42 protein-coding genes, 2 rRNA genes and 1 other annotated feature (1 of these 45 running past the window's edge) are annotated in these 50,495 nt (G+C 39.9%); of the genes, 39 read left to right on the top strand and 5 right to left on the bottom strand.

All coding sequences use genetic code 11. The features are described from left to right. Positions 1-522: 522 nt before the first annotated feature. The 5 genes from rpmH (at position 523) to IGL13_RS13190 (ending at position 3,739) form a co-directional block, all read left to right on the top strand. Positions 523-657, top strand: coding sequence for a 50S ribosomal protein L34 (gene rpmH, locus IGL13_RS13210; RefSeq protein ID WP_002356012.1), 135 nt, complete (start codon positions 523-525; stop codon positions 655-657). A 203-nt stretch (positions 658-860) separates the two neighbouring features. Continuing rightward, a complete protein-coding gene (rnpA, locus tag IGL13_RS13205) occupies positions 861-1,217 on the top strand; it encodes a ribonuclease P protein component (RefSeq protein WP_002356011.1) in 357 nt (118 codons plus the stop codon). Beyond that, positions 1,217-2,044 (top strand): YidC/Oxa1 family membrane protein insertase, encoded by an 828-nt coding sequence (locus IGL13_RS13200; RefSeq protein ID WP_002378672.1) that lies wholly within the window; start codon positions 1,217-1,219, stop codon positions 2,042-2,044. Before rnpA ends, IGL13_RS13200 begins: the two co-directional genes overlap by 1 nt. Positions 2,045-2,058: 14 nt before the next feature. After that, a complete protein-coding gene (jag, locus tag IGL13_RS13195) occupies positions 2,059-2,835 on the top strand; it encodes an RNA-binding cell elongation regulator Jag/EloR (RefSeq protein ID WP_002361456.1) in 777 nt (258 codons plus the stop codon). Positions 2,836-3,016: 181 nt separating this feature from the next. Further along, positions 3,017-3,739, top strand: a complete 723-nt coding sequence (locus IGL13_RS13190) for a response regulator transcription factor (protein ID WP_002368650.1) — start codon at positions 3,017-3,019, stop codon at positions 3,737-3,739. Positions 3,740-3,782: 43 nt separating this feature from the next. On the opposite strand, the gene IGL13_RS13185 is transcribed toward IGL13_RS13190, so the two are convergent. Beyond that, positions 3,783-4,478, bottom strand: a complete 696-nt coding sequence (locus IGL13_RS13185) for a GntR family transcriptional regulator (RefSeq protein WP_002356006.1) — start codon at positions 4,476-4,478, stop codon at positions 3,783-3,785. 133 nt (positions 4,479-4,611) lie between these two features. Next, positions 4,612-6,009 carry a CitMHS family transporter gene (locus IGL13_RS13180; RefSeq protein ID WP_002356005.1) on the bottom strand — a complete coding sequence of 466 codons (1,398 nt, stop codon included), beginning with the start codon at positions 6,007-6,009 and terminating at the stop codon, positions 4,612-4,614. A 404-nt stretch (positions 6,010-6,413) separates the two neighbouring features. Between IGL13_RS13180 and IGL13_RS13175 the strand changes: the two genes are divergently transcribed. From IGL13_RS13175 to guaB, 32 genes are all read left to right on the top strand, one after another. Then, entirely contained in the window at positions 6,414-6,776 is a 363-nt protein-coding gene (locus IGL13_RS13175; protein WP_002356004.1) for a hypothetical protein, read from the top strand. Continuing rightward, positions 6,760-7,161 carry an acetyl-CoA carboxylase biotin carboxyl carrier protein subunit gene (locus IGL13_RS13170; protein ID WP_002363547.1) on the top strand — a complete coding sequence of 134 codons (402 nt, stop codon included), beginning with the start codon at positions 6,760-6,762 and terminating at the stop codon, positions 7,159-7,161. The genes IGL13_RS13175 and IGL13_RS13170 overlap by 17 nt, the downstream gene beginning before the upstream one ends. 29 nt (positions 7,162-7,190) lie before the next feature. Continuing rightward, positions 7,191-8,306, top strand: coding sequence for a sodium ion-translocating decarboxylase subunit beta (locus IGL13_RS13165; protein ID WP_002383526.1), 1,116 nt, complete (start codon positions 7,191-7,193; stop codon positions 8,304-8,306). Between the two features lie 21 nt (positions 8,307-8,327). Next, complete coding sequence (locus IGL13_RS13160) at positions 8,328-8,462, top strand: OadG-related small transporter subunit (RefSeq protein WP_002356001.1); 135 nt, start codon at positions 8,328-8,330, stop codon at positions 8,460-8,462. 32 nt (positions 8,463-8,494) lie between these two features. Continuing rightward, complete coding sequence (citC, locus tag IGL13_RS13155; protein ID WP_002378671.1) at positions 8,495-9,487, top strand: [citrate (pro-3S)-lyase] ligase; 993 nt, start codon at positions 8,495-8,497, stop codon at positions 9,485-9,487. Between the two features lie 5 nt (positions 9,488-9,492). Continuing rightward, entirely contained in the window at positions 9,493-9,801 is a 309-nt protein-coding gene (citD, locus tag IGL13_RS13150; protein WP_430604610.1) for a citrate lyase acyl carrier protein, read from the top strand. After that, on the top strand, positions 9,789-10,676 hold the full coding sequence (gene citE, locus IGL13_RS13145; protein ID WP_002355998.1) for a citrate (pro-3S)-lyase subunit beta: 888 nt from the start codon (positions 9,789-9,791) through the stop codon (positions 10,674-10,676). The genes citD and citE overlap by 13 nt, the downstream gene beginning before the upstream one ends. A 2-nt stretch (positions 10,677-10,678) precedes the next feature. After that, positions 10,679-12,211: a citrate lyase subunit alpha gene (gene citF / locus IGL13_RS13140; RefSeq protein ID WP_002355996.1), complete on the top strand. Its 1,533-nt coding sequence runs from the start codon at positions 10,679-10,681 to the stop codon at positions 12,209-12,211. After that, positions 12,204-12,740, top strand: a complete 537-nt coding sequence (gene citX / locus IGL13_RS13135) for a citrate lyase holo-[acyl-carrier protein] synthase (RefSeq protein WP_002386428.1) — start codon at positions 12,204-12,206, stop codon at positions 12,738-12,740. The genes citF and citX overlap by 8 nt, the downstream gene beginning before the upstream one ends. Further along, a complete protein-coding gene (locus IGL13_RS13130) occupies positions 12,733-14,130 on the top strand; it encodes an oxaloacetate decarboxylase subunit alpha (protein ID WP_002355994.1) in 1,398 nt (465 codons plus the stop codon). The genes citX and IGL13_RS13130 overlap by 8 nt, the downstream gene beginning before the upstream one ends. Before the next feature lie 117 nt (positions 14,131-14,247). Next, positions 14,248-15,420, top strand: a complete 1,173-nt coding sequence (locus IGL13_RS13125) for an NAD(P)-dependent malic enzyme (protein ID WP_002378670.1) — start codon at positions 14,248-14,250, stop codon at positions 15,418-15,420. Between the two features lie 6 nt (positions 15,421-15,426). Next, the gene (gene citG, locus IGL13_RS13120) at positions 15,427-16,296 is read left to right on the top strand and encodes a triphosphoribosyl-dephospho-CoA synthase CitG (RefSeq protein WP_002355991.1); all 870 of its coding nucleotides are present in this window, start codon (positions 15,427-15,429) and stop codon (positions 16,294-16,296) included. A 740-nt stretch (positions 16,297-17,036) separates the two neighbouring features. Continuing rightward, positions 17,037-21,989 (top strand): Ig-like domain-containing protein, encoded by a 4,953-nt coding sequence (locus IGL13_RS13115; RefSeq protein WP_025186121.1) that lies wholly within the window; start codon positions 17,037-17,039, stop codon positions 21,987-21,989. Positions 21,990-22,221: 232 nt separating this feature from the next. After that, positions 22,222-23,619 (top strand): tRNA uridine-5-carboxymethylaminomethyl(34) synthesis GTPase MnmE, encoded by a 1,398-nt coding sequence (gene mnmE / locus IGL13_RS13110; RefSeq protein WP_002355989.1) that lies wholly within the window; start codon positions 22,222-22,224, stop codon positions 23,617-23,619. A 19-nt stretch (positions 23,620-23,638) separates the two neighbouring features. After that, the gene (gene mnmG / locus IGL13_RS13105; RefSeq protein ID WP_002355988.1) at positions 23,639-25,537 is read left to right on the top strand and encodes a tRNA uridine-5-carboxymethylaminomethyl(34) synthesis enzyme MnmG; all 1,899 of its coding nucleotides are present in this window, start codon (positions 23,639-23,641) and stop codon (positions 25,535-25,537) included. A 171-nt stretch (positions 25,538-25,708) separates the two neighbouring features. Then, entirely contained in the window at positions 25,709-26,509 is an 801-nt protein-coding gene (locus IGL13_RS13100) for an SDR family oxidoreductase (RefSeq protein WP_002378669.1), read from the top strand. A 15-nt stretch (positions 26,510-26,524) separates the two neighbouring features. Next, on the top strand, positions 26,525-28,387 hold the full coding sequence (locus tag IGL13_RS13095) for a BglG family transcription antiterminator (protein ID WP_002367533.1): 1,863 nt from the start codon (positions 26,525-26,527) through the stop codon (positions 28,385-28,387). Further along, a complete protein-coding gene (locus tag IGL13_RS13090; protein WP_002355985.1) occupies positions 28,384-28,869 on the top strand; it encodes a transcriptional regulator GutM in 486 nt (161 codons plus the stop codon). Before IGL13_RS13095 ends, IGL13_RS13090 begins: the two co-directional genes overlap by 4 nt. Beyond that, positions 28,869-29,423, top strand: coding sequence for a PTS glucitol/sorbitol transporter subunit IIC (srlA, locus tag IGL13_RS13085; RefSeq protein WP_002355983.1), 555 nt, complete (start codon positions 28,869-28,871; stop codon positions 29,421-29,423). Before IGL13_RS13090 ends, srlA begins: the two co-directional genes overlap by 1 nt. 16 nt (positions 29,424-29,439) lie before the next feature. Then, positions 29,440-30,435 (top strand): PTS glucitol/sorbitol transporter subunit IIB, encoded by a 996-nt coding sequence (gene srlE, locus IGL13_RS13080; protein ID WP_002355982.1) that lies wholly within the window; start codon positions 29,440-29,442, stop codon positions 30,433-30,435. Between the two features lie 23 nt (positions 30,436-30,458). Beyond that, positions 30,459-30,815: a PTS glucitol/sorbitol transporter subunit IIA gene (locus IGL13_RS13075; RefSeq protein WP_002355981.1), complete on the top strand. Its 357-nt coding sequence runs from the start codon at positions 30,459-30,461 to the stop codon at positions 30,813-30,815. Between the two features lie 27 nt (positions 30,816-30,842). Then, positions 30,843-31,520 (top strand): fructose-6-phosphate aldolase, encoded by a 678-nt coding sequence (locus IGL13_RS13070; protein WP_002355980.1) that lies wholly within the window; start codon positions 30,843-30,845, stop codon positions 31,518-31,520. 200 nt (positions 31,521-31,720) lie between these two features. Continuing rightward, a complete protein-coding gene (locus tag IGL13_RS13065) occupies positions 31,721-33,493 on the top strand; it encodes an oleate hydratase (RefSeq protein WP_002378668.1) in 1,773 nt (590 codons plus the stop codon). A gap of 558 nt (positions 33,494-34,051) precedes the next feature. Continuing rightward, positions 34,052-35,038, top strand: a complete 987-nt coding sequence (locus IGL13_RS13060) for a DUF3114 domain-containing protein (RefSeq protein ID WP_002359189.1) — start codon at positions 34,052-34,054, stop codon at positions 35,036-35,038. 247 nt (positions 35,039-35,285) lie between these two features. Then, positions 35,286-36,002 carry a 16S rRNA (guanine(527)-N(7))-methyltransferase RsmG gene (gene rsmG, locus IGL13_RS13055; protein WP_002363562.1) on the top strand — a complete coding sequence of 239 codons (717 nt, stop codon included), beginning with the start codon at positions 35,286-35,288 and terminating at the stop codon, positions 36,000-36,002. A gap of 15 nt (positions 36,003-36,017) precedes the next feature. Continuing rightward, positions 36,018-36,779, top strand: a complete 762-nt coding sequence (locus IGL13_RS13050; RefSeq protein WP_002355976.1) for a ParA family protein — start codon at positions 36,018-36,020, stop codon at positions 36,777-36,779. Further along, positions 36,772-37,662 carry a ParB/RepB/Spo0J family partition protein gene (locus IGL13_RS13045; protein ID WP_002355975.1) on the top strand — a complete coding sequence of 297 codons (891 nt, stop codon included), beginning with the start codon at positions 36,772-36,774 and terminating at the stop codon, positions 37,660-37,662. The genes IGL13_RS13050 and IGL13_RS13045 overlap by 8 nt, the downstream gene beginning before the upstream one ends. Positions 37,663-37,779: 117 nt before the next feature. Beyond that, a complete protein-coding gene (locus IGL13_RS13040) occupies positions 37,780-37,965 on the top strand; it encodes a DUF951 domain-containing protein (protein ID WP_002355974.1) in 186 nt (61 codons plus the stop codon). 56 nt (positions 37,966-38,021) lie between these two features. Continuing rightward, positions 38,022-39,137: a redox-regulated ATPase YchF gene (gene ychF / locus IGL13_RS13035; RefSeq protein ID WP_002355971.1), complete on the top strand. Its 1,116-nt coding sequence runs from the start codon at positions 38,022-38,024 to the stop codon at positions 39,135-39,137. A 108-nt stretch (positions 39,138-39,245) separates the two neighbouring features. After that, positions 39,246-39,935 (top strand): DUF1129 domain-containing protein, encoded by a 690-nt coding sequence (locus IGL13_RS13030; protein ID WP_002363563.1) that lies wholly within the window; start codon positions 39,246-39,248, stop codon positions 39,933-39,935. Between the two features lie 166 nt (positions 39,936-40,101). After that, entirely contained in the window at positions 40,102-41,784 is a 1,683-nt protein-coding gene (locus IGL13_RS13025) for a 6-pyruvoyl-tetrahydropterin synthase-related protein (RefSeq protein WP_002378667.1), read from the top strand. A gap of 157 nt (positions 41,785-41,941) precedes the next feature. Further along, positions 41,942-43,423, top strand: a complete 1,482-nt coding sequence (gene guaB, locus IGL13_RS13020; protein ID WP_002355966.1) for an IMP dehydrogenase — start codon at positions 41,942-41,944, stop codon at positions 43,421-43,423. Between the two features lie 168 nt (positions 43,424-43,591). Here guaB and serS read toward each other — a convergent pair whose 3' ends face one another. From serS to IGL13_RS13005, 3 genes are all read right to left on the bottom strand, one after another. Beyond that, the gene (gene serS / locus IGL13_RS13015) at positions 43,592-44,863 is read right to left on the bottom strand and encodes a serine--tRNA ligase (protein ID WP_002355965.1); all 1,272 of its coding nucleotides are present in this window, start codon (positions 44,861-44,863) and stop codon (positions 43,592-43,594) included. A gap of 87 nt (positions 44,864-44,950) precedes the next feature. Beyond that, positions 44,951-45,157 (bottom strand) — a binding site (T-box leader). Between the two features lie 40 nt (positions 45,158-45,197). Then, complete coding sequence (locus IGL13_RS13010) at positions 45,198-46,379, bottom strand: sensor histidine kinase (RefSeq protein ID WP_002363566.1); 1,182 nt, start codon at positions 46,377-46,379, stop codon at positions 45,198-45,200. After that, on the bottom strand, positions 46,369-47,058 hold the full coding sequence (locus IGL13_RS13005) for a response regulator transcription factor (RefSeq protein ID WP_002355963.1): 690 nt from the start codon (positions 47,056-47,058) through the stop codon (positions 46,369-46,371). The genes IGL13_RS13010 and IGL13_RS13005 overlap by 11 nt, the downstream gene beginning before the upstream one ends. A gap of 666 nt (positions 47,059-47,724) precedes the next feature. Here IGL13_RS13005 and IGL13_RS13000 point away from each other — a divergent pair. After that, positions 47,725-49,285: ribosomal RNA gene (locus IGL13_RS13000) — 16S ribosomal RNA — on the top strand. A gap of 226 nt (positions 49,286-49,511) precedes the next feature. Further along, positions 49,512-50,495, top strand: a 23S ribosomal RNA gene (locus tag IGL13_RS12995); it runs 1,929 nt beyond the window's last position. The 16S and 23S rRNA genes sit together here, the layout of an rRNA operon.

Genomic DNA, 50,495 nt, shown 5'->3' with positions numbered 1-50,495 from the left:
ACAGTGACCTCCTATATGTTTAAATTTTGGTTATCTAAAAAATGTGGATAACTTAAAAGAATGAGCATAGTCGATTTTAGCATTTTTTTAAAACTTTTTCCACAAGCAATTGTTCAATGTGGAAAAAAAGTACACAAGGGTGAAAAAAGTTTTCCACAGGGTGTCGACACTTGCGGAAGAAAGTGGTTGTTGAATGAGTTATCCACAAAAAGTTGAGAATAATTAAGCTTGACACAATCATGTTTCAAGAACTTATCAACAGCTGAAAAAACACCTGTGTAAAACTTTTTAACAGGCTGTTTTTTTGTGTAAAACTAGTGGGAAAATGGCTATGAACAGAAAAAAATGTGGAAAACTATCCACAAGCTACTCACAGGAAAATTTAATTTGTGGATAATTGAAACGAATCTTTCTCAGGAAATATTTCTTAAATTTTATTGACAAAAGACCCTATTACTCGTTATACTATCAAAGTATGTCTATATATTGATGGATAGTTACAATTTCAGGAGGTGTAATTGCATGAAAAGAACGTATCAACCAAACAAACGTAAACGCCAAAAAGTTCACGGATTCCGTAAACGTATGAGCACTAAAAATGGCCGTCGCGTATTAGCAAGCCGTCGTCGTAAAGGTAGAAAAGTTATTTCTGCTTAATGATGGTCTGGTCTTTTAAACAGTCAATTTCTAAGAACCCTTAGTTATCTCCATAATTTTTTGGAAGATGTGAAGATAACTAAGGGTTCTTTTTCTGTTTTCAATAAAAGAAAGCAGGATTCTATAGAAAAGGCTACTAAAAAAGAGCGGAAATATGCTATTATTATTAAGAAGTAAAAAAATATAGAAACAAAGGGATGCCGATGAAAAAGTCCTACCGTGTCAAGAAAGAAAAAGAATTTCAACAGGTGTTTAATAAAAAACAATCTTGTGCAAATCGTCGTTTCGTGGTGTACGTTTTAGAGAAACCACAACAAGCCCATTTTCGAGTGGGGATTTCTGTTGGGAAGAAAATTGGAAACGCGGTCACAAGGAATGCTGTGAAGCGGAAAATCCGCGCGAGTTTATTTCAATTAAAAGACCGTATCTCTCCAGAAATTGATTTTATCGTGATTGCACGTCCAGGATTGGAAAAATTATCGTCTGAAGAAGTGAAAGCTAATTTAACACATGTGTTAAATTTAGCTAAAATATTAGATGTAAGAGAGGGAATTGAGTAGTGAAGAAGTATAAGCGCTTATTATTAATGGCTGGGTTAGTGACCTTAGTCTTTGTTTTATCCGCCTGCGGAACCGCGCCCGTAAGTGAAAGTAGTACAGGAATTTGGGATCGATACATTGTTTATTATTTTGCCCAAGCGATTAAGTTCCTATCATTAGGCGGCAGTGTCGGAATTGGGATTATCCTATTTACGTTAGTCATCCGGATTATTTTATTGCCGTTGATGCATTTCCAAACGAAGAGTATGCGTAAAACACAAGAGTTGCAACCGCAATTAAAGGCCTTGCAACAAAAATATTCTTCAAAAGATCCTGAAACACAACGCTTATTCCGAGAAGAACAGCAACGTTTGTATGCAGAGAATAATGTGAATCCTTACATTGGCTGTTTACCACTGTTGGTTCAACTACCAATCATGATGGCTTTGTATCAAGCCATTTCGCGCGTGCCTGAATTAAAAGAGGGAACGTTCATGTGGTTAAGCCTCGATAAGCCGGATCCGTATTTAATTTTACCAATTTTAGCAGCTGTCTTTACGTTTGCTAGTACGTATCTTTCAAGTATGAGCCAACTAGAAACAAATGCCTCACTGAAAATTATGAATTACGTTATGCCAGCGATGATCTTCTTTATGGGGATTTCATTAGCCAGCAGTTTATCTCTTTACTGGGTGGTCTCAAATGCCTTCCAAACAGGGCAAACATTGTTATTAAACAATCCATTCAAAATCCGTAAAGAGCGGGAGGAAGCAGCACGTCAAGCCAAAGCACGGGAGCGAGCGCTTGAACGAGCAAAAAGTCCTAAGAAAAAAGGGAAGAAAAAATAAAGGAGGTCGTTCAGATGCCGATTTATGAAGGAAATACAATCGAAGAAGCAACGCAGAAAGGCTTACAAGCACTTGGTTTAACCAAAGAGGATGTTACAATTGATGTGTTAGACGAAGGAAAAAAAGGATTTTTAGGTCTAGGAAAAAAACTTGCCCAAATTTCAATGGAACCAACGATTAGTGAGCAAGTCACAGAAGCGGTCGAAGAAACAGTGGAAGATATTGTTGTTGCCGATGAAGCAACAGCAGTGGAAGAAGCAGTTGAGGAATTAACCGAAGCAATTCCTAGTCTCTCAGAGGAATCAACACATTCTTTAGAAAATCTGGAAGATGAAGCTGCTATTACTGAATTAGCGATGTATTTAACGAATATTTCAAATGAACTGAACGCCCCTGCCATGGTTCGCATAGCGCGCGAGAATGGCAATATTATCTTCCATTTAGAAACAGAAAAACAAGGTATCTTAATTGGAAAACACGGAAAAGTGTTAAATGCGTTACAGTATTTAGCGCAAGTCTTTATTCACCGCATTGCAAGCAATAAGCTATCGATTGTTGTGAATGTCGGAAATTATCGTGAAAAACGTCATGAAATTTTGGAACGTTTAGCGAAACGCACCGCGGAAAAAGCCAAACGCACTGGGCGGCCAGTCTTCTTGGAACCAATGCCGGCTTTTGAAAGAAAACAAATCCATCACACGCTTAGTAAAGATGAGCAAATCAAAACCCATTCTGAAGGGGATGAACCTTATCGGTATTTAGTGGTTGAACCAGTTAAGAAGTATTTTTAAACAAACAAACAAAGAAACGTTGGCAACTCTCAGCAGGGACTGAATAGTTGCCAACGTTTCTTTGTTAAATGATTTTTTAGCCGTCTCCGTTTCTTTTTTTATGTTATGATAATCAGTAATTACTCCAGTAGTAAATTCAAATGAAAAAGTTTTGTAAAGAGACGTAGGGGGAGCAACAGGTATGCGTACGGAGAAAATACTGGTTGTAGATGATGATGCAGCAGTTCGTCGCTTGATTTGGAAAGCATTACAATCAACAGGTATTCTTATTTACCAAAGTGAATCAATTGAAAAAACAAAAGATATCGTGTCCAGAGTTACCTTTGATTTGTTCATTTTAGATGATAACTTGGAACATGACAGCGATGGTTACTACTTAGTCCAAATGATTAGAGAGAAATATCCACTAGTGCCAATTATCTTTTTTAGTAGCAAAAAAGAAGAAGAGGATATCATTGCAGCCTTGGAAATGGGCGTGGATAGTTATATAACGAAACCTTTTTCCTTGAATGTTTTTAAGGCTCAGGTGATTGCTTCGTTGAATCGAGCTCGAATGATTCGAAAACAATTGAATATTTATAAAAAAGAAGAACTACAGGTAGGCGATTTCCGTTTTGATTATGGTCGTTATCAACTATTTAAAAAGGATTTACCTATTTCATTGTCTTCGAAAGAAGTTCAATTAATTCAATTTTTTCTGGAGAATCCCGAGCAAGTATTCTCTAAAGAACAAATTTACAGCAGTGTTTGGGGTACTGGGGATGTCGATGCGAATACGATTATGGTTTTTATTAATCGTTTACGAAGTAAATTAGAAGAAAACCCGAAAGAACCTTGTTACCTTCGGACCGTTTGGGGCATTGGTTATACCTTTACGCCAGATGGTTGCGTACAAAAAAAATGAAAAAAGGCCCGTAGTTGCACGAGCGACTGCGGGCCTTTTTTGATTATTCAATTTGTCGACGTTCCATTTCTTTCAAAATAAATTGAAGCGAACGATTTAGATGTTCATGGGTTAAAAGTGTGATCTGGTCAATATTCTTTGTTTTCATTCCGCGGAAAATTAACCAATGTTCTTCTAGGGCAATACTACGACGTTCTGAGGCACGAATCGCAATATCTCTGAAATAGATTAAGTAAGCATGGAGATCAGTCACAATTTTTTTTAAACGTAGCATCTGACTCTTAGTATAAATAAAGGAATTAAAATCTGAAAAGTTCTGTAGTAAGTCATCTACTTGGTTATTTTTATTGTATTGTTCTCCTTCGAGAAGTAAGGCTTCCAATTCATCAAAATCTTCTGGTGTCATGAGTTCCATGGCTTTAATGGTTGCTAAAGTGTCCAAAGATTTACGAATATCATAAATTTCATAAGCATCTTTCATACTAATCCCTTTAACCACGATACCCACCATAGGTATATGTTCCACCAATTGTTCTTTGACCAATTCTTGTAAAGCAAAGCGAATGGGCGTCCGACTAATGTTTAATTGCTCGGAAAATTCTTTTTCGTTAATCCGTTCACCTGCAGGAATATCCCCTAAAATAATGGTTTTTTTAAAGGCTTCGTAGGTACAAATTTTTAGAGGTTTACTGCTGGTTAAATCTAAGTTCCGTTTTACTGCTTCAACCGTTGGATTCATATGAGGCACCTCCCTATAGGTTATTTTTATAGATAATAAATATAATATTAAAAATGAAAATATAACGCAAGAAAAGACAAAATGAAAAGAAAACCGAGGAGAAAAGGCACTCCTACGGTTTCAGCGACGACGTTTAATTTTGTGGAATAAATAAAGGCATGTGACCTAAAGCAACAATTGTAACAACGAAAATAACGAAAATTCCTAAGGCATATTTTGCTGATTCTTTTTGCCATTGGCCCATATCTAAACCAGTTAAACGTAATAGCAAGTAAATAAATGCCACTAATGGACTTAATAAGTGGAACGCTTGCCCCATTAAGGAAGCTAAAGCCATAGACATATTGTCAAATCCATAAGAACGTCCAGCTTCTGCTAGGACTGGTAAGACACCGAAATAGAAACCATCGTTTGAAATAAAGAATGTTCCTGGTGCTGAAATGAACGCAATCACTAAGCCCCAAGCGCCGGCTAATTGTTTTGGAATAATATTAACAAAGCTATTTGCTAAGGCATTGGCCATACCAGAACCTTGGAATAAGCCCATGAAGACGCCAGCAGCAAAAACTAAGATAACTACTTGCACAGCATCACCAGCATTTGCACTGATACGGCTGCTTTGATCTTTTAATTTTGGATAGTTAATCATTAAAGCGATACAAGTACCAACTAGGAATAATAATAACGGTGGCATTTCAATCCACGAAGGCAAACCTAATTGACCAACGAATGAACTTAGGACTAACCAACCGATTAAGACAATCGTTAAAATACCATTGAACGCAAAATTCTTTGGACGACGAATTTCTAATAACTCAGGATCGTTAACAATAGTCATTTCTTCCAATTCTTTATCAGTAAGCGTTGTCACGCCTAAGCGAGCACGTTCTTTTTTCCCCATGCGATAAGCAACAAAGAAGATAACATACAATACAGATAAAATCATACCAGGTGCTAAATAAGAAAGAATGTCGGCATCAACTTCTAGTACGGCCATGGCACGAGCTGTTGGACCGCCCCAAGGTAATAAGTTCATAATGGTGTTTTGTAAGATAACAAGCACACCTAAATTCATCAATTTCATATTAAGTTTTTTGTAGATGGGAATAAACGCAGAACAGCAAATCAAGGTCGTAGTTGTTCCATCTCCGTTTAAGGAAACAGCAGCAGCAACTACCGCAGTAGCCATCAAGACTTTCATTGGATCGCCTTTAGCAAAGTAAATCATTTTTTTAGTGATTGGGTCAAACAAACCAGCATCCAACATAATAGAGAAGTAAAGAATGGCAAATAATAACATAATACCAGTTTTTGAAGTAGTTGAAATCCCATCTAAGACGAAATTCCCAATGTTGACTTCAGGGACAACACCGTCAGCACCAGGTGGCGGACTCGCTACTCCAGTTGCAATTGCAATCAAAGTAAAAATAAGAGGAATAATTACTAAAGATGTAAACGGTGACAATTTCTTTTTCATGATTACATACATAAAGATGATAATCATACCATAAGCTAAAATAGTGAGTAACATGTTTTTCTTCCTTTCTTTTTTTAGAACTTTTTTGTAAGCGTTAACAACCGGTGTTAATAAAAAAGAATAGCCATGAGAAATGTTTCACAGTATTCTGGTTTACAACAAAAAATATTTTTTGTGTTTGTCTATAGTGTGAGAATATACAAACTTTCGCAGAGAATAAATAGCCTAAAACAAAAAGAACATCAAAAAAACAATTCAACAATCAAATTCTTATTAATAACTTAATATAATATTAATAGAATCTTAACGGCTGGTAAATGCTTATATACCAATGTTTACAGAGTTTTTTTCACAAAATAAACAATAAAAGAACAATCTGAGCTAGTGTTTTCACTAGGTTTTTTAACGGTTTTTTCTATAATGAACGTATACCAAGAATTAGTGAAAGGAGAGACAATATGGGCCTATTTAAGTCCTTATTCAAGAAAGAGCAACACACGCAGGATACCGAGATTAATGAAAGCGTTATCCAACGTGAAGCGGATAACTTGGAAAAGCGATGGATAGATATACCAGCATATATTCCTGCTGAGCCAAAAGAATATCAATTGGTAAGTATTGTGGCCACTGCCATCGCAGCAGGAGAGTTTCCAGAAAGTCGTTTTGTTATCAAAAAAATCGCAAAACGAAATCCAGAAGCAAAAGAAGTTGCCATTATTGCAGCCAGTATAGCTGCAGAGCTTTCAGAAGAGTCTCAGCTAGTTGTCAAAAGAATTTCAAAACAAAACCTTGAGGAGGATCATTATGTTACGCAAATTTAAAATTTCAATTGATGGGAAAGAATATTTAGTCGAGATGGAAGAAATCGGTGGCGTCCCACAACCAGCACCTGTTGCGCCACAACCAACAGCGCCAGTTGCTACGACAGAAACACCAGCCCCTGCTGTTGAAGAAGCCCCAGCGCCAGCAGCACAGCCAGCCGCCCCAGCAGGAGCAGATGCAATGCCTGCGCCAATGCCAGGAACTGTGTTAAAAGTATTAGTCAATGTTGGTGATACGGTGTCTGAGAACCAACCATTGTTAATTTTAGAAGCAATGAAGATGGAAAATGAAATCGTTGCAGGAAAAGCAGGTACGGTAACAGGAATTCATGTTACCCAAGGTCAAATTGTGAACCCAGGGGAACCATTAATAACAATTAACTAGAATTAATTTAAGAAGAGGAAGTGATTTGTGTGGAGACACTGATTCAAGGTGTTATAGGAATGGGCCAAGAACCAGGACGCATTGTGATGATGCTGATTGGTGGACTATTAATGTATTTAGGAATAAAAAAAGAGTATGAACCAACACTTTTAGTGCCGATGGGTTTAGGAACGATTTTAGTGAACTTTCCTAATTCCGGCGTATTGAGCGCTGGCGGCGAGCCAGGTCCGTTTAATGTTCTTTTTGATTTTGGAATAAAAACAGAATTATTCCCGTTATTATTATTTATTGGGATTGGGGCAATGATTGATTTCGGGCCATTGTTACAAAATCCGTTTATGTTGATGTTTGGTGCCGCTGCACAGTTTGGGATTTTCTTTACAGTTATTATGGCTGTTTTATTAGGTTTTGATTTAAACGATGCTGCTTCGATTGGGATTATTGGTGCCGCTGATGGCCCAACGTCTATTTTCGTAGCAAATACCTTACATTCAAAATACATGGGGGCCATAATGGTTGCCGCTTACTCCTACATGGCGTTAGTTCCGATTATTCAACCAGTAGCGATTAAAGCAGTGACGACGAAAGCCGAACGTCGGATCCGTATGACTTATCGGGCCGGTGAAGTTTCTCAAACAGCGAAAATTCTTTTCCCGGTTGTTATTACGATTGTCGCAGGGTTAATTGCGCCGGTGTCATTACCATTAGTTGGTTTCTTAATGTTTGGGAACTTATTAAGAGAATGTGGCGTTTTGGATCGTTTATCCATTACAGCTCAAAATGAATTGGTGAATATTATTAGTATCTTGCTAGGACTATCTATTTCCGTTAGCATGAACTATGCAGAGTTCTTAAAAGTCGATACATTGATGGTTATTGGCTTAGGGTTAGTCGCCTTTATTATGGACTCAGTCGGCGGCGTACTTTTTGCTAAATTCTTGAATTTATTTAGAAAAGAAAAAATCAATCCCATGATTGGTGCTGCGGGTATTTCCGCTTTCCCAATGTCTAGTCGGGTCATTCAAAAAATGGCTACAGATGAAGACCCACAAAACTTTATTTTAATGCATGCTGCTGGTGCCAACGTTTCAGGACAAATCGCTTCTGTAATTGCTGGTGGCTTACTATTAGCCTTTTTAACATAGGACGGAAAGGAGAACGAATACATGTCTGTTAACATGGAAGATTTAAAAATTGCTTTTGAACTGTTAGGTTTTGGTTGGGGCGGCGTTTTCGTTGTTTTATTTATCATTTATCTAGCATCTAAATTACTAACAAAATTATTTCCAATTAAAAAATAAAGGAGGTTATTGCTGTGAGCAGCGTATATACAATGAAAAGAATCTGGTTGCAAAAAGATAAAAAAGCTTATCAAGCTTGGCGCGAATTAATGGAAAAAGCCGAATTGCAAACGACAGAAGCACTTGATTACACCGTTGGCATATATGATGACACAGCATTAATCGCCTCTGGCTCGCTTTCAGGCAAAACGATTAAGTGCGTGGCCGTTTGTAAAAAATATCAATCTGAAAATTTGTTAACCCAATTGGTGGTTCATCTACTTGAAAAACTGAGAGAAGAAAACCAATTACACAGTTTTTTGTATACAAAACCAAAAAATGAACAAATTTTTCAGTCGCTAGGCTTTCAAAAAGTGGTTGCGAATCAAGAGGTGCTATTTATGGAGCAAGGCAAACCAGATTTTGCCGATTATCTTGGTTACCTGACACAGCATAAAAAAGCAGGGCCAGCCAGTAGCATTGTCATGAATGCAAATCCTTTTACGAAAGGCCATCAGTACTTAGTCGAAAAAGCAGCCCAAGAAAGTCCGCACGTTTATGTGTTTGTTTTATCTGAAGATAAATCGCTATTTTCAAAAGAAGCACGTTTCGCAATGGTGCAAAAAGGGGTCGCCCATTTACCCAATGTGACAGTCCTATCTACAGAAGATTACTTAGTTTCGTCTGCGACTTTTCCTACCTATTTTTTGAAAGAAAAAGCGCCATTAGAGGTAGCTGCAATTCAAGCAACGCTTGATGCAACGTTATTTAAAGAAAGAATTGCGCCAATACTTGAAATTCAGCAACGTTATGTGGGAGAAGAGCCTTATTCAGAAGTGACCGCTGTCTACAATCAAGCAATGCAACAAGTTTTCGGACAAACGATAACGCTAACCATTGTCCCGCGATTAGCGAGTGATGGAGAGCTGATTAGTGCGACGAAAGTTCGCAAAGCGATGGCTGAAGGCGACAAAGAGACACTCAAGAAGTTTTTACCAGCAACAAGTTATCAATACTTAGTAGAACACAAGAAACTAATGAGGTGAAGAAAGTGAAGATTATCAAAAATGCTACTGCAGGGACAGTAGAATCAAGTGATATTATGATTACCGTCCAACCCATTGAATCAACAGAAAATACCATTGAATTAGAAAGTAGTGTCGAAAAACAATTTGGCAATCAAATTCGTCAGGTGATTACGACAACTTTGGAACATTTAGATGTCCAAGGCGTTGCGGTCAAGGCGATTGATAAAGGGGCATTAGATTGTACAATCAAAGCTCGGATGATTACAGTTTTATATCGAGGCGCTGAAAAAGAAACGTATGATTGGAAGGAGTTGGACTCATGGAACGTTTAAGAAGAACAATGATGTTTGTCCCTGGAGCGAACGCGGCAATGCTAAGAGATGCACCTTTGTATGGGGCAGATTCAATCATGTTTGATTTAGAAGATGCAGTTTCATTAAAAGAAAAAGACTCTGCCCGTGTTTTAGTCCATTCTGCTTTGAAAACTTTCGATTATGGCAATATTGAAATTGTTGTTCGGATCAATGCTTTAGATGCTGGTGGTGCAGAAGATATTGAAGCAATGGTCTTAGCTGGTGTCGATGTGATTCGTTTACCAAAAACAGAAACAGCCCAAGATATCATTGATGTCGAGGCAGTCATTACAGAAGTAGAACAGCAAAATGACATTCCCGTAGGAACAACGAAAATGATGGCTGCCATCGAATCGGCCGAAGGTGTTCTAAATGCGCCCGCGATTGCCAAAAGTTCAACTCGCTTGATTGGCATCGCGTTAGGCGCCGAAGACTATGTTACCAATATGAAAACACGGCGCCATCCAGATGGCCAAGAACTATTCTTTGCTCGTAGCATGATTTTACATGCCGCTCGAGCAGCTGGGATTGCAGCTATTGATACGGTCTATTCAGATGTAGACAATACGGAAGGCTTTGAAGCCGAAGTTCGTTTGATTAAACAGCTAGGTTTCGATGGGAAATCGGTGATTAACCCTCGTCAAATCCCATTAGTTAATACTATTTATGCGCCAACAGAAAAAGAAATCCAGAATGCTAAGGAAGTAATCTGGGGCATTCGGGAAGCCGAAGCAAAAGGTTCCGGTGTTATCTCCGTAAATGGAAAAATGGTTGATAAACCAATTGTTGAACGAGCTGAACGGGTCATTGCGTTAGCATTGGCGGCTAAATTAATTACCGAGGAGGAAATATAGACATGGTAGTAAATAAAGTAGGCAAAGACATTCCTCAATCTTATGCAGAGCAATATGGCATTTATGAAGGAGAATTAGCACACATTGATGCTTATCAAGAAGCGAGCCGAGCAATTAAACCAGTGAAACCTCGGGAGACAAAACTTTTAGGAAGTATTCGTGAAGCAATTGAAAAAACAGGGTTGAAAGATGGCATGACCATCTCTTTCCATCACCATTTCCGTGAAGGAGACTATGTGATGAATTTAGTTTTAGCCGAGATTGCCGCCATGGGGCTGAAAAACATTTCGATTGCACCTAGTTCAATTGCAAATGTTCATGAACCTTTGATCGAACACATTAAAAATGGAGTAGTCACCAACATTACTTCTTCAGGTTTGAGAGATAAAGTAGGCGCCGCTATTTCAGCAGGTATAATGGAAAATCCTGTGGTGATTCGTTCACATGGTGGCCGGGCACGGGCAGTAGCAGCAGGCGATATCCATATTGATGTAGCTTTCTTAGGTGCACCAAGTTCAGACGCTTATGGAAATGCGAATGGAACCAAAGGAAAAGCTACCTGTGGTTCTCTTGGATATGCGATGGTCGATGCAAAATATGCGGATCAAGTGGTCATCATTACTGACACATTAGTACCATATCCTAATACCCCTATTAGTATTCCACAAACAGATGTTGATTATGTGGTAGAAATTGATGCAATTGGTGATCCAGATGGAATTGCCAAAGGCGCGACACGTTTTACAAAGAATCCTAAAGAATTATTGATTGCTGAATATGCCGCAAAAATAATTACACATTCTCCTTACTACAAAGAAGGCTTCTCATTCCAAACAGGAACAGGTGGCTCTTCACTAGCAGTTACGCGGTTTATGAGAGAACAAATGCTTAAAGATGGCATTAAAGCAAGTTTCGCTTTAGGCGGAATTACGAATGCAATGGTGGAACTTTTGGAAGAAGGCTTAGTAGAAAAAATTATTGACGTCCAAGACTTTGATCATCCATCAGCTATTTCTTTAGGGGAAAATGCCAATCATTATGAAATTGATGCCAATATGTATGCCTCACCGCTTAGCAAAGGGGCGGTTATTAATCAATTAGACACAGCTATTTTATCTGCTTTAGAAGTGGACACAGATTTTAATGTAAATGTCATTACTGGTTCAGATGGTGTCATCCGTGGTGCTTCTGGCGGACATTCCGATACAAGTATGGCTTGTAAAATGAGTCTAGTGATTGCACCACTTGTTCGTGGACGGATTCCAACAATCGTTGAGCAAGTAAATACAGTCGTTACACCAGGTACGAGTGTCGATGTCGTAGTAACAGAAGTCGGCATTGCAATCAATCCAAAAAGAACAGACTTAATTGATTGTTTTAAAACCTTAGATGTTCCTCAGTTTACGTTAGAAGAGTTGAAAGACAAAGCCTACAACATTGTTGGCACCCCGGAACCAATTAAATATGGAGACAAAGTTGTTGCGTTAATTGAATACCGAGATGGTAGTCTAATTGATGTGGTACGCAATGTTTAATGGGGAAAAAGTAACACTTTTAGAGATGTTGGATGCTCGCGAACAAAGAGCTGCCACACAGAAGGAGTTGTTAGAAACAGCACCAGAAGCTAGTCTCTTATCTGCCACAATGAATATTCCTGGAGAAGTAAAAAATTCGCCCACCTTAACGGCTGTTTTTTTAGAAGTAATTGACGAAGTCGAGCAACAATTGCTGGATCAAGTACCGATTGTTAATTTTTACCGGAATGAAAAAACAGGGCCTGAATATTATTTGGCGGTTTCGTTAGCCCCACAAGAATTAAAACAAAGAATGGTCAAAATTGAAGAAACACATCCTTATGGTCGTTTAGTGGACCTAGATGTTTTATGGGGAAATGAGGAGCTAAAAAGCCTTCATCGAGGAGATTTAGGCTTGCCACCACGGCGCTGTTTTATGTGCCAAGAAGAGGCGAAAGTCTGTGGACGAAATCGACGTCACAGTCTTGAAGCAATGCAAGAAAAAATAACAGAAATAATTTTGACACGAAAGGAGCAGCCAAGTGAGTAAAAAAATTCGTTTTACAGAAACGGTGCTACGGGATGGACAACAAAGTTTAATTGCAACACGGATGCCAACCTCAGATATGCTGCCGATTATTAAAACAATGGACGAGGCAGGATTTCATGCATTAGAAATGTGGGGCGGGGCAACGTTTGATTCCTGTGTCCGCTATTTAAACGAGGATCCTTGGGAACGTCTTCGCCAAATTCGCAAAGAAGTTAAAAATACCAAACTTCAAATGTTATTACGAGGACAAAATTTACTAGGATATCGTCATTACGCTGATGATGTGGTGCGGGCCTTTGTCGAAAAATCAGTTGAAAATGGGATTGATATTATTCGTATTTTCGATGCCTTGAATGATGTCCGTAATTTACAAACAGCAATTCAAACAACAAAAGAAGCTGGCGGACACTGTCAAGCAGCGATTTCTTATACTACGAGTGAAATTCATACCATCGATTACTTTGTAAAATTAGCCAAAGAATTAAGTCAAACAGGAGCGGATTCCATTTGTATTAAGGACATGGCAGGCGTTTTGACGCCACAAACTGGTTTTGAATTAGTGAGCAAAATGAAAGATGCCATTGATTTACCTTTAGAGGTGCATACGCATGCGACTAGTGGTATTTCTGAGATGACCTATTTAAAAGTTGCTGAAGCAGGTGCGGATATCATCGATACAGCTATCTCTTCTTTCGCTGGCGGTACGAGTCAACCAGCCACAGAATCTGTAGCCATTGCGTTAGAAGATTTAGGCTTTGAAACAGGTTTAAATATGGAAAAAGTAACAGAGATTGCTGACTATTTCAATCCGATTCGTGATCGCTTTAGAAGTGAAGGCATTTTAAACCCTAAAGTTAAAGATACGGAACCGAAAACCTTGATTTATCAAGTGCCTGGTGGTATGTTATCAAACTTATTAAGTCAATTAACGGAGCAAGGTTTACAAGACAAATATGAAGAAGTTTTAGCTGAAGTACCTAAAGTAAGAGCAGATTTAGGGTATCCACCACTAGTTACGCCGCTTTCACAAATGGTTGGAACACAAGCCTTAATGAATGTGATTTCTGGGGAAAGATATTCCTTAATACCGAATGAAATCAAAGATTATGTGCGCGGAGAATATGGCAAATCACCAGCACCTATCGCAGAAGAGATTAAGCAAAAAATCATTGGGGATGAAGAAGTAATTACTTGTCGACCAGCGGATTTATTGAAACCAGAGTTGCATAGTTTAGAAAAGGAAATCCAACAATACGCAAAATCTGAAGAGGATGTCCTATTATATGCGATGTTCCCGCAACAAGGAAAAGACTTTTTAGGACGTCGTGAAGATCCTTTTTACGATGTACCGTTACAGAAAGTGACAGTCAAACTTGACTTGCCAGAATAGAACGGGCAAGTGCTCCGCAAATGTATAAAGAAGCAAGGGTTTGAGCGACGATAACGGTTGTTCAAACCCTTGCTTCATCAAATAGAAAAAAGGCAGCCCGTGAAAGGAAGTGACAATGTGTTAGAAGAAGTTCTAGCAATTCATCAAAAAAATATTGGTGTGCTAAGTCTTGAAGCAACAGAAGCGGTGTTAAACCATCATGATTTAGCCAAAATGTATACACCTGGTGTCGCAGAATTGAGTTTAATGATTGCCCAAAATCATGAATTAGCGCGCGAGTGGACCATTAGTGGTAAGTTAATTGCGGTTATTACAGATGGGTCAGCTGTTCTGGGTCTCGGCAATATGGGCACGCAAGCGGGTTTGCCAATTGTTGAAGGCAAAGCTTTACTTTATAAAAATTTGGCGGGGGTCGATGCTATTCCTTTAGCACTGGAACAAAAATCAGTGGACGAGATGGTTCAAACAATTGAAAATTTACAAAATAGTTTTGCAGGAATCCATTTAGAAGATATTTCTGCACCAAAATGTTTTGAAATTGAAGAAAAACTTCAACAACGTTTGAACATTCCTGTGTATCATGATGACCAAGAAGGCACTGCCATTGTCGTTTTAGCTGGGCTAATTAACGCAGCTAAAATTAAAGGAAAACCTTTAAATGAATTACGTGTGGTGATTAACGGAGTTGGAGCTTCTGGTGTAGCGACCGCTAAGTTATGTATTCAAGCGGGGATTACGCATCTCACCTTAGTAGATCGCCAAGGTGTTTTAAGAGAAGAAGACCCGACATTGAATCCTTACCAACGTGCTTTGCTTCGACAGGTAATAAAACCATCAGTAGAAAACAAAGATTTAGCCACCGCTGTCGTCAATCAGGATGTTTTTTTAGGCTTATCAGAAGCGGATGTGCTAACGCCAGCCCTGATTAAATCAATGAACCAAGACCCAATTATCTTTGCTTTAGCAAATCCTAAACCAGAAATTGAACCAGACCTCGCCCAAGCCAATGGCGTCCGTTTATTAGCAACTGGTTCTTCCAAATATCCGAATCAAGTGAACAACATTTTAGCTTTTCCAGGTCTTTTTAAAGGGTTATTGGCAGCGAAAGGCAGAAAAGTCGATGTCGGTTTGCAAATGACAGTAGCACGAAGCTTGGCCGCTATGATTTCAGAACCCACAGCAGAAAAATTTATACCTAATGTATTTGATGGCGGCGTAGTTGACACGGTTTTTAATGCTGTACTAGACTATATAAAACAAGAAAAGACCACGGCAGAAGAAGGGACGTAAAAGGCAATGACAAAGCAAGCAAGGAGTAAATTAGCGCAGCAAGCACAATTGGCACTACTCTATGAAGTGACCTGTTTAAATAAACCAGGCTTGGTGGATCCAGTCGATGCAGGCGCCCATCAAGATATGGATGTTTTCACTTTTTTAGAAAGTAGTGTGGTTTTGACTCCTTATTTTGAAACCTTCGTTCAAGCTGGGACAGAGCTACGTCATTTGCCGATTGAGGCAACATTTCGCGCAATTCGACAAGTTGGTTTAGAAGCAGAACGAGCGATGTTTGAGGCAACAGAAGGTATCAATACACATAAAGGAGCGATTTTTTCTCTAGGTATTTTTTTAGCTATCTGTGGTCGTTTAATGATTTGGGAGACCCCTTGCACCTTACAATTGTTTCAACAAACGCTTCAAACAATGACGCAAGACTTATTGGCTGACTTTGAAAACCTCGCTACGAATGAGCTAGAAAAACTAACTTGGGGTGAACGACTATTTGTTCAGCATGGCTTGACTGGAATCCGTGGTGAGGCGCAACAAGGTTATCCCGCTGTCTTTGAACAGGGAGTGCCTTATTATCAAAAACATCAAGGCACACAACAACAAAAACTCATTGATACGCTCCTTTATTTATCGCTCTATGTTGAGGATACGAATTTGATTAAACGAAGTCAAAATGTCCAAATTTTTGAAATATATCAACCGTTAATCCAGGAATATTTTGCTTTAGGGGGGACACAAACGTTACGGGGAACCCTTTGTTTAGAAAGATTGAATCACTTATTCAAAGAAAAAAATTGGAGTATTGGTGGCAGTGCAGATGCTTTAATTTTGGTGGTGTTTTTAGATAAACTAATGAAATTAAATTGGCTGACCCCTTAATTAAAAAGATAGTTACAACGCTGATTTGGTCAGTTATTTTGACCTTATATGCTTATGGAAAGGTCTCAAGAGAATTCAAGAAAGCGATTGACAAATACCACGAAACACAGTATATTTTATTACGAAATCATTCTTATCAGAGTATACAAATACGATGATAAACAGTTGAAGCGAATCTTGATTTGCTTTTCCTAAACCTGATTCTTTTAGAATCAGGTTTTTGTTTATCTAAAAGGCGGCATTCGTTCAAAAACGGCTGTCGCCTTTTTTTATGAAATTTTTTTAATATAAAAAATTTCATAAAAAAATCTTAAAAACAGAAAAAATTGTTATAGATTAGAGTCATTTTTTTGATGTAAAGTTTTTATGACTTACAGCCATAAAATTGATAAAAACAGTCAAAGAAGCAGAAAAAATAATAGTGGAATTTCTCAAAAAAATAAAAAAATTTTCCGTTATTTAATTATCGATTTATCAAACGATAAGTTATAATAAAATAATTTATTTATCTTTAATGATTGAGGAGAAATGTATAAACTTCCTCATTTTCCTCTCATTGTATAATAACTCACTAATGAATTAGTGAGTTTTTTAACATATCCAGGATGTTTGTTATCAAATGAATTTTTATATAAAAATTCACAGCATTATATTTTGAAAAGCTGAGGAAATGTACTAAACTGCAGGTGTTAAATCCATTTAAATCGCTAAAGGGGGAGATGAACAACTAGGGGAAGCTAATGATCTTGGTATTTATCGTTTATTTTAAAGAAAAGAGGGACGATCAGATGAAAAAGAAAATTGTTGAGGATTTTAATCGGAAAAGTCAGCATAAAAAATGGACAAAACGCAAGATGCTTAATTTAGCAATATCAAGTGGTTTATTATTTACGTCATTAGCAATCCCTGTAAGTATAGCTGTTACCTCTGGCACAATCAGTGCATCAGCAGCGGTCTTGGATATCGAACTATTATCAAATGTTACGTCAAATAATGACAGTGGCACTTCAACGAGTAATCGTTGGACAGCCGCAAACCAAAATCAACCAGTTAATTTCACGGTTTCTGGTGGCGCTTTAGCAGATGCTTCCGCTGTGTTTAGTGGACAAAAACAAGCGGTGTTAGTGGTTCCTCCTGAGTTAAGAGGAAATGTAGCTGCAGCAGGCAGCGCAGCAATCAATACCAATGTCACGATTGATCTTTCAAAAGTTACTTTTTTGACCGCCGTTTTGAATGCAGCCAATGATTTAACCAATGTCATTACTCAAATTACCAGTGGAGCGTTAGGGAATTTAACTGGTGTTGATATTGATCTGACGGAAGTGAATCGTCAGTTGGAATTAGTGAATAACATTGAAAACTTAGGTGCTGCTTCATTTACAGCTCCGGAAACGTTAGCAGCTGACGGCTCATACATTAGCGCACCAATTAGTGATGGTTTAGGGTTAGTTTTAGCCCAAAATGTTTCAAACATCTTACAAGATTTGAATGCGGCAGTTCAAGCTTTGGAGGCAAAAGGAACCAGTATCCCAAGTAATCTTGTCGCCACAGCCATAAATGCAGCCTTGCTTCCTGTCAAAGGCACGGTAAACGTGGCTGTTTCAGGTGCTTTGCCTTTATTAGCGGTTGGTGGTTCAGGTGTGAATGAGTTAGTGGATGCTTCTTTACTAGGCGCAACTACGGTTACTTTACCAACTACCGTTTCAACACCTCAAAATTTATCCAATAATTTAGATGCTCGTTTTGTAGGAACAGTCGTTCAAACAGATCTTTTAGACGTTAATTTATTAGCAACAGCAGACGGTGTATCCAACATTTATTTTGCTGCAGGTACTACTAGTGAAGTAACCGCACCTACCGTAACAGGAGTAACAGGCAATTCAACGGCAGGTTACGAAGTTAAAGGAACTGCCGATGCCAATGCCACGGTTGAAATCCGAAATGCAGGAGGTGCCGTGATAGGTACAGGTACTGCTGATGGGACAGGGGCATTTACAGTTACCATTCCCGCAGGTGAAGCAGGTGCTAATGAAACGTTAACCGCCGTAGCGAAAAACGCCAGCGGCACAGAAAGTACGCCAACAACGTTCCAAACACCAGCGGATGAAGCAACCGTAACCGCACCAACAATCACAGGAGTGACAGGTAATTCAACGGCAGGTTACGAAGTTAAAGGAACTGCCGACGCCAATGCCACGGTTGAAATCCGAAATGCAGGAGGCACCGTAATAGGTACAGGTACCGCCGATGGGACAGGGGCATTTACAGTTACCATTCCCGCAGGTGAAGCAGGTGCTAATGAAACGTTAACCGCCGTAGCGAAAAACGCCAGCGGCACAGAAAGCACGCCAACAACGTTCCAAACACCAGCGGATGAAGCAACCGTAACCGCACCAACAATCACAGGAGTAACAGGCAATTCAACAGCAGGTTACGAGATCAAAGGCACCGCCGACGCCAATGCCACGGTTGAGATCCGAAATGCAGGAGGTGCCGTGATAGGTACAGGTACTGCTGATGGGACAGGGGCATTTACAGTTACCATTCCCGCAGGTGAAGCAGGTGCGAATGAAACGTTAACCGCCGTAGCGAAAAACGCCAGCGGTACAGAAAGTACGCCAACAACGTTCCAAACGCCAGCGGATCCTAATACGCCCGTGGCGACGCCAATTGTTGAGACTGTAACAGGTAGTACAACAAAAGGCTATGAGGTCAAAGGGACTGCTGAAGTTGGCACCACCATTGAGGTTCGCGATGCAGCTGGCACGGTCCTTGGTACTGCAACAACTGGAACTGACGGAAAATATACAGTGACTTTAGATTCAGGAACAGCAACAGCAAATCAAACGCTGAGCGTTGTAGCGAAAAACGCTAGTGGCACGGAAAGTCAACCAGCAACGGCGACAACACCAGCTGATGTCACTGCACCAACAGTTGATAACATCACAGGCAACTCTGGTTCGGGTTATGAAATTACAGGAACAGCAGACCCTAACACAACAATCGAAGTTCGTGATCCATCTGGGGCAGTCATTGGTACAGGTACCTCTGATGCGAATGGTGATTTTACTGTAACGCTACCAACGGGAACGACCAATCCTGGGGATACGTTAACAGTGATTGGAAAGGATAACGCAGGAAATGAAAGTCAACCGACTGAAGTCCTTGTTCCTGCTGATGCTACGGTTACAGCACCAACTGTAACAGGAGTAACAGGTAATTCAGTTGCTGGTTATCAGGTGACAGGCACCGCTGATCCGAATGCTACCATCGAAATTCGTGATGCAGATGGGAACGTGATTGCAACAGGGACTGCCGATGGGACTGGTTCCTTTGCTGTGAACCTTCCAGCTGGGACGGCAAATGCGAATGAAACATTGACAGCGTTAGCCAAAGATCCTGCTGGCAATACAAGTACACCGACAACCTTCCAAACACCAGCAGATGAAGTAGTGGCACCGCCAAGTGTCGACAAAGTTACTGGGAATACAACACAAGGATATCAAGTGACAGGTACCGCTGAACTTGGCACCACCATTGAAGTTCGTGCAACAGACGGAACAGTTTTAGGCACCGCAACAACTGGACCGACTGGCCAATATACTGTGACGTTAGCTTCAGGAAAAGCAACAGCTAAACAAACAGTGAATGTAGTTGCTAAAAATGATACTGGACTTGAGAGTCAACCAACTACAGCTATGACACCCGCTGATGTTACCACACCAACAATTGGTGACATTACTGGAGATTCAACAACTGGTTATGAAATCACTGGGACGGCGGACCCTAATACCACCATTGAAGTACGGAACCCAGATGGAACAATTATTGGTACAACGACAACGGATGATCAAGGAAACTTTACTGTGGACCTTCCAGCGGGAGCCGCTAATCCTGGTGATACATTAACAGTTGTTGGAAAAGACGGTGACGGCAATGAAAGTCAACCAACGGAAGTGACGGTCCCTGAAGATGCAACCGTAGCAGCACCAACTGTGACGACTGTTACAGGAACAACTGCCACTGGGTATCAAGTAACCGGCACGGCAGAGCCAAATGTCACCATTGAGATTCACAATGAAGCAGGTTTAGTTATTGCTACGGGAACGACTGATGGTGCTGGCGCCTTTACAATCACTCTTCCGACGGGCACAGCAACAGCTAACGAAGCCTTAACTGCCATTGCGAAAGATGCTGCTGGGAAAGAAAGTAATCCGACTGCTTTCAAAACACCTGCTGATCCAGATGCACCAGTCACGACACCTACTGTTGACAAAATCACTGGTAGCACGACAAAAGGGTATCAAGTAGTAGGAGCAGCAGAAGTTGGTACAACAGTTGAGGTGCGTGATGCCGATGGCACAGTCCTTGGCATGGCAACTACTGGAACTGATGGCAAATACACAGTGACTTTAGAGCCAGGGAAGGCCTCAGCTAACGAAACAATAACTGTCGTAGCGAAAAATGCAACAGGAAAAGAAAGTCAGCCAGCTACAGCAACTACACCAGCCGACTTAGCCACACCAACCATTGATTCTATTACCGGAAATTCTGGTAAAGGTTACGAAATCACTGGAACGGCGGAGCCCAAAACCACTATTGATGTCCGTGACGCAGACGGAACCATCATTGCTGCTACCACTGCTAACGAAACCGGCCAATATACGGTGACTCTACCAGCTGGCGTAGTGACACCAGGAGAAACGATTACGATTATTAGCAAAGATGGCGCTGGCAATGAAAGTCAACCAGCTACAGCCGTTATTCCAGCGGATGTTGTTTTAGCGGCGCCAACTATTACGAAGGTTGAAGGAAACAAAGCCAATGGCTATACAGTCACTGGAACTGCTGATCCAAATGTCACGGTTCAATTTTACAATAGCAGTGAACAATTATTGGCAAGTGGCAATACAACTACTGGAGGCACCTTCTCCGTTCATATTGCAGCAGGGTTAGCAACAGAAAAAGAAACGTTAACCGCACTAACCACAGATACACAAGGAAATGTGAGTCCTAAAACCACATTTATGACGCCAGCCGATATTACGGGAGAACCAGAAATTAAAATTGCGGCACCAACTGTTTCTTCAGTTTTAGGAACGTCTAAAGCCGGCTACCTCATCAAAGGAACAGCTGAACCAAACCGAATCATTCAAATTAGCAACCGACTATTAAGAAGTGTGATTGCTGTAGGTGCCACCGATGCTGAAGGCAACTTCGCTATCCAATTAACAGCGGGACAAGCGACTGCTCAACAAAGTTTACTTGCGACAGCTACCGATGGCGCAGGACATTACAGTACGGCTACAACCTTCATGACACCAGCCGACCCAACGAATCCTGGAGGAGGCAATGGTAACACTGGCGGAAATAACGGCAATACAGGAAACAATGGCGCAACTGGCGGGAATAATGGGAATGGTTCAAACACAGGTTCAAATCCAAATGGAGGTTCTGGTTTAGGCACAACAGGTTCTGGCTTAGGTTCACTAGGCAATGGCCTCGGTACAAATGGTAGTGGCTACCACCCTAAACTAAGCACCATCAGTTATGGCACTGGAAATCACGGGAAAACAGGCTTCTTACCTAGCACAGGTGAAAAAGAGTCTTCAGCCGTGACAACAAGTTTGTTTGGCGCCTTTGTCGCACTCCTTGCGAGCATGGGAATCATCAAACGCAAACGTAAAAACTAGCTCTCTCCTTTAATTCCTATAGATGAGAAAACGTATTGTTGAGAATTCCCCACTCAATGATACGTTTTCTCGTTCCATTTAATGAAGAAAAATTGCCAAATAGAATAAAATGTGCTATTCTATTTTCAGAAAATCGAAGGAACAAGCAGTGAAAGTGCTAAATCCAACCTGAATTTTTTAATGCAGGAGGAGTGGGCGCTTTTTTTGTTGTTATGAAGAAAGGAAGCTAATTATGCAATCAGCTACAATGGAATTTGATACAATTGCGGCGATTTCTACGCCGCCAGGTGAAGGTGCGATTAGTATTGTTCGTTTAAGTGGCGAGCAAGCAGTTGCTATTGCAAACAAAGTTTATCGGTCAGGCACTAAAGATTTAGCTAAAGTCCCCACGCACACGATTCATTATGGTCATATTGTTGATCCGCAAAACGATCAATTGATTGATGAAGTCATGCTTTCTGTGATGCGGGCACCGAAAACATTTACACGAGAAGACGTGGTAGAAATTAACTGTCATGGCGGCATTGTCGTGGTGAACCAACTACTGCAATTACTGTTACGTGAAGGCGCACGAATGGCCGAACCTGGGGAATTTACAAAACGTGCTTTTCTAAATGGCCGAATGGATCTTTCACAAGCAGAAGCAGTGATGGACTTAATCCGTGCTAAAACGGATAAAGCGATGAATGTTGCATTGAACCAATTGGATGGTAACTTGTCGGCGTTAATTCGTTCATTAAGACAAGAAATTTTAAATACTTTAGCACAAGTAGAAGTTAATATCGATTATCCAGAGTATGATGATGTCGAAGAATTAACCACGAAATTACTTTTAGAAAAAGCCGAATTTGTGAAAGCGCAGATTCAACAATTATTAACGACCGCTAAACAAGGAAAAATTTTGCGAGAAGGCCTAAGTACAGCAATTATTGGCCGACCAAATGTCGGGAAATCCAGTTTGTTAAACCATCTGTTACGAGAAGAAAAAGCCATCGTTACAGATATTGCTGGAACGACACGTGATGTCATTGAAGAATACGTTAACGTTCGCGGCGTTCCTTTAAAATTAATTGATACAGCTGGGATTCGCGAAACAGAAGACATTGTGGAACGAATTGGTGTCGAACGCAGCCGCAAAGCGTTAGCAGATTCGGATTTAATTTTGTTAGTCTTAAATCAAAGCGAAGAATTGACAGAGGAAGATCGTCAACTGTTGGAAGCAACGAAAGGCTTAAAACGCGTTATTCTTTTAAATAAAATGGACTTACCGACAAAACTAGATCCTAACGAATTACAAGAATTAGTCCCTGCAGAAGAAATTTTATCCGTTTCGGTGTTGTCAAACACAGGCTTAGACCAGTTAGAAGCGAAAATTGCTGATCTTTTCTTTGGCGGCCAAACAGGCGAAAAAGATGCTACCTATATTTCTAATACACGTCATATTGCTTTGCTGGATCAAGCAGCGCTTTCGTTACAAGAAGTGATTAACGGCATCGAAGCAGGTATGCCAGTCGATTTAGTTCAAATTGATATGACCCGTTGTTGGGATTATTTAGGGGAAATCGTCGGCGATAGTGTCCAAGATGAATTAATTACACAGTTATTTAGTCAATTTTGTTTAGGAAAATAAGACAAGAGAGGAATTTTTTATGAATCAATATCAAGCAGAATCATATGATGTTATTGTCGTCGGTGCTGGACATGCTGGCTCTGAAGCAGCCTTAGCAGCCGCACGAATGGGCGTTAAAACGTTACTTTTAACAATTAATTTAGATATGGTTGCTTTTATGCCATGTAACCCTTCTGTTGGTGGACCTGCCAAAGGAGTCGTTGTCCGAGAAATCGATGCATTAGGCGGTGAAATGGGTAAAAACATTGATAAAACCTACATCCAAATGCGGATGCTAAATACTGGTAAAGGTCCAGCAGTGCGTGCGTTGCGCGCGCAAGCTGACAAACATGCCTATGCGACAGAAATGAAACATACCATTGAAAAAGAAGAAAATTTAACCCTTCGTCAAGGGATTGTTGAAGAATTAATCGTGGAAGATGGCGTTTGTCGTGGTGTTGTAACTTCAACAGGTGCCGCATACCGTAGTCAAGCAGTGGTGATTACTGCCGGTACTGCCTTGCGTGGCGAAATTATTATTGGTGAATTAAAATATTCATCAGGACCAAACAATTCGCAACCTTCCGTTGGTTTAGCCAATCATTTAAAAGAATTAGGTTTAGAAATCGATCGCTTTAAAACAGGAACGCCGCCGCGAGTAAAATCAAGTACGATTGATTATTCTGTGACAGAGGAACAACCAGGCGATAAAGAACCCAACCACTTTAGTTACAGCACGCCAGATAGTGCCTACAATCAAAACCAAGAACCTTGTTGGTTAACTTATACGAATGAAACAACGCATGAAATTATTCAAAAAAATCTACACCGCGCCCCAATGTTTACTGGGATTGTTGAAGGTGTGGGCGCTCGGTATTGTCCATCCATCGAGGACAAAATTGTTCGTTTTGCAGACAAACCAAGACACCAATTGTTCTTGGAACCAGAAGGGTTGAATACCGAAGAAGTTTACGTCCAAGGCTTATCTACTTCTTTACCAGAAGATGTCCAAACAGAAATGCTTCATTCTATTGAAGGATTAGAAAAAGTAGAAATGATGCGTACAGGTTACGCCATTGAATACGATGTGGTAGTCCCTCACCAATTACGCCCAACATTAGAAACAAAGGTCATTGAGAATCTTTATACAGCAGGTCAAACGAACGGAACTAGTGGCTACGAAGAAGCTGCTGGTCAAGGCTTGATGGCAGGAATTAATGCTGCATTGAAAATTCAAGGCAAAGAGCCTCTTGTTTTAAAACGTAGTGATGGCTATATTGGCGTCATGATTGACGATTTAGTTACAAAAGGCACTAACGAACCTTATCGCTTATTAACGTCACGTGCGGAGTATCGTTTGATTTTACGACATGACAATGCGGACTTACGTTTAACAGAAATGGGTCATGAAATTGGCTTAGTCAAAGAAGAACAATATGCCGCCTATCTAGTCAAAAAAGCGGCTGTTGAAGCGGAAATTGCCCGCTTAGGCAAACATCGGATTAAACCAACCAAAGAAGTGCAAGCATTTTTGGAAACCAAAGGCGCTGCTGGCTTAAAAGATGGTATTTTAGCTAGAGATTTTCTGAAACGCCCAGAAATCAGTTATCAAGAAGTCGCTCAATTTATTCCCGCACCTGAAGAGGCGCTCGATCCGAAAGTGATTGAACAAGTAGAAATTCAAATCAAGTACGAAGGCTACATTAAAAAAGCCATGGAAAAAGTTGAGAAACTAAAACGCATGGAAGCAAAACGCATTCCAGAAAACATTGATTACCAAGCGATTAACGGCTTGGCTACAGAAGCAAAACAAAAACTACAAAAAATCCAACCAGAAACGATTGCCCAAGCAAGCCGTATCAGCGGTGTGAACCCCGCTGACATTAGCATTTTGATGGTCTACATCGAACAAGGAAAAATCGCGAAAGTGCAAGGATAATAAAAATTTGAAGCAGTTGCTTCTTCACGGATGATTGATTGTGAAGAAGCAACTGCTTTTTTGTTTTGAATTAGTCTACTTTTTTTTCTAAACTGCAAAAAAAGACTGTCTTAAATAATTTCACAAACTGACCTATACTGAAAGCGCAAACAAATGATAGGAGTGGAACAAATGACAGATTGGTTAGGAATTAAAGGAAAAGTAGTGCTTGTTACAGGAGGCTCATCTGGTATTGGTCGCAGCATTGTTGAAAGCTTGTTAGCGCAAGAGGTCTATGTCGCTAATTTTGATATTTCAGCATCAGAAACGCAACATGAGCATTTACTCTTTGTGAAAGTCGATGTAACTTCTCGAGCAGAAGTAGAAGCGGGTGTCGCTCAAGTGGTGGAAAAATTTGGAACCGTAGATGGCCTAGTAAATAACGCCGGAATCAATATTCCTCGTCTATTGGTGGATAAAAATCATCCTCATGGGCCTTATGAATTATCGGATGAGGTATTCGACAAAATTGTAGCCATCAATCAAAAAGGGCTCTACCTAATGAGCCAAGCAGTGGGCCGGATTCTTGTACAAAAACAAGCAGGTGTCATTATTAATATGTCTTCAGAAGCTGGATTAGAAGGCTCCGAAGGGCAAAGCGCCTACGCTGCAACGAAAGCAGCGGTCAGCAGTTATACACGTTCATGGGCTAAAGAGTTAGGAAAATCAAACGTCCGTGTCGTGGGGATTGCGCCAGGTATTATGGAAGAAACGGGCTTGCGCACTTTAGCATACGAAGAAGCATTGGCTTATACACGAAATATTTCTGTTGAGCAATTGCGAGCAGGTTATTCAAAAACAAGTACGATTCCATTAGGTCGTAGCGGAAAACTCCATGAAGTCGCTGACTTAGTATGCTATTATTTATCAGACCGTTCAAGCTATATTACAGGCATCACCACAAACGTAGCTGGAGGTAAAACAAGAGGATAGAGGTGGGAAAACTAAATGACGCTAGTAAATAGATGGTACCAAGTAATAAAATTACTAGTTGATCACAAAGGAATGAGCTTACAGGAATTGCAAGAAAAATTAGCCGCAAGTCCTCAAACAGTTCGTAAAAACATTGATACATTGAATGATGAATTAATCGGTATCGCCCAAATTATTCAGAAGGAAAATCTCTTTCAGTTAGAAATCAATAACTTTGAAGGTTTTGAAGAGGTTTTGTCTGGACGGCTAAAAAGGGAATCTGATTTTAATTCTTCAAGCAAGCGTGTTTCCTACATTATCAAACGATTAATAGAAGAAGATCAATTTATTTCAACTTATGATTTATCCGAAGAACTCGCCGTTAGTCGCGGCACAGTTAATAAAGACATTAAGCGCATGAAAGAGCTGATTGCTCCTTGGCAGGTTGCGGTTGTAGGTACGCCAAACCGTGGCATTCATTTAGAAGGAAAAGAGTTTGATTTACGCTTACTTCATGTGAATTACGTCCAAGAATATTTTGAAGAACAGTTTCTTCATGAAACTACCAAACAAATGATACAAAAAATAATCAAAGAAACAAGACTAGCAAAACAAGATAGTTTTCTTTTACGAAGAGTGGTTTCAATTGTTTTGCAGCGTGTTTTAGCTGGAAAACTCATTACGGAACTACCACCAGAATATGTTGATTATGTTCGTCATAACGAGCAGATTGAAGAACTGATGTATCACTTGGAAATAACCTATAATGTAACGTTAAGCCAATGGGAACGTTCCTTTATCAGCTTTCCTTTTAACATCAACACAAACCATATTCGTAATTCTTTATTGGCTGATGAAGGACTCTTAGCTGACTATTTTCAAAAAATGATGAAAAAAATTCATCATTCAGTTGTTGTTGAATTTGATGAGGACTTCTTGTTTTCAGAAATGAAAGATCATTTAAGAAACGTGATGAATCGACTCGTTTTTCATGTGGAGTGTCACGATTTATTTTACGGAGAAATTGAACGACAATATCCTTTGGCCTATGAATTAGCCAAGATCGGCTTGCAAGAATTGGGCCGTTTGTTAAATCGTTGTGTGCCGACGGTTGAATTTGGGTATCTCGCTTTGTATTTTGAGCTAGCATTGAGAGGGAACTATGAAGCGGGAGCCAAAAAAGAAATCGCTGTAATCTGCAGTACAGGTCATGGAACGGCCTTGATCATTCAGCGGCAATTGGAAAAAGTTTTGGGTCCAGACGTCCAGATTGCCCATTTTTCTGAAGAAGAGGCAGAGAGAAGAGAATTGAATCAATATTTTGCTATTTTTACAACCATTCCCTTAAAAAATATTCGACCACAAACACCGATGATCCATTTAACTAATTTATTTAACGATACTTGGCTCAGAAATGAGTGGCAGAGAGCAAAAGAAATTCGTTCCGTGGAATCTCAAAATATTCATATGACCTATCAATTATTAGAGAATACTCAAGGTTACCGAGCGAATATCCAGAAAATGATTGCTGATTTAGAAGCAGAAAAATTAGTAGATCCCCAATTTATCGAACGAATTTTTACTAGAGAAGATCAACAAACAACTATTTTTGAATCGGGGATTGCCTTTCCCCATACAATTAATCAAGCCTTACCAACGATTATTTTATCGATTGGGGTTTTTGAAGAATCACTGGTTACACCAGAAGGTAAAGTTGATGTTATTTTGCTGTTGGGTATTCCAGAAGAGCTGACTGCCACTGTTGAAGCAGAGTTACTACAACTATATGACCGCTTGTTTACAATCGCAGGAGACGAACGTTTACGTAATGAGTTACGGAAGCAACGAGATGTTTTAGCGGTTAAAGAGTGGATGCAAAGGAAGGGGATTATCATATGAGTTTTATCTACGTATTCGGAGCGCTTTTTTTAACAGCTTACTTCGTTCAGATAGCTATGGGAATGAAACAGATTAAACACTTTAATCAAAACTACCAAGAATTGCGACAATTAGGAAAAGTCGCGATTGGTCGACGTGCAGGAAAGTTAAAAGCAGGCACGATTATCTTGTTTGCTGTGGATTCACAAGGGAAAATCTTAGCCGCTAGAAAGATGCAAGGTGTCACCGTTCTAGCTAAATTTCATCCCTTACCTCAGTACGTGAACGAGGATATTCATTATATGGATCATTACCATCCACTCGTACAAAAGGAAAATAAATTAACCCAACAAGCGATGGAAAATGCACGAGAAATTTACTTACGTGTTGAGCTTGGCAATTATCAAGAAACACAACCATTAACGCCGCTTAATGGAGCCAAAATTCAATGGCAATTATGGAAAAATAAAGTACAAACAAAATTGAAAGGAAGTGTCGAGTAATGTCTTATATTACAAAATTTGCGGAAGGATTTATGCACCTTTTCCAAACAGGAGCAGAAACATTTATTTCTTGGATGACAGGCATCGTACCTGTTGTTTTGATGTTAATGGTAGCTATGAATACTTTAATTGCTTTTCTAGGAGAAGAAAGAGTAACCAAAGTAGCCAAACTTTCTGCCAAAAATCCTGTTACGCGGTATTTAGTGCTGCCTTTTTTATCCGCTTTTATGTTAGGCAATCCAATGTCCTTTACGATGGCTCGATTTTTACCAGAATACTATAAACCTAGCTATTATGCTGCACAAGCGCAATTTTGTCATACCAGTAATGGAGTTTTTCCTCATATTAATCCTGGTGAATTGTTCGTTTGGTTAGGGATTGCGCAAGGGATTGATACGTTAGGACTAAATTCGATGGACCTAGCGATTCGCTATATGTTTGTAGGGATATTAATGAATTTTATTGGCGGTTGGGTTACCGATTTCACTACCGCCTATGTTTGCAAACAACAAGGAATTACCCTTAGTAAAACAGTAGAGATTGCTGTGGATTAGAAAGGAGCAAGGTGAGATGACGTACAATAGTATTAAGGTAGTTAAAGGAAATGGCGGTTATGGTGGGCCCTTAGTGATTACACCGACAGAAGAAAAACATAAATTTATTTACATTACAGGTGGCGGCGAGAAACCCGCAATTGTTGATAAAATCGTAGAATTGACAGGAATGGAAGCGGTCAATGGTTTTAAGACATCGATTCCAGATGATGAAATCGCATTAGCCATTATTGATTGTGGAGGCACTCTTCGTTGCGGAATTTATCCTAAAAAAGGAATTCCTACTATTAACGTTGTTCCAACTGGCAAAAGTGGTCCCTTAGCACAATACATTAATGAGACAATTTATGTTTCCGCTGTAGGCCCGAAACAGATTACATTGACATCAGAAGAAGCTGCTGCTGATACAGAAAAGCCCACCTCAAAAAAAACAGAATTTAAATATGATACAAGTAAAAAAATTACTGAACAAAAAGCGGAACAACAAAGTTTTGTTGCGAAAATTGGTATGGGTGCAGGAAAAGTTGTAGCGACATTCAACCAATCAGCCCGTGAAGGCGTACAAACGATGATCAACACAGTGATTCCGTTTATGGCATTTGTTTCTTTATTAATTGGTGTGATTCAAGGTTCAGGAATTGGTGAATTTTTTGCCAATATCATGGCGCCATTGGCAGGAAACATTGTGGGTTTAACAATTATTGGTTTTATTTGTTCTCTGCCATTTCTTTCTCCTTTATTAGGTCCTGGAGCAGTAATCAGCCAAGTAATTGGTACGTTAATTGGTGTGGAAATTGGGAAAGGCAACATTCCGCCACAACTAGCCTTACCAGCATTGTTTGCTATTAATACACAAAACGCGTGCGACTTTATTCCCGTGGGTTTAGGCTTGGAAGAAGCTGAAGCTGAAACCGTTGAAGTCGGGGTCCCTTCTGTTTTATATTCTCGTTTCTTAAATGGTGCCCCTCGAGTACTAGTTGCTTGGTTAGCAAGTTTTGGATTGTATAGTTAAAAAATTTTTTTGGAGGATGGGAAATGTCAGTATTTACAACAAAGGTTCAGTCTATTGGACCAGAAGCCGAATTATTTAAAGAAGAAAAAATGGTCATCTTATTTGGAAAAGATGCACCAGATGCTTTAGCAGATTATTGTTATAACATTGAGGTTCAGCCAGTCACAGAAGCGATTACGGACAAGCAAACGTTAGTGATTGATGAACAAACTTACCAGATTACCGCTGTAGGCGAGGTAGTATTAACTAATTTAGACACATTGGGTCACATTACTATTAAATTTGATGGCGCAACAACACCTGAATTACCAGGTACATTATATGTTGAAGAAAAAGCTATTCCTGAAATAACTGTTGGTACAACAATCACTATTCTATAATTATCGTTTAAGGGAGGAACGTAAAAGATGGAATTTATGCTAGATACAATTAATCTTGAGGCTATTCGAAAGTATCAGAAAATTTTACCACTGGCAGGCGTAACGTCTAATCCCAGTATTGTTAAACAAGCAGGAAAAATTGACTTCTTTGCGCAGATGAAAGAAATCAAAAAAACGATTGGACAAGCGAGTTTGCACGTCCAAGTGGTCGGTCAAACGACAGAAGAGATGCTAGAAGATGCCCAAACCATTGTACAACAATTAGGCCAAGAAACATTCATTAAAATCCCAGTCAATGAAGCAGGCTTGGCAGCCATCAAACAACTAAAGCAGGCAAATTATCGGATAACAGCAACCGCTATTTATACAGAATTTCAAGGCTACCTAGCGATTGCGGCAGGTGCAGATTATTTAGCACCGTATTATAATAGGATGGAGAATTTAACAATTGATTCTCAAAAGGTTATTGAGCATTTAGCTGCAGAAATTAAACGGACGAACGCAAAGAGTAAGATCTTAGCTGCTAGTTTTAAAAACGTGGCACAAATTAATCAAGCCTGTCAAATGGGGGCGCAAGCGGTCACTATCGCACCAGAACTCGTGACACAAGGCTTGGCAATGCCCGCCATTCAAAAAGCAGTAACTGATTTTCAGGAAGATTGGGTTGCTGTTTTTGGAGTAGAAACGGTAAACGAATTAGCATAAAAAGAACGAGAAGAAAAAGCGGCCATTTTTCTTCTCGTTCTTTTTTTGTTTCACATGAAACATCTACGATTATTCACTTGCTCAAAAATTAGACAATTTTCTTTATTTGTCAAAGAATTTCTTAAAAAAAAGGGTTATCTTTTGGGTATTTTTTTTGGTAGCAGTATGATGAGGGTATCAAATGATAGGAGGAAACGAGAATGAGATACACAAATGGAAATTATGAAGCATTTGCTCGACCAAGAAAACCAAAAGGTGTCGATGACAAGAGTGCCTACATTGTTGGTGGTGGCCTAGCAGGTTTAGCAACGGCTGTTTTCTTAATTCGTGACGGTCAAATGAAGGGCGAAAATATTCACATTTTTGAAGAACTCACGCTGTCTGGCGGTTCTTTAGATGGTAAATTTATTCCCCATGATGGCTTTGTCACTCGCGGCGGACGCGAAATGGAAAACCATTTCGAGTGTTTGTGGGATCTATTTCGTTCGGTACCATCATTAGAAGTAGAAGATGCCTCTGTCCTAGATGAGTTTTACCGGTTAGATTTAGATGATCCGAATTCTTCAAATTGCCGCATTATTCATAACCGTGGCGAACGTGTCCCCGATGATGGACAATTTACTTTATCCAAAAAAGCACAAAAAGAAATCGTTGATTTATTTATGACTTCTGAAGATCAATTAATTGGCAAAAAAATTGAAGATGTTTTCGGCGAAGAATTTTTTGAATCCAACTTTTGGATCTATTGGTGTTCAATGTTTGCTTTTGAAAAATGGCACTCTGCCATTGAAATGCGCCGTTACATCATGCGCTTTATCCACCACATCAAAGGTTTGCCTGACTTTACAGCCTTGAAGTTTACCAAATACAATCAATACGAATCGTTAGTGAAACCATTACTAAGATTTTTAACCAATCAAGGGGTAGACTTTCAATATGAAACAACGATCAATGATATCCAAGTCGACATCAAAGGAGCTACTAAAGTTGCTCGGCGATTATTGTTGACACAAGCGGGCAAAACCAAAGAAATTCCTTTAACTGAAAATGATTTAGTCTTCGTAACGAATGGTTCAATTACTGAAAGTTCGACGCAAGGAGATCATCATACACCAGCACCAATTACTCATGAACTAGGGGGAAGTTGGAATCTCTGGAAAAACTTAGCAAAACAATCCCCAGAATTTGGGCACCCAGAAGTTTTCTGTGAAAATTTACCAGATGAAAGTTGGTTTGTCTCAGCAACGATTACGTGGGAAAATTTCGATATTGAACCGTATCTTTCTCGGTTAACACATCGTAAATTACGCACAGGAAAAATTGTCACAGGTGGTATTATTACTATCAAAGACTCTAATTGGATGATGAGTTTCGCTATGCATAGACAACCGCATTTTAAAGAACAAAATGATCAACAATCTATAACTTGGGTATATGGATTGCTTTCTAATAAACCAGGAAATTATATCAAAAAACCAATCGAACAATGTACAGGCCAAGAAATTACGCAAGAGTTACTTTATCATTTAGGGGTCCCAGAAGGGGAAATTGAACGTATTTCAGAAGAATCGGCTACCACTATTCCGGTTTATATGCCGTTTATCACTTCTTACTTTATGTTAAGAGAACCAGGCGATCGACCATTAGTTGTACCAAACGGCTCTAAAAATCTTGCTTTCATTGGGAACTTCGCAGATACTGAACGAGATACGGTGTTTACAACAGAGTATTCTGTACGGACAGCGATGGAAGCTGTTTATCAATTGCTAGAGGTTGAACGCGGAGTACCAGAAGTGTTTGCTTCTGCATACGACTTGCGCGTCTTAGCAAACTCTGTTTATTATTTATCTGACAAGAAAAAATTAACAGAAATGGATATGCCGTTCGTGGAACGCAAAATGGTTGAACACTTTGTGAAGAAATTTGAGGATACGTATATTGGTGATATTTTAAGAGAAAATCATTTAATTTAGTTGAAAGAGGTCGGGATAGAAGTGTTTAACTCCGAGAAATAAGAAGGAATTTCCGAAAATTGTTCTATAATTTTTGGAGAATTTCGGCTTATTTCCGAAGGAGTTGCTTCTGTTCCCGCCGTTTATCAGTTTTTGAGCGTGGAGCAAAAATCCAAAGTGATTTTTGTCCCATGCTCTTTTTTGTTGGATTATCAACCGTTGAATAAATATTCATTATTATGCATATTTCTTTTGTAATTTTATGGATATTAAATATATAATATGCTGAATGGGAGTAGCCAGTGGGCAACTTCGCAAAAAAATCTTAATTTCTGAAGAGACTTTTTCAAAATTTTGTTGAAAAGAAGGCGCATTTTTACCATAGTTTCTTCACATTTAACGGCTATTATTTAAACATACCCGATAAACAAAACCCTAACAAAACACTTTTTCATTTTTTAACTCCTCCGCCCGCCCTTCCCCAAAGGGCGGGTTGTTTTTTTGCGTTAAAGCAGTTGGCATTTTGTGGGGAAAGGATTATCATTATAGAAGAAGTATATAGAAAAAGGCGGCGAGAAGATGGGACGTTGGCAAGAATTACAACAAGCAATGAGTGCTGGTGTAGAGGCGGCGATTGACGCTGGCTGGGACCGCCAAGCTGTTTATGGATTAGTGGAAAGCGCCATAAAAGACACGCGTTTCTTGCCACTTGAGCAAGCGAAAACAGCAGTCACGGAACTGTTTTCTGAAGTGGAAGAAGTGGGCTCTTCAGCGTATGAGCGATTATTTCGCTTTTCGGCTTATCGTCCGCAAGAAAAGCTCTCGTTACTGTTATGGCAATTAGGTGCAGTGTTGGATCAGCATGGCATGTTGCAATTAGTAGGACCTTATCGTTTCTCGAAGACGATTGCACCGCATGCGACGTTTTGGCATTTGTTGGCAAAAACAGTTCAAAAAGCCTATCCGTTAGGTCTTCTTGGGAGCTTTAATCAAGAGAAAGCGAAAAAGATACATCAATTAAGAATGTATATTGATCGTCAAAATATCACGTATATCCGCGATTTTTTTAAACAAGAAGGGGACACCGATGAACAGGCATTAAAACGCTATGTTTTTGCGGCCAAGCCGCAAGGAATGGGCGGGCGGAAACTGAAAAAAAGCTCTGCTCGTTTACACAACAAATACCCTGAGGGGGCATCTTATTCTTTGATTAATAAGAAACGATTGACGCCTAATTTTCACAGTGAGTTTATTTTGAATGAAGAAGGGACCTTTGTAACCCAGTGGGATGTGTTAGTTGAAGACTGGCGAGGCAGATTAATTAGTAATCCAGCTTATTATCAAGCGGCCAAAAACAATGAATACCAGGAAAAAGTCTTGAATGGTGAATCGTTTAATTATGCAAATCGGAATAATCGTACCCATGAATTACTAGATAGTTCACCACCAGGGAGATTTGATCATCAATTACGAAAAACAGCCAAAAAAGGTTGGTTAAGTCCCCGTATCCAAGAATACGACTACCGCAGAGAACGACAAATAAAGTGCGATGATTATAGTAAGTAAAACAAGCCAATGTTTCACATGAAACATTGGCTTGTTTTACTCTTAGAGAAAGGCGGTTTTCGTTGCCGCCAATTGAACATTTTGGCCCGTGGCTAGAGACTTTTTACCACATAAAAAGGCGGATTTTTCTTTTATCATTCAGGCAAAAATCTTCCGAAAAGCATTGCAAGAAATTGCTATTTGCGTTAAAGTAGGAAAAGATGATTGTGAAACATTTTTCTGTTTCACAAAAAAGGAAGGAGTCTTTATGCTACCCGAAGAATTTAGACAACTATTAGCCGAAAAAGGCATTGAATTGACAAACCAACAGATGACACAATTTGACCAATATTTCCATTTACTAGTAGAATGGAATGAAAAAATGAATTTAACAGCCATTACAGAAGAAAAAGAAGTTTATTTGAAACATTTCTATGATTCTGTTTCGTTGGCATTCTTTGAAGACTTTGCCAGTGACAAAGCCATTTGTGATGTTGGCGCAGGCGCAGGATTTCCAAGTATTCCTTTGAAAATTGTTTTTCCTTCATTAAATGTCACAATTGTTGACTCTTTAAATAAACGAATTACTTTCCTAACAGAGTTGGTGAATCAACTAGGTTTGGCTAATGTTTCTTTGTATCATGATCGTGCAGAAACATTTGGTCAAAAAGCAGAATTTCGTGGCGCGTTTGATTACGTTACAGCGCGAGCAGTTGCACGATTAAATGTTTTAAGTGAACTGTGTTTACCCTTAGTTAAAAAAGAAGGCTATTTTTTAGCCTTAAAAGCATCGAAAAGCGAAGAAGAAATTAATGAAGCAAAACCTGCAATCGCTACATTAGGCGGTCAATTTCAGAAAGAAGTTGGTTTTACTTTGCCGATTACGGCAGACGAACGCCACATTGTCGTGATTCAAAAGAAAAAAGAAACCCCTAAAAAATATCCCAGAAAACCTGGATTACCAAATAAACAACCGATTAAATAAGATGGAGGCACACACATGACACGAATTATTTCTGTAGCGAACCAAAAAGGCGGCGTTGGTAAAACAACGACCACTGTAAATTTAGGCGCATGTTTAGCAAACTTAGGCAAAAAAGTCTTACTGATCGACATTGATGCACAAGGAAATGCTACCAGTGGCATGGGTGTCCCTAAACCAGATGTCGCACACGATGTGTATGATGTCCTTGTAAATGAAGAACCAATCACTAGCGTGGTTCAACATACCAGCCGTGAAAATTTAGATATTGTCCCTGCAACTATTCAATTAGCAGGCGCTGAAATTGAATTAACTTCAATGATGGCTCGAGAATCGCGCTTGAAATTAGCAATTGATGAAGTAAGAGACATGTATGATTTCGTTTTAATTGATTGCCCGCCTTCTCTAGGGCATTTAACAATCAATGCTTTTACAGCAAGTGATTCGATTCTAATTCCTGTTCAATGTGAATATTACGCATTAGAAGGCTTGAGTCAATTGCTAAATACGATTCGCTTGGTTCAAAAACATTTTAACCCTGAATTGAAAATTGAAGGGGTCTTGTTAACCATGTACGATGCTCGGACCAATTTAGGTGCCGAAGTCGTTGAAGAAGTCCGTAAATATTTCCGTGAAAAAGTCTATGATACGATTATTCCAAGAAATGTCCGTTTATCCGAAGCACCAAGTCATGGTTTACCAATCATTGACTATGATATTCGCTCAAAAGGTGCCGAAGTGTATCAAGCACTAGCAAAGGAAGTGTTGGAGAATGAATAAAGGCAAAGGTTTAGGCAGAGGCATCGATGCCTTGTTTCAAGATATCGCAAAGCTAGAAGATGTCGACGTTAAGAACGAACAAGTGACAGAAATTCTATTAAACGAACTTCGTCCCAATCCTTACCAACCGCGGAAAACATTTGATGAAACCTCTTTACAAGAACTTGCAAACTCGATTCTACATTCCGGTGTGTTTCAACCGATTATTGTTCGTAAATCGGCAGTTAAAGGCTATGAAATTATTGCAGGTGAGCGTCGGTTCCGGGCTTCTAAATTAGCCGGCAAAGAAAAAATTCCCGCAATTATTCGCGAATTTGATGAAGAATCCATGATGCAAGTTGCTGTTTTGGAAAACTTACAAAGGGAAGATTTAAATCCGCTAGAAGAAGCAGAAGCCTATGAAATGCTAATGAAAAATTTGAAATTAACACAAGCGGAAGTCGCAGAACGTTTGGGCAAAAGTCGCCCGTATATTGCCAATTATTTACGATTGCTAACCTTACCAGATGCGGTCAAAGCAATGGTTCAAAAACAAAGCATGTCAATGGGTCAAGCACGGACGTTATTAGGCTTGAAGAACAAAGAACAGCTATTGCCATTAGCTAATCGTTGTATTAAAGACAATTTAACGGTTCGACAATTAGAACAACTTGTCGCTGAATTAAACGAAACACAAGGCAAAAAGGGCAAAAAAGCGAAAAAAGCCATCAAAGAAAAACCCATTTATATTCGTGAAAGTGAAGACCGCTTAATGGATAAATTTGGGACAACCGTAGCAATTCAAGAAAAAGAAGGCAAAGGAAAAATTGAAATTGAGTACTTGTCCTCTTCGGATTTGGCTAGAATTTTAGATATTTTAGATATTCATTTTGACGAGGAATAAAAAGCAAAGTGAGAAAGTAAGACAGAAAGTCACAAATCCTTTTGCTAGTTTCGTTAAAAAATGGTATTGTAATCATGGTATTTTTATATAAGTAAGAGAAGAAAGAAGGCTTGGAACATGTATGATTTAGGCGATATTGTCGAAATGAAAAAGCCGCATGCTTGCCAAGCAAATCGTTGGCAAATCATTCGCATGGGCGCTGATATCAAAATCAAGTGCACGAATTGCGGGCATATTGTCATGATGCCGCGTCGTGATTTTACTAAAAAATTAAAAAAAGTAATCGAGAAAAAAGCAGACTAATGCTTTGATGCCTCTAATAGAAAAGAGAATAGACTGAGAGAAAGAGTGGAAAACAAATGGCACTAACAGCTGGAATTGTCGGCTTACCAAACGTTGGTAAATCGACCCTATTTAACGCAATTACAAAAGCAGGAGCAGAAGCTGCAAATTATCCCTTTGCAACGATTGATCCGAACGTCGGCATGGTTGAAGTACCAGATGCCCGTTTACAACGCTTGACAGAACTAGTAAAACCGAAAAAAACAGTTCCCACAACGTTTGAATTTACAGACATCGCCGGAATTGTTAAAGGTGCCAGTAAAGGAGAAGGGCTGGGAAATCAGTTTTTAAGTCACATTCGTCAAGTAGATGCAATCTGTCACGTGGTTCGTTGTTTTGATGACGAAAATATCATGCGTGAACAAAATCGGGATGCGGATTTCGTTGATCCTTTAGCAGACATTGATACAATTAATTTAGAGCTAATTTTAGCAGATTTAGATTCAATCAATAAGCGCTATACTCGCGTGGCTAAAATGGCGAAAGCAAAAGATAAAGAAGCGGTGGAAGAATTAGCTGTTTTAGACAAAATTAAACCAGTTTTAGAAGAAGGTTTATCTGCTCGTACGATTGAATTTACGCCAGAAGAAGAGAAAATTGTTAAATCTCTTTTCTTATTAACCACAAAGCCGGTCCTTTATGTAGCAAATGTTTCAGAAGATGAAGTGGCGGATCCAGACAACAACGAGTATGTACAACAAGTTCGTAATTTTGCAACCAGTGAAAATGCGGAAGTAATCGTAGTTAGTGCGCGAGCAGAAGAAGAAATTGCTGAATTGGATTCTGAAGAAGACAAGGCTGAATTTTTAGAAGCAATGGGCATTGAACAATCTGGCTTAGATCAATTGATTCGTGCGGCTTACGATTTGTTAGGCTTAGCTACCTACTTTACAGCTGGTGAACAAGAAGTTCGTGCATGGACGTTCCGTAAGGGAATCAAGGCACCTCAAGCAGCTGGGATTATCCACAGTGACTTTGAACGAGGCTTCATTCGTGCGGAAACAGTTTCTTATGAAGACCTAGATAAATATGGCAATATGCAAGCTGCCAAAGAAGCGGGCCGTGTTCGTTTAGAAGGAAAAGACTACGTCGTTCAAGATGGCGATGTTATGTTGTTCCGTTTTAACGTTTAAAAAAATGTGCCCAACAAGCAATTTGTTTTGGGCTAAGCCCACATATTTAAGGCCATTCAGCCGTTTAGAAAGAGGTTCCCTCTACATGAGGGTGAGGAGGATACAACTATGGAAGCAGAAGCATTACGAGCAATCGTGGCTGAGAATCGTCAATTAGAACAGAATTTGACTAAAAGAAATGAACAATACATTTTTGACTTAAAAAAATCATTAAAAGCGGCTAATTTATCAGAAGAAGAGTTAGCATTGGCTCTACACGGTATTTTACCAGAATTAGTAGCCGGTCAAAAAACAGGCAAAACAGCCCGTCAGTTATTTGGCACTGTTTCAGAACGGACGGAAGCAATTTTAAATAAACCAGCAGAAGTCAAAGAACCAGCGGGCTGGATGATTTGGCTCGACAATACCTTACTATTACTTGGTTTATTAACAATCATGTTAGCGGCGATGTCTCTATTTTCAAAAGGAACCGCACAACCTCTCGGATTAACCACATATATCTTAGGTGCGATGGCTGGGGGTTATGTTTTCTATCTAATGCACAAATATGTTTACCGTTTTGATCGTCAAGGTGGCGACAAAAGCAAACGTCCTGGTTGGTTAAAAACGACCGCCATTCTATTTGGTGGGATGTTCTTGTGGATTGCAGTTTTCGCTGGTTCAGCGATGTTGCCACCAGTGATCAATCCCATTTTAGATCCGATGATTGCTTTAGTAATCGGTGCGTTAGCCTTTGTAGCACGCTATTTCTTCAAGAAAAAATACAATATTCAAGGTAGTTTCATGACACGTCAATAAACGGCGCGCGCTCAATTGTGAATGCGCTCGGCTGACGCAGAAACTGCAACAAGCAAAGTCGCTCTCTCAATAGAGCGTTTTAACAGTTAAAGCCTGGGGGATTAGTCGAAAAAACTAGTGTCCCAGGCTTCTGTTTTCAGAAGTTTGCTAAAGAAAGGAGCCTCTTATGGGACAACAAGTGAAGTCTTGGTGCCGTCAACACGAGCGGCTACTCATTTTTATTAGTTTTCTCTTATTAAGTGGACTTTCTCTCTATTTTGTCTATTTTCAAGAGAATTTTTTACGAGCAAGTGATTTTCGCTTTCATCAAAATCGGGTGGAAGGTCTCGCATTAGCAATTAAAAACAACGACTGGTTTCCTAAAATCAATTATTTTTTCTTGGGAGGCTATGGCTATGCCTCTAGTTTGTTTTATCCAGATGCGTATCTTTATTTACCTGCGCTTTTGCGTGTTCTGGGGCTTTCCTTTGTCGCTAGTATGGCGATTTTTGTGTTTGCAGTAAACTTGGCAACATTTAGTCTTACTTATTATGCAGGCCGATTAATGGCGCTCTCTAAAAAAAGAAGCTATCTCTTTGCCATTTTGTATGGCTTATCTATTTACCGCATGCAAGACTTGTTTAATCGCCAAGCGTTAGGAGAATTTTTGGCGCTAAGTTTTTTTCCGTTGGTCTTAGCGAGCCTGTTTTTATTACGAAAGGGAACCACGAAATATTGGCCGTTGTTAACGCTGGCGATGACTGGCATTGGGTTGGCTCACTTTATTTCTATTGAAATGGTTTCTATTTGGATTGGGTTATACATTCTGTTTTATTGGCAGCAGTTTTTTAAAAAGGAGGTCCTGTGGGCATTAGCGAAGGCTGCAGGTCTGACGCTGCTTTGGCTGGCCTTTTATCTTTTACCAGTTGCTGAACAAATGAAAAATCAAGTGTTTAAAGTTACATCCAATCCACTCACTTATATTTCCGAAAGAAGTTATCCCATTGTTTCTCTTTTCATTAATAGTTTAAAGAGCAGTGTTTTTCACGCGAAAACAGCGAATCTAGGAACCCTTTTGTTTGTGGGGCTTGTTGTAGCAGTGGTTTCGCTTGCCAGCAAAAAAATTCAGGACAAACGGTTTATTGGTTTGACGCTGGTACTCTTATTGATGGTTACCACGCTTTTTCCTTGGCACTTGCTGAACCACACGCCTTTAAATACGATTCAGTTTCCTTGGCGGTTTTTAGGGATTCTTTCCGTAATGCTCGCTTTTTTCATTGCACAAGACGAATGGGGCGTTTTCCGTAAATCTTGGACTGTGGCTTTGTTGGTTTTCCTTGCCATCAGCAATTTAGGCATTTATCAATATCAAAGTATTCAGTCACAACAAGGACGCCTGTTAACAAAAGCTGAGTATGAGCAACCAACGCCTTTTTATATCGGTGCGGGCCATGAATATTTGCCAGATGAAATCAATTATCAGGAATTATTGAAACAGAAAAAACGACAACTTGATTATTCGGCAGAACAAGTAACCATTACAAATGTTAGAATGCCTTATGGGAAAATTTCATTTGACTACCAAGTGGTGAATCAATCAGCGAAGGTGACCGTTCCTTTTATTTATTACTTAGGCTATCAAGCCACGATTCAAATGAAAAACCAAACGGGCGCTAAAAAAATGAGCCTAACCAATCAAGGAGGCTTAGCCGCTCTTTCTTTATCTGGTACAGGACATGTCGACATCCGTTACCAAAGAACAAAAGTGCAAAAAATAGGGACAATGATGACCTTGCTTTCTGTCGGCGGTTTTGGATTTAGCCGATTTTTACAACAAAAAAAGAAACACAAGATAAAAGAACAACGATGAAAGTAGGACCTTAATTAGGAAGAGTTGAATAGAGGACAGACCGATTTTGGCGTTTTGTCCTTTATTCCTCATTGATTATTTAAACAAATCTAGTTGACTTCCTTAGTATTATCTGTTATTTTCATATATAAAATTAAGTCGAGGAGTGGACAAAAAAATGTCAAATTGGGAAACAAAATTTGCGAAAAAAGGTCTTACATTTGATGATGTGCTATTAATCCCTGCAGAAAGCCATGTCTTACCAAATGATGTAGACATGAGTGTACAATTAGCTAAAAATATCAAGTTAAATATTCCATTGATGAGTGCCAGTATGGATACTGTTACAGATAGTAATATGGCAATTGCGATGGCTCGTCAAGGTGGACTAGGTGTCGTACATAAAAATATGACTGTCGCCCAACAAGCAGACGAAGTACGTAAAGTCAAACGTTCTGAAAGCGGCGTTATCATTGATCCATTCTTTCTAACACCAACAAACTTAGTAGCGGATGCAGAAGAATTAATGAGTCGTTACCGTATTAGCGGTGTGCCGATTGTAGAAACAATGGAAAACCGTAAATTAGTCGGAATTATTACAAACCGTGATATGCGTTTTGTAACGGACTACCAAATCAAAATCGAAGAAGTCATGACAAAAGATCATTTAGTCACTGCGCCAGTTGGCACATCTTTAAAAGATGCAGAAAAAATCTTACAAAAACATAAAATCGAAAAATTACCAATCGTTGATGAAGCAGGTCGCTTAAGTGGCTTAATTACAATTAAAGACATTGAAAAAGTGATTGAATTCCCAAATGCTGCCAAAGACGAACACGGTCGTTTACTTGTGGCGGCAGCAGTCGGTGTCACTAGTGATACGTTCGAACGTGCGGAAGCATTATTAGAAGCAGGTGCCGATGCGATTGTTATCGATACTGCACATGGCCATAGTGCCGGCGTTATTCGCAAAATTAAAGAAATTCGTGAAACGTTCCCTGAAGCAACATTAATTGCTGGTAATGTTGCCACTGCTGAAGCAACCAAAGCATTGTATGATGTCGGCGTGGACGTTGTCAAAGTTGGTATTGGACCTGGTTCAATTTGTACAACACGTGTCGTTGCTGGTGTTGGTGTTCCTCAATTAACAGCGATTTATGATGCTGCTTCTGTAGCTAGAGAATATGGTAAAGCAATTATCGCTGATGGCGGTATTAAATATTCTGGTGATATCGTGAAAGCCTTAGCTGCTGGTGGACATGCTGTAATGCTAGGAAGTATGTTAGCAGGTACAGATGAATCTCCAGGCGAATTTGAAATTTATCAAGGCCGTCGTTTCAAAACTTACCGTGGCATGGGCTCATTGGGTGCAATGGAAAAAGGATCAAGTGATCGTTACTTCCAAGGAAGTGTCAATGAAGCAAACAAATTAGTGCCAGAAGGAATCGAAGGACGTGTTGCCTACAAAGGAAGCGTTTCTGATATTGTCTTCCAATTAATCGGTGGCTTGAAATCAGGGATGGGTTACGTCGGTGCAGCAGACCTGAAAGCGTTGCGTGAAGAAGCACAATTTGTTCAAATGAGTGGTAACGGATTGAAAGAATCACATCCACATGACGTTCAAATCACAAAAGAAGCACCAAACTATTCTGTTCAATAAAATAAAAGCTGATTTTTTTGAAATTTAAAAGAGGCAGACGTCATTTCGACGTCTGCCTCTTTTTCTGTAGAATGAAGGAGTTGCTTCTGTTTCCACCGTTTATCAGGCTCCTTTTTCTGTAGAATAAAAGCCGTTATCTGATATCAGACAACGACCTTCATCTTCCCTTTATTTAATAACTGTTAGGTTACCCATGTAAGGAACTAGGACTTCTGGTACAGTCACAGAGCCATCTTCGTTTTGGTAGTTTTCTAAAATAGCAGCGACTGTCCGTCCCACGGCTAAACCAGAACCATTGAGTGTATGCGCATATTGGACTTTATCATTTTCATCACGGTAACGAATCATCGCACGGCGCGCTTGGAAATCTTCACAGTTTGAGCATGAACTGATTTCACGGTATGTCTCTTGAGCGGGAATCCAAACTTCCAAGTCATAAGTTTTCGCAGCTGAGAAGCCCATGTCACCTGTTGAAAGAGCCATGACACGGTAAGGTAATCCCAGTTTTTGCAGAATTTCTTCGGCATTATTCGTCATTTTTTCTAATTCCTCATAAGAATGCTCTGCATCACTAAATTTAACCATTTCGACTTTATTAAATTGGTGTAAACGAATTAACCCACGTGTGTCACGACCAGCGCTACCAGCTTCAGAACGGAAGGAAGGGCTCAAGGCCGTAAAGTAAATTGGTAAATCCTTGCCATCTAAAATTTCATTGTTGTAGTAATTGGTTAGAGGGACTTCCGCCGTTGGGATTAACGTTAAATCCGTATCTTGTAATTGGAAGACATCTTCTTTAAATTTAGGAAATTGGCCAGTTCCGAACATGGCGGTGTCATTAACGATATAAGGCGTAATCATTTCTGTATAGCCATGTTCATAAACATGTAAATCTAACATGAAGTTGTATAACGCACGTTCTAAGCGAGCACCTAGGCCTTTGTAATAAACAAAACGGCTACCAGCTACTTTGGCACCACGTTCAAAATCTAGAATGCCTAAGTTTTCAGCGACTTCCCAGTGTGGTTTTGGTTCAAAAGCAAAAGTTCTTGGTTCACTCCAACGACGTACTTCTACATTTTCTTCTTCACCAGCACCAACAGGCACAGAATCATCTGGCAAGTTCGGTAAAGTAGTTGTGATCCCACGTAGCTCTTCGTCAATAGCATTAATTTCTGCATCTAACGCTTTAATATTACCGCCGACTTCTTTCATTTCCGCGATTTTGGCCGTTGCATCTTCTTTGTTCCGTTTTAATTGAGCAATTTCAGCAGACACATCGTTCCGGTATTTTTTCATTTCTTCGACTTTGACTAATAAATCACGGCGACTTTCATCTAAACGCAGAAATTCCACTAAGATTTCTTCTTTCACACCACGGGTTTGTAGCTTTGCTTTTACTTCGTCAAAATTTTGACGCATCATTTTTACATCTAACATATTTTTTCCTCCTTAAAATTAGTACATAATCAATAATAACTGTTGTAGAAAACAACAAAAAAGCCATCTCACCCCAAAAATAAATATTCTTGGGACGAAATGACTGGAAATCTCGCGGTACCACCCAAGTTCAGTAATGTTACTGCCCTTGATTTGCAGATAACGGCTGCAGACCGTTCCAACTTATTTCGCTGGACACCTGGAAGAGACGGACTTCTTTATAGATGAATGTTTGCTCGCACCCCCGCAAACTCTCTGGAATTCAGTGCCATAAATACTTTTTCTCTTAGTTTTCTCTTTTCTATAGAATACCGAAAAAGTTCAGGGATGTCAATTAACTCTCTGATTTCTTGTTGGTACGCTGTAAGGGTAGATGAATAATAAAGGAAGTCCACTTTTGATCAGACTTCGCATAAATATATCCACCATGTAAAGCGACAATACTTTGTGCAATAGCCAGACCTAAACCAGTACCACCCGTTTCTTGTGATCGGGATTCTTCGACACGATAGAAGCGGTCAAATAACTGATCTAAAGAATGTTTAGGGATAGCTGGTCCATCATTGCGAACAGCGATAATTGCTTCGGTGCCGACTTTGTCTACTTCCATTACAATATGATGGCCGCCTTTGCCATATTTCAAAGCGTTTGAAAGAAGGTTGTTAAAGACTCGGACTAGTTTTTCCGTATCGCCTTCCATCATTAAAGAAGCTGGATTGGCTTTTACTTGGATTTGCATATTAATCTTTTTCGCTTCCAATTCAAAATCGGCAGCAAGCTGTTCAATTAATTGTGCCATATCAAAAGTCGTCGTATGAATCGGTACACTTGGTTGACGGACTTTTGTATATTCAAAAAGATCATCAACTAATAATTTCATTTGTTTCGCTTTGACGTAAGCGGTATGCGTATATTTCAGTAAATCTTCTTGGCTATGAAATTGACGATCTTCAATCAATCCCAGATAACCAATAATAGAAGTTAACGGTGTCCGAATATCATGACTGACATTCGTAATTAATTCATCTTTTGATTTTTCAATTCGCCGTTCATCTTCAATGGCTGCGACAGTACTATCCACCAGACCGTTAATACTCGTCACGACTTTTGCTAAATCACCACTTAATTCAAACGGAATGCGGTGATTGTAATTACCATCAGCGATGTAATGTAACTCACTGATAATATGACGCAATTGCATTTGATGGTAGCGACGAATTAAGCGCCAATAGAGAACAGCTGCATCTACTAAAAAGAAAATAGGTAAGACAAATTTATTCCAGCTCCAAAACAAATCAGTATTTAATTCTTTAGCGACCGCATCCTTAGTGGCCCAGATGACACCAGCTAAGGGCGAGTTTTCACTAAGTAGTTGTCCTAAAAGGAACATAATTGAGACATTTAATAGTAGTAATAAAACAATTGTCACAATTGCTTCTGCTAATAACTCGCTGATTTCTTTAGAAGTTAAGGTAATTCGTTTTTGTTTTTCAATCTTTTTAGGTTTAACGAGCATCGATCTTATATCCAACTCCCCACACTGTTTGAATGACTTTTTCTCCACCAGTTGCTTCTTCAATCTTATCTCTTAAATGACTGACGTGAACCATCACGGTTTTAGCAGAAACAATACTTTCTTGTTGCCACACACGCTCAAAAATTTCATCCGCACTAAACACACGATTTGGATGACTAGCTAATAGATAGAGGATACCAAACTCAAGAGCGGTTAATTGAATTTCTTTTCCTTCTATTGTTTTGACTTCGTGAGAGTCCTTATTAATCATTAATGGGCCGACTTCTAATTCATCGGGTTCCTCTTTGGTTAATTGCATTTGGCTTCTACGTAAAATAGACTTCACCCGAGCCATTACTTCTAAAGGATTAAAAGGCTTGGTAACATAATCGTCTGCACCTGCAACTAAGCCTTTGATTTTATCCATATCGGTTGTTTTTGCTGTTAACATAATAATTGGAATTTGCGATTCTTTTCGAAGTTCTTTCACTACTTCCATTCCATCCATGATTGGCATCATAATGTCCAAGATTAATAAATCGATATCTGGTGTTGTGTGCAATTTGGATAACGCTTCTTTTCCATCATAAGCTTTCACGACTTCGTATCCTTCATTATGAATATAAATACTCAATAGTTCTACAATTTCTTTATCATCATCTGCAACTAAAATTTTCATAAGCGTTCATTTCCTCCATATATAAAAAATCTCTTTTCCATATTTTAACAAATAATTGCTAAAAAGGACAAAATCCTTGATATATTACGATAAATTTAGAAGATTTTGCTAAAAGTTAATAAACTATAGTCAAAAAAGGATGAAAGGGGGTAAAAAACGAACAAAAATACCTAGACCAATCATAATAATCGGTATTGAAAAAAAGTTTAAAAAAAGTGAAAATAATGATTGACCAATGCTTGAAATCTTGGTATATTATTACATGTCGCAAGGCGAGTCACACAGCTGAGCGATTCAGAAATCAATAATTAAATAACAATTCTTGATTTCAAATCTCTCAAAAAAAGTTTGAAAAAACAACAAAAAAGTTGTTGACAAATAACAAACGAGATGATAAGATATAGAAGTTGTCACAACAGACAACAACAACCGAGCAAAACAACTTAAAAAAACTTTTTTAAAAAAGTTCTTGACATTCAAACGAAAGTTTGTTATGATATAAAAGTTGCTGCGAGGTAACGTAGACCTTTGAAAACTGAACAAAGAATAGACGAACCAAATGTGTAGGGCGTCTTGATTCAATTCAAGACAACAAACATTTTTAACAAGCAAGCAATATGCTAGCAAACAAATTGAGCTTAACAATCGCAAGGTTGTTCTAACTTTTATTATGAGAGTTTGATCCTGGCTCAGGACGAACGCTGGCGGCGTGCCTAATACATGCAAGTCGAACGCTTCTTTCCTCCCGAGTGCTTGCACTCAATTGGAAAGAGGAGTGGCGGACGGGTGAGTAACACGTGGGTAACCTACCCATCAGAGGGGGATAACACTTGGAAACAGGTGCTAATACCGCATAACAGTTTATGCCGCATGGCATAAGAGTGAAAGGCGCTTTCGGGTGTCGCTGATGGATGGACCCGCGGTGCATTAGCTAGTTGGTGAGGTAACGGCTCACCAAGGCCACGATGCATAGCCGACCTGAGAGGGTGATCGGCCACACTGGGACTGAGACACGGCCCAGACTCCTACGGGAGGCAGCAGTAGGGAATCTTCGGCAATGGACGAAAGTCTGACCGAGCAACGCCGCGTGAGTGAAGAAGGTTTTCGGATCGTAAAACTCTGTTGTTAGAGAAGAACAAGGACGTTAGTAACTGAACGTCCCCTGACGGTATCTAACCAGAAAGCCACGGCTAACTACGTGCCAGCAGCCGCGGTAATACGTAGGTGGCAAGCGTTGTCCGGATTTATTGGGCGTAAAGCGAGCGCAGGCGGTTTCTTAAGTCTGATGTGAAAGCCCCCGGCTCAACCGGGGAGGGTCATTGGAAACTGGGAGACTTGAGTGCAGAAGAGGAGAGTGGAATTCCATGTGTAGCGGTGAAATGCGTAGATATATGGAGGAACACCAGTGGCGAAGGCGGCTCTCTGGTCTGTAACTGACGCTGAGGCTCGAAAGCGTGGGGAGCAAACAGGATTAGATACCCTGGTAGTCCACGCCGTAAACGATGAGTGCTAAGTGTTGGAGGGTTTCCGCCCTTCAGTGCTGCAGCAAACGCATTAAGCACTCCGCCTGGGGAGTACGACCGCAAGGTTGAAACTCAAAGGAATTGACGGGGGCCCGCACAAGCGGTGGAGCATGTGGTTTAATTCGAAGCAACGCGAAGAACCTTACCAGGTCTTGACATCCTTTGACCACTCTAGAGATAGAGCTTTCCCTTCGGGGACAAAGTGACAGGTGGTGCATGGTTGTCGTCAGCTCGTGTCGTGAGATGTTGGGTTAAGTCCCGCAACGAGCGCAACCCTTATTGTTAGTTGCCATCATTTAGTTGGGCACTCTAGCGAGACTGCCGGTGACAAACCGGAGGAAGGTGGGGATGACGTCAAATCATCATGCCCCTTATGACCTGGGCTACACACGTGCTACAATGGGAAGTACAACGAGTCGCTAGACCGCGAGGTCATGCAAATCTCTTAAAGCTTCTCTCAGTTCGGATTGCAGGCTGCAACTCGCCTGCATGAAGCCGGAATCGCTAGTAATCGCGGATCAGCACGCCGCGGTGAATACGTTCCCGGGCCTTGTACACACCGCCCGTCACACCACGAGAGTTTGTAACACCCGAAGTCGGTGAGGTAACCTTTTTGGAGCCAGCCGCCTAAGGTGGGATAGATGATTGGGGTGAAGTCGTAACAAGGTAGCCGTATCGGAAGGTGCGGCTGGATCACCTCCTTTCTAAGGAATATTACGGAAATACACATTTCGTCTTTACTTTGTTCAGTTTTGAGAGGTCTACTCTCAAAACATTCGTTCATTGAAAACTGGATATTGAAGTAAAAAGAATCAAAACAAACCGAGAACACCGCGTTGAATGAGTTTTTTAATAAGTTCAATTGCTTATTTATTGATTAACCTTCTATCGCTAGAAGAAGTGATCAAGACCCAACCGTAAGGTTGATAAGGTTAAGTGAATAAGGGCGCACGGTGGATGCCTTGGCACTAGGAGCCGATGAAGGACGGGACTAACACCGATATGCTTTGGGGAGCTGTAAGTAAGCTATGATCCAGAGATTTCCGAATGGGGGAACCCAATATCTTTTATAGGATATTACTTTTCAGTGAATACATAGCTGATTAGAGGTAGACGCAGAGAACTGAAACATCTTAGTACCTGCAGGAAGAGAAAGAAAATTCGATTCCCTGAGTAGCGGCGAGCGAAACGGGAAGAGCCCAAACCAACAAGCTTGCTTGTTGGGGTTGTAGGACTCCAATATGGTAGTCTGTTAGTATAGTTGAAGGATTTGGAAAATTCCGCTAAAGAGGGTGAAAGCCCCGTAGACGAAATGCTAACAACACCTAGGAGGATCCTGAGTACGGCGGAACACGAGAAATTCCGTCGGAATCCGCGGGGACCATCCCGCAAGGCTAAATACTCCCTAGTGACCGATAGTGAACCAGTACCGTGAGGGAAAGGTGAAAAGCACCCCGGAAGGGGAGTGAAATAGATCCTGAAACCGTGTGCCTACAACAAGTCAAAGCTCGTTAATGAGTGATGGCGTGCCTTTTGTAGAATGAACCGGCGAGTTACGATTGCATGCGAGGTTAAGTCGAAGAGACGGAGCCGCAGCGAAAGCGAGTCTGAATAGGGCGAATGAGTATGTAGTCGTAGACCCGAAACCATGTGATCTACCCATGTCCAGGTTGAAGGTGCGGTAAAACGCACTGGAGGACCGAACCCACGTACGTTGAAAAGTGCGGGGATGAGGTGTGGGTAGCGGAGAAATTCCAAACGAACTTGGAGATAGCTGGTTCTCTCCGAAATAGCTTTAGGGCTAGCCTCGGAATTGAGAATGATGGAGGTAGAGCACTGTTTGGACTAGGGGCCCATCTCGGGTTACCGAATTCAGATAAACTCCGAATGCCATTCATTTATATCCGGGAGTCA

Origin of the sequence: Enterococcus sp. DIV1937 (assembly GCF_050535975.1) — a bacterium.
GTDB classification, from domain to species: domain Bacteria; phylum Bacillota; class Bacilli; order Lactobacillales; family Enterococcaceae; genus Enterococcus; species Enterococcus faecalis.
Note: the sequence above shows the minus strand (reverse complement) of the source record. Positions and strands in the feature narration are given on the sequence as shown.

Bases quoted from the DNA above. Each gene is read 5' to 3' on its own strand.
- IGL13_RS13045 (WP_002355975.1), top strand. From the start codon at position 36,772: ATGAATAAAGGCAAAGGTTTAGGCAGAGGCATCGATGCCTTGTTTCAA.
- citF (WP_002355996.1), top strand. From the start codon at position 10,679: ATGGTAGTAAATAAAGTAGGCAAAGACATTCCTCAATCTTATGCAGAG.
- IGL13_RS13100 (WP_002378669.1), top strand. From the start codon at position 25,709: ATGACAGATTGGTTAGGAATTAAAGGAAAAGTAGTGCTTGTTACAGGA.
- IGL13_RS13060 (WP_002359189.1), top strand. From the start codon at position 34,052: ATGGGACGTTGGCAAGAATTACAACAAGCAATGAGTGCTGGTGTAGAG.
- guaB (WP_002355966.1), top strand. From the start codon at position 41,942: ATGTCAAATTGGGAAACAAAATTTGCGAAAAAAGGTCTTACATTTGAT.
- IGL13_RS13075 (WP_002355981.1), top strand. From the start codon at position 30,459: ATGTCAGTATTTACAACAAAGGTTCAGTCTATTGGACCAGAAGCCGAA.
- citC (WP_002378671.1), top strand. From the start codon at position 8,495: ATGAAAAGAATCTGGTTGCAAAAAGATAAAAAAGCTTATCAAGCTTGG.
- IGL13_RS13030 (WP_002363563.1), top strand. From the start codon at position 39,246: ATGGAAGCAGAAGCATTACGAGCAATCGTGGCTGAGAATCGTCAATTA.
- ychF (WP_002355971.1), top strand. From the start codon at position 38,022: ATGGCACTAACAGCTGGAATTGTCGGCTTACCAAACGTTGGTAAATCG.
- rsmG (WP_002363562.1), top strand. From the start codon at position 35,286: ATGCTACCCGAAGAATTTAGACAACTATTAGCCGAAAAAGGCATTGAA.
- IGL13_RS13160 (WP_002356001.1), top strand. From the start codon at position 8,328: ATGTCTGTTAACATGGAAGATTTAAAAATTGCTTTTGAACTGTTAGGT.
- IGL13_RS13115 (WP_025186121.1), top strand. From the start codon at position 17,037: ATGATCTTGGTATTTATCGTTTATTTTAAAGAAAAGAGGGACGATCAG.
- IGL13_RS13090 (WP_002355985.1), top strand. From the start codon at position 28,384: ATGAGTTTTATCTACGTATTCGGAGCGCTTTTTTTAACAGCTTACTTC.
- serS (WP_002355965.1), bottom strand. From the start codon at position 44,863: ATGTTAGATGTAAAAATGATGCGTCAAAATTTTGACGAAGTAAAAGCA.
- IGL13_RS13175 (WP_002356004.1), top strand. From the start codon at position 6,414: ATGGGCCTATTTAAGTCCTTATTCAAGAAAGAGCAACACACGCAGGAT.
- IGL13_RS13005 (WP_002355963.1), bottom strand. From the start codon at position 47,058: ATGAAAATTTTAGTTGCAGATGATGATAAAGAAATTGTAGAACTATTG.
- jag (WP_002361456.1), top strand. From the start codon at position 2,059: ATGCCGATTTATGAAGGAAATACAATCGAAGAAGCAACGCAGAAAGGC.
- citG (WP_002355991.1), top strand. From the start codon at position 15,427: ATGACAAAGCAAGCAAGGAGTAAATTAGCGCAGCAAGCACAATTGGCA.
- IGL13_RS13180 (WP_002356005.1), bottom strand. From the start codon at position 6,009: ATGTTACTCACTATTTTAGCTTATGGTATGATTATCATCTTTATGTAT.
- mnmE (WP_002355989.1), top strand. From the start codon at position 22,222: ATGCAATCAGCTACAATGGAATTTGATACAATTGCGGCGATTTCTACG.
- IGL13_RS13185 (WP_002356006.1), bottom strand. From the start codon at position 4,478: ATGAATCCAACGGTTGAAGCAGTAAAACGGAACTTAGATTTAACCAGC.
- citE (WP_002355998.1), top strand. From the start codon at position 9,789: ATGGAACGTTTAAGAAGAACAATGATGTTTGTCCCTGGAGCGAACGCG.
- IGL13_RS13010 (WP_002363566.1), bottom strand. From the start codon at position 46,379: ATGCTCGTTAAACCTAAAAAGATTGAAAAACAAAAACGAATTACCTTA.
- IGL13_RS13050 (WP_002355976.1), top strand. From the start codon at position 36,018: ATGACACGAATTATTTCTGTAGCGAACCAAAAAGGCGGCGTTGGTAAA.
- IGL13_RS13040 (WP_002355974.1), top strand. From the start codon at position 37,780: ATGTATGATTTAGGCGATATTGTCGAAATGAAAAAGCCGCATGCTTGC.
- IGL13_RS13025 (WP_002378667.1), top strand. From the start codon at position 40,102: ATGGGACAACAAGTGAAGTCTTGGTGCCGTCAACACGAGCGGCTACTC.
- srlE (WP_002355982.1), top strand. From the start codon at position 29,440: ATGACGTACAATAGTATTAAGGTAGTTAAAGGAAATGGCGGTTATGGT.
- citX (WP_002386428.1), top strand. From the start codon at position 12,204: ATGTTTAATGGGGAAAAAGTAACACTTTTAGAGATGTTGGATGCTCGC.
- IGL13_RS13065 (WP_002378668.1), top strand. From the start codon at position 31,721: ATGAGATACACAAATGGAAATTATGAAGCATTTGCTCGACCAAGAAAA.
- mnmG (WP_002355988.1), top strand. From the start codon at position 23,639: ATGAATCAATATCAAGCAGAATCATATGATGTTATTGTCGTCGGTGCT.
- IGL13_RS13190 (WP_002368650.1), top strand. From the start codon at position 3,017: ATGCGTACGGAGAAAATACTGGTTGTAGATGATGATGCAGCAGTTCGT.
- rpmH (WP_002356012.1), top strand. From the start codon at position 523: ATGAAAAGAACGTATCAACCAAACAAACGTAAACGCCAAAAAGTTCAC.
- IGL13_RS13070 (WP_002355980.1), top strand. From the start codon at position 30,843: ATGGAATTTATGCTAGATACAATTAATCTTGAGGCTATTCGAAAGTAT.
- IGL13_RS13170 (WP_002363547.1), top strand. From the start codon at position 6,760: ATGTTACGCAAATTTAAAATTTCAATTGATGGGAAAGAATATTTAGTC.
- IGL13_RS13095 (WP_002367533.1), top strand. From the start codon at position 26,525: ATGACGCTAGTAAATAGATGGTACCAAGTAATAAAATTACTAGTTGAT.
- srlA (WP_002355983.1), top strand. From the start codon at position 28,869: ATGTCTTATATTACAAAATTTGCGGAAGGATTTATGCACCTTTTCCAA.
- rnpA (WP_002356011.1), top strand. From the start codon at position 861: ATGAAAAAGTCCTACCGTGTCAAGAAAGAAAAAGAATTTCAACAGGTG.